The 50968-nt window shown below is 61.6% G+C and carries 51 protein-coding genes; 30 read left to right on the forward strand and 21 right to left on the reverse strand.

Translation table 11 applies throughout. The annotated features are described in order from the left end of the window. Positions 1–380: 380 nt before the first annotated feature. The 9 genes from B597_RS33290 to B597_RS33330 are packed head-to-tail and all read left to right on the forward strand — an operon-like array spanning position 381 to position 8534. Positions 381–1490, forward strand: coding sequence for a BMP family ABC transporter substrate-binding protein (locus B597_RS33290; protein WP_024161919.1), 1110 nt, complete (start codon positions 381–383; stop codon positions 1488–1490). Between the two features lie 3 nt (positions 1491–1493). Beyond that, the gene (locus B597_RS33295) at positions 1494–2606 is read left to right on the forward strand and encodes an ABC transporter permease (protein WP_031323373.1); all 1113 of its coding nucleotides are present in this window, start codon (positions 1494–1496) and stop codon (positions 2604–2606) included. Beyond that, positions 2599–3519 carry an ABC transporter permease gene (locus B597_RS33300; protein WP_003291936.1) on the forward strand — a complete coding sequence of 307 codons (921 nt, stop codon included), beginning with the start codon at positions 2599–2601 and terminating at the stop codon, positions 3517–3519. Before B597_RS33295 ends, B597_RS33300 begins: the two co-directional genes overlap by 8 nt. Positions 3520–3529: 10 nt before the next feature. Then, a complete protein-coding gene (locus B597_RS33305; protein WP_031323374.1) occupies positions 3530–4537 on the forward strand; it encodes a formamidase in 1008 nt (335 codons plus the stop codon). A gap of 4 nt (positions 4538–4541) precedes the next feature. Next, the gene (locus tag B597_RS33310) at positions 4542–5231 is read left to right on the forward strand and encodes a biuret amidohydrolase (protein ID WP_003291939.1); all 690 of its coding nucleotides are present in this window, start codon (positions 4542–4544) and stop codon (positions 5229–5231) included. Between the two features lie 2 nt (positions 5232–5233). Further along, on the forward strand, positions 5234–6769 hold the full coding sequence (locus tag B597_RS33315) for an ABC transporter ATP-binding protein (RefSeq protein ID WP_003291940.1): 1536 nt from the start codon (positions 5234–5236) through the stop codon (positions 6767–6769). Continuing rightward, positions 6766–7434, forward strand: a complete 669-nt coding sequence (locus tag B597_RS33320; protein ID WP_003291941.1) for a cysteine hydrolase family protein — start codon at positions 6766–6768, stop codon at positions 7432–7434. Before B597_RS33315 ends, B597_RS33320 begins: the two co-directional genes overlap by 4 nt. After that, positions 7431–7832, forward strand: coding sequence for an oxalurate catabolism protein HpxZ (gene hpxZ / locus B597_RS33325; RefSeq protein WP_003291942.1), 402 nt, complete (start codon positions 7431–7433; stop codon positions 7830–7832). Before B597_RS33320 ends, hpxZ begins: the two co-directional genes overlap by 4 nt. Positions 7833–7847: 15 nt before the next feature. Further along, positions 7848–8534 carry a GntR family transcriptional regulator gene (locus tag B597_RS33330; protein ID WP_031323376.1) on the forward strand — a complete coding sequence of 229 codons (687 nt, stop codon included), beginning with the start codon at positions 7848–7850 and terminating at the stop codon, positions 8532–8534. 65 nt (positions 8535–8599) lie between these two features. On the opposite strand, the gene B597_RS33335 is transcribed toward B597_RS33330, so the two are convergent. The 21 genes from B597_RS33335 to B597_RS47915 all read right to left on the reverse strand — a co-directional run bounded on the left by B597_RS33335 (position 8600) and on the right by B597_RS47915 (position 29429). Then, entirely contained in the window at positions 8600–10054 is a 1455-nt protein-coding gene (locus B597_RS33335) for an NAD-dependent succinate-semialdehyde dehydrogenase (protein ID WP_003291944.1), read from the reverse strand. Between the two features lie 11 nt (positions 10055–10065). Continuing rightward, complete coding sequence (hpaI, locus tag B597_RS33340; protein ID WP_024161922.1) at positions 10066–10869, reverse strand: 4-hydroxy-2-oxoheptanedioate aldolase; 804 nt, start codon at positions 10867–10869, stop codon at positions 10066–10068. 94 nt (positions 10870–10963) lie between these two features. Next, the gene (gene hpaH, locus B597_RS33345; RefSeq protein WP_003291945.1) at positions 10964–11767 is read right to left on the reverse strand and encodes a 2-oxo-hept-4-ene-1,7-dioate hydratase; all 804 of its coding nucleotides are present in this window, start codon (positions 11765–11767) and stop codon (positions 10964–10966) included. 12 nt (positions 11768–11779) lie between these two features. Next, complete coding sequence (locus B597_RS33350; protein ID WP_003291947.1) at positions 11780–12190, reverse strand: 5-carboxymethyl-2-hydroxymuconate Delta-isomerase; 411 nt, start codon at positions 12188–12190, stop codon at positions 11780–11782. Between the two features lie 13 nt (positions 12191–12203). Then, entirely contained in the window at positions 12204–13061 is an 858-nt protein-coding gene (hpaD, locus tag B597_RS33355; RefSeq protein WP_003291948.1) for a 3,4-dihydroxyphenylacetate 2,3-dioxygenase, read from the reverse strand. A gap of 73 nt (positions 13062–13134) precedes the next feature. Then, positions 13135–14595 (reverse strand): 5-carboxymethyl-2-hydroxymuconate semialdehyde dehydrogenase, encoded by a 1461-nt coding sequence (gene hpaE / locus B597_RS33360; RefSeq protein WP_003291949.1) that lies wholly within the window; start codon positions 14593–14595, stop codon positions 13135–13137. A 4-nt stretch (positions 14596–14599) separates the two neighbouring features. Then, positions 14600–15373, reverse strand: coding sequence for a fumarylacetoacetate hydrolase family protein (locus B597_RS33365; protein ID WP_003291950.1), 774 nt, complete (start codon positions 15371–15373; stop codon positions 14600–14602). Positions 15374–15383: 10 nt separating this feature from the next. Then, a complete protein-coding gene (locus B597_RS33370) occupies positions 15384–16043 on the reverse strand; it encodes a fumarylacetoacetate hydrolase family protein (RefSeq protein ID WP_003291952.1) in 660 nt (219 codons plus the stop codon). Between the two features lie 297 nt (positions 16044–16340). Next, complete coding sequence (locus B597_RS33375; protein ID WP_003291953.1) at positions 16341–17519, reverse strand: OprD family porin; 1179 nt, start codon at positions 17517–17519, stop codon at positions 16341–16343. Positions 17520–17974: 455 nt separating this feature from the next. Then, entirely contained in the window at positions 17975–18277 is a 303-nt protein-coding gene (locus tag B597_RS33380; protein WP_003291954.1) for an EthD family reductase, read from the reverse strand. A 30-nt stretch (positions 18278–18307) separates the two neighbouring features. Beyond that, complete coding sequence (locus B597_RS33385; protein ID WP_003291955.1) at positions 18308–19234, reverse strand: helix-turn-helix domain-containing protein; 927 nt, start codon at positions 19232–19234, stop codon at positions 18308–18310. A 47-nt stretch (positions 19235–19281) separates the two neighbouring features. After that, positions 19282–20205: an NAD(P)-dependent oxidoreductase gene (locus tag B597_RS33390; RefSeq protein ID WP_003291956.1), complete on the reverse strand. Its 924-nt coding sequence runs from the start codon at positions 20203–20205 to the stop codon at positions 19282–19284. 22 nt (positions 20206–20227) lie between these two features. Beyond that, positions 20228–21520: a TRAP transporter large permease gene (locus B597_RS33395; protein ID WP_003291958.1), complete on the reverse strand. Its 1293-nt coding sequence runs from the start codon at positions 21518–21520 to the stop codon at positions 20228–20230. Between the two features lie 58 nt (positions 21521–21578). Next, positions 21579–22034, reverse strand: a complete 456-nt coding sequence (locus B597_RS33400; RefSeq protein ID WP_192939396.1) for a TRAP transporter small permease — start codon at positions 22032–22034, stop codon at positions 21579–21581. 23 nt (positions 22035–22057) lie between these two features. Then, complete coding sequence (locus B597_RS33405; RefSeq protein ID WP_003291960.1) at positions 22058–23065, reverse strand: TRAP transporter substrate-binding protein; 1008 nt, start codon at positions 23063–23065, stop codon at positions 22058–22060. Between the two features lie 54 nt (positions 23066–23119). After that, entirely contained in the window at positions 23120–24007 is an 888-nt protein-coding gene (locus tag B597_RS33410) for an NAD(P)-dependent oxidoreductase (RefSeq protein WP_003291961.1), read from the reverse strand. Next, the gene (locus tag B597_RS33415) at positions 24004–24402 is read right to left on the reverse strand and encodes a carboxymuconolactone decarboxylase family protein (RefSeq protein ID WP_003291962.1); all 399 of its coding nucleotides are present in this window, start codon (positions 24400–24402) and stop codon (positions 24004–24006) included. The genes B597_RS33410 and B597_RS33415 overlap by 4 nt, the downstream gene beginning before the upstream one ends. 20 nt (positions 24403–24422) lie before the next feature. Further along, complete coding sequence (gene styD / locus B597_RS33420; RefSeq protein ID WP_003291963.1) at positions 24423–25901, reverse strand: phenylacetaldehyde dehydrogenase StyD; 1479 nt, start codon at positions 25899–25901, stop codon at positions 24423–24425. A gap of 282 nt (positions 25902–26183) precedes the next feature. Next, a complete protein-coding gene (locus B597_RS33425) occupies positions 26184–27221 on the reverse strand; it encodes a TRAP transporter substrate-binding protein (RefSeq protein WP_003291964.1) in 1038 nt (345 codons plus the stop codon). Between the two features lie 87 nt (positions 27222–27308). Further along, on the reverse strand, positions 27309–28418 hold the full coding sequence (locus B597_RS33430) for an aromatic ring-hydroxylating oxygenase subunit alpha (protein WP_003291965.1): 1110 nt from the start codon (positions 28416–28418) through the stop codon (positions 27309–27311). A 42-nt stretch (positions 28419–28460) separates the two neighbouring features. After that, positions 28461–29429, reverse strand: a complete 969-nt coding sequence (locus B597_RS47915) for a PDR/VanB family oxidoreductase (RefSeq protein WP_003291967.1) — start codon at positions 29427–29429, stop codon at positions 28461–28463. A 169-nt stretch (positions 29430–29598) separates the two neighbouring features. Here B597_RS47915 and B597_RS33440 point away from each other — a divergent pair, with 169 nt between their 5' ends. From B597_RS33440 to B597_RS46365, 21 genes are all read left to right on the forward strand, one after another. Continuing rightward, on the forward strand, positions 29599–30393 hold the full coding sequence (locus B597_RS33440; RefSeq protein ID WP_003291968.1) for a helix-turn-helix transcriptional regulator: 795 nt from the start codon (positions 29599–29601) through the stop codon (positions 30391–30393). A gap of 90 nt (positions 30394–30483) precedes the next feature. Next, positions 30484–30906: a homoprotocatechuate degradation operon regulator HpaR gene (gene hpaR, locus B597_RS33445; protein WP_031323382.1), complete on the forward strand. Its 423-nt coding sequence runs from the start codon at positions 30484–30486 to the stop codon at positions 30904–30906. Between the two features lie 26 nt (positions 30907–30932). Beyond that, complete coding sequence (gene hpaA / locus B597_RS33450) at positions 30933–31844, forward strand: 4-hydroxyphenylacetate catabolism regulatory protein HpaA (RefSeq protein WP_003291970.1); 912 nt, start codon at positions 30933–30935, stop codon at positions 31842–31844. A gap of 292 nt (positions 31845–32136) precedes the next feature. After that, positions 32137–33156, forward strand: coding sequence for a TRAP transporter substrate-binding protein (locus B597_RS33455; protein ID WP_003291971.1), 1020 nt, complete (start codon positions 32137–32139; stop codon positions 33154–33156). Between the two features lie 4 nt (positions 33157–33160). Next, entirely contained in the window at positions 33161–33694 is a 534-nt protein-coding gene (locus B597_RS33460; RefSeq protein WP_003291972.1) for a TRAP transporter small permease, read from the forward strand. Continuing rightward, positions 33691–35013, forward strand: a complete 1323-nt coding sequence (locus B597_RS33465) for a TRAP transporter large permease (RefSeq protein WP_003291973.1) — start codon at positions 33691–33693, stop codon at positions 35011–35013. The genes B597_RS33460 and B597_RS33465 overlap by 4 nt, the downstream gene beginning before the upstream one ends. 51 nt (positions 35014–35064) lie before the next feature. Next, positions 35065–36267, forward strand: a complete 1203-nt coding sequence (locus B597_RS33470) for a Bcr/CflA family multidrug efflux MFS transporter (protein ID WP_003291974.1) — start codon at positions 35065–35067, stop codon at positions 36265–36267. 21 nt (positions 36268–36288) lie between these two features. Further along, on the forward strand, positions 36289–37242 hold the full coding sequence (locus B597_RS33475; RefSeq protein WP_082321500.1) for an MBL fold metallo-hydrolase: 954 nt from the start codon (positions 36289–36291) through the stop codon (positions 37240–37242). A 326-nt stretch (positions 37243–37568) separates the two neighbouring features. Beyond that, a complete protein-coding gene (locus B597_RS33480) occupies positions 37569–38738 on the forward strand; it encodes a p-hydroxyphenylacetate 3-hydroxylase oxygenase component (protein WP_024161924.1) in 1170 nt (389 codons plus the stop codon). A gap of 60 nt (positions 38739–38798) precedes the next feature. Further along, the gene (locus B597_RS33485) at positions 38799–39740 is read left to right on the forward strand and encodes a p-hydroxyphenylacetate 3-hydroxylase reductase component (protein WP_024161925.1); all 942 of its coding nucleotides are present in this window, start codon (positions 38799–38801) and stop codon (positions 39738–39740) included. A 910-nt stretch (positions 39741–40650) separates the two neighbouring features. Beyond that, on the forward strand, positions 40651–41166 hold the full coding sequence (locus tag B597_RS33490; protein WP_003291978.1) for a MaoC family dehydratase: 516 nt from the start codon (positions 40651–40653) through the stop codon (positions 41164–41166). A 115-nt stretch (positions 41167–41281) separates the two neighbouring features. Next, positions 41282–42277, forward strand: coding sequence for a TRAP transporter substrate-binding protein DctP (dctP, locus tag B597_RS33495; RefSeq protein WP_003291979.1), 996 nt, complete (start codon positions 41282–41284; stop codon positions 42275–42277). Positions 42278–42342: 65 nt separating this feature from the next. Further along, positions 42343–42840: a TRAP transporter small permease gene (locus tag B597_RS33500; protein ID WP_024161927.1), complete on the forward strand. Its 498-nt coding sequence runs from the start codon at positions 42343–42345 to the stop codon at positions 42838–42840. Between the two features lie 10 nt (positions 42841–42850). Then, positions 42851–44122 carry a TRAP transporter large permease gene (locus B597_RS33505; protein WP_003291982.1) on the forward strand — a complete coding sequence of 424 codons (1272 nt, stop codon included), beginning with the start codon at positions 42851–42853 and terminating at the stop codon, positions 44120–44122. Between the two features lie 13 nt (positions 44123–44135). Continuing rightward, positions 44136–45527 carry an MmgE/PrpD family protein gene (locus B597_RS33510; protein WP_003291983.1) on the forward strand — a complete coding sequence of 464 codons (1392 nt, stop codon included), beginning with the start codon at positions 44136–44138 and terminating at the stop codon, positions 45525–45527. A gap of 45 nt (positions 45528–45572) precedes the next feature. Further along, complete coding sequence (locus B597_RS33515; protein ID WP_003291984.1) at positions 45573–46724, forward strand: acyl-CoA dehydrogenase family protein; 1152 nt, start codon at positions 45573–45575, stop codon at positions 46722–46724. Beyond that, the gene (locus tag B597_RS33520) at positions 46721–47869 is read left to right on the forward strand and encodes a CaiB/BaiF CoA transferase family protein (protein WP_003291985.1); all 1149 of its coding nucleotides are present in this window, start codon (positions 46721–46723) and stop codon (positions 47867–47869) included. Before B597_RS33515 ends, B597_RS33520 begins: the two co-directional genes overlap by 4 nt. Before the next feature lie 33 nt (positions 47870–47902). Continuing rightward, complete coding sequence (locus B597_RS33525; RefSeq protein WP_003291986.1) at positions 47903–48673, forward strand: GntR family transcriptional regulator; 771 nt, start codon at positions 47903–47905, stop codon at positions 48671–48673. Between the two features lie 13 nt (positions 48674–48686). After that, positions 48687–49865 carry an MFS transporter gene (locus tag B597_RS33530; protein WP_003291988.1) on the forward strand — a complete coding sequence of 393 codons (1179 nt, stop codon included), beginning with the start codon at positions 48687–48689 and terminating at the stop codon, positions 49863–49865. A gap of 58 nt (positions 49866–49923) precedes the next feature. Next, a complete protein-coding gene (locus tag B597_RS33535) occupies positions 49924–50724 on the forward strand; it encodes an HpcH/HpaI aldolase/citrate lyase family protein (RefSeq protein WP_024161928.1) in 801 nt (266 codons plus the stop codon). Between the two features lie 29 nt (positions 50725–50753). Beyond that, a partial coding sequence (locus B597_RS46365; protein WP_152028189.1) for a TetR/AcrR family transcriptional regulator occupies positions 50754–50968 on the forward strand: 215 nt, incomplete at its 3' end.

A 50968-nucleotide genomic window follows, 5' to 3' on the forward strand; every position in this document is an offset into this window, starting at 1 on the left:
GCGCACGAGCACGCGATTTCCTCCTTGAAGTCGTGTGTGGGGCAAGGCGCGCATGGTGCGGCCTGGTCGGCGCATTGAAGTTCAGTTATCCCGCGGGCTCGGTGATCGGGTTCACAGAACACCCGACGGATGCATCTAAAACGAGCGTGAGGTCAGGTTGATGCGGTTCGGTGCGGCGCCGCCGGCCTGCGTCGGCACCGGTTGCATTGCCCTTTTGTGGGGCGGCTAAGTCTCGTAATGCAACAGTGTGGAGCGCGACGGGGGCTGAATTCGTTCGAGAAACGACGATTTTTCTTGCGCCAAAGGCTGGCATATATCCTGCTTGGAGTCATGTATACAAGCTTGAATATAACTATGTATACCTCTAAGGACTTCTGCATATGTCGGACTTTAATCGTCGTAACTTCCTCAAGCTGGCTGGGCTTATCGGCGTTACCGCCGCGATGCCTTTCAGCACATCCCGCGCAGCAGATAAGCCCCTGGTCGTTGGCTTCGTTTATGTAGGGGCTAGGGATGACTTCGGTTACAACCAGGCACACGCTGAAGCTGCGCGCATCATTCGCAGCATGCCCAACGTCAAGGTCATCGAAGAAGAGAACGTACCGGAAACCTCCGCAGTGCAGCAGGCGATGGAAGCGATGATCCGTCAGGATGGCGCGGAGCTGATCTTCGCCACCTCCTTCGGCTACTTCGATCCCCACGTTCTACGCGTGGCCCAGCGCTACCCCGATGTGCGTTTCGCGCACTGTGGTGGCCTGTGGGACGAGAGCAAGCATCCGAAGAATGTCGGCAGCTTCTTTGGCTATATCGATGAGGGCCAGTACCTCAATGGTGTGGTCGCCGGCCACATGAGCAAAACCAAGCGCATCGGCTTTATCGCGGCCAAACCGGTTGCCCAGGTGCTGCGCAATATCAACGCGTTCACCCTGGGTGCGCGCTCGGTTGATCCGGAGATCACCACCACCGTGATCTTCACTGGCGACTGGTCGCTGCCGGTACGCGAAGCTGAAGCAGCCAACGGACTGATCGACCAGGGTTGCGACGTGCTGACCTGCCACGTGGATGGCCCCAAGGTCATCGTTGAAACAGCCGAGCGTCGCGGTGTGATGAGCTGCGGTTACCACGCCAGCCAGGCGGCTCTGGCCCCCATCGGTTACCTGACGGGTGCCGAATGGAACTGGGAAACCCCATACCGGGCACACGTCGAAGCGGCCCAGAAGGGTCAGACCATGAACAACTTCCTGCGCGGTGGCCTGGCCGAAGGGTTCGTCAAGACCTCGGCCTACGGCGCAAATGTCAGTGCTGCGGCCCGTGAGCAGGCGGACCGGATCAAGGCGTCGATGATCGCTGGCGAGTTCACCCTGTTCAAGGGACCGCTGAACGACAACAAGGGCAACGTGGTGCTGGCCGCTGGCGAGTCGCTGGGGCAGACCGACGTGGTGCTGGAGCAGATGAACTACCTCGTCGAAGGCGTGCGCGGCGATATCTGATCCATGAACCCACATTATCTAGCAAGCAGGTTGGCCAGGCTGGCATTGCCTGGCCTGCCTACCGTGCTTTCGATCATCAGCTCCTTTGCGCTGTTCGTGCTGTTCCTGGCCTTTCAGGGCAAACCGGCGTTCGAGGCCGTCAGCCTGGTGTTCGAAGGCGCCTTCGGTTCGTCCTTTGCGTGGGAAAGCACCCTGCAGCGCGCCGCGCCGTTGATGCTGACGGCGTTGTGCGTGGCACTGCCGGCGCGTGCCGGTCTGATCATCATCGGTGGCGAAGGCGCACTGGTACTGGGCGGCTTGGCGGCCGCGACGCTGCCGCTGTGGCTGAGCGGACTGCCGCCGCTGGCGACGCTTATCGCAATGGGACTGGTGGCGATGCTGGTCGGTGGCTTCTGGATCGGGCTCAACGGCTGGTTGCGGCAGAAGCGCGGGCTGAACGAGACCATCGGCAGCCTGCTGCTTTCCTATATCGCCATCGCGCTGTTCAACCATTTGGTCGAGGGGCCGCTGCGTGACCCTTCGAGCCTGAATAAGCCGTCCACCGTGGGGCTGGATTATTCACTGATGATCGGTGTGATCAGTGAGGATTCGTTCCGCGTTCACTGGGGACTGGTCGCCGGCATCATTGCCTGCGTGATGGCCTGGGTGCTGGTTCGCCACAGCGTCAAGGGCTTTGCCCTGGACGTGGTCGGCGGCAATGTGCGCACGGCGCGCATGCTGGGCTTGCCGGTCGACCGACTGGTGATTTTGACCTGTGTGCTCGGCGGAGCGGCGGCCGGGCTGGCCGGCATGTACGAGGTCAGCGCGGTGCAAGGCAGCGCCAACGCTTCGCTGATCGTCGGCTATGGCATCAGCGGCATTCTGGTTTCCTTTGCCGCCCGGCATAACCCGCTGGCGATCATCGTCTGCGCGACGCTGGTCGGCGGCATCGAGGCCAGCGGCAGCCTGCTGCAGCGGCGGCTGGATCTGCCCGACGCCACGACACTGATTCTGCAAGGCCTGCTGTTCACCAATCTGCTCGCCTGGGAGGCGCTGGTGGGCAGGATCACTGGATGGCGCATTGCCCTCGAGGAGCACGCCAACAAGGTAAGGAGCGCCGAGGTGCAACATGGGTGATCTGGATTTCGTGACCTTCCTGCTGGCCCTGTTGGCGGGTGCGGTGCGGGTTGGTACGCCGTTCCTGTTCGTCAGCCTGGGCGAATGTCTGACGGAAAAGAGTGGCCGCATCAACCTGGGCCTGGAAGGCATTCTGGTCGCCGGTGCGATGACCGGCTACGCGGTCGCCTACCTGTCCGGCTCGGCCTGGACCGGGGTGCTGGCAGCGGGTGGAATCGGGCTGTTGCTTGGCCTGCTGCATGGCCTTGTCTGCTCGCTACCGCGTGTCAACGACATTGCCTTCGGCATCGCGCTGATGTTGCTCGGTACCGGCCTCGCCTTCTTCCTGGGTAAAGCCTTCATTCAACCGCAGGCCCCGATGCTGCCATCCATTTCCCTGGGTGCCTGGAGTGATGATCCCGGCATGCGCTCGGCTTTGAACATCAACATGTTGTTCTTCATCGGTGTGGCGTTGGCGATCTTCCTGCACTGGGGGCTGCGCAGCACGCGTTGGGGGCTCGTTCTGCGGCTGGTTGGGGACCATTCCGAGTCGGCTCAGGCGCTGGGCTACCGCCCGCTGCGGGTACGCGTCATGGCCACGGCCGTGGGTGGCTTTCTGGCCGGTGTCGGTGGCTCCTACCTGTCGCTCTATTACCCCGGCAGCTGGAACGAGGGGCTGTCCAGCGGTCAGGGCCTGATGGCTGTGGCACTGGTGATCTTTGCCCGCTGGCAACCGCTGAACTGCCTGTGGGCCTCGATGGTGTTCGGTGCGGCCGGCGCCATCGGCCCGGCGCTGCAATCGGTAGGCATCAGCTCCGGCTATTACCTGTACAGCGCGGCACCTTACATCCTGACGATGCTGGTGATGCTCGCGACCTGTCGTCCGAACCGAACACTGACGGGAGCTCCCGGCGAGCTCAGTCTCAATCGATAGAGGTAATGACATGGCAAGTGGACTTGGTGGGCTGAACAAATCACCTAATGGTGTCGTGATCGGGTTGGCACAGCTGGCACTGCCCGACCCGCACACCCGCGACGAACTCTGGACCCAGACGCAGAAGGTCGTGTCGATGATCGGCAAGGCCCGGCGCAGCATGCCAGGCATGGACCTGATCGTATTTCCGGAGTACTCGCTGCACGGGCTGTCGATGGATACCTCACCCGACATCATGTGTACCCTGGATGGGCCGGAAGTGGCGGCGCTGAAGCAGGCCTGCATCGATCACAGCATCTGGGGCTGCTTCTCGATCATGGAAGCCAACCCGCACGGCAACCCCTACAACAGCGGCATCATCGTCGACGATACCGGTGAAGTGCGCCTGTACTACCGCAAGCTGCACCCCTGGGTGCCGGTCGAACCGTGGGAACCGGGCAATCTCGGCATCCCGGTCTGTGACGGTCCGCGCGGCAGCAAGCTGGCCCTGATCATCTGCCATGACGGCATGTTCCCGGAAATGGCCCGTGAGTGTGCCTACAAGGGGGCGGAAATCATGATCCGTACCGCCGGCTACACCGCACCGATCCGCCATTCATGGAAGATCACCAACCAGGTCAATTCCTTCACCAATCTGATGCAGACCGCCAGCGTGTGCATGTGCGGTTCCGACGGCACCTTCGATTCGATGGGCGAAGCCATGTTCGTCGATTTCGATGGCACACCTATGGCCGAGGGCGGCGGGCGGGCGGACGAGATCGTCTCTTGCGAGCTGCGACCGGACCTGGTCCGCGAGGCGCGCAAGCATTGGGGCGTGGAGAACAATATCTATCAGTTCGGCCACCGCGGTTATGTGGCGGTCAAGGGCGGGGCGCAGGATTGCCCCTACACCTACATGCATGACCTTGCGGCTGGCCAGTACCGCCTGCCCTGGGAGGACGACGTAGTCCATACCGATGGCAGCAGCTGCGGCTTTGCCGCGCCCGAGCGACTCTACAACCCGCACAGCCAGGAGTAACACCGTGAGCGAGCGCTTTCTTGTTTCCGATCCTTATCCCTGGCCGTATGACGGGCGGTTGCATCCGGCCAATACCGCGCTGATCATCATCGACATGCAGACTGATTTCTGTGGTGAAGGCGGCTACGTCGACACCATGGGCTACGATCTGGCGGCCGTGCGTGCGCCCATCGAGCCGATCAACCGTGTGCTGAAGGTCATGCGCGAGCAGGGCTTTCATATCATCCACACCCGCGAAGGGCATCGCCCGGACCTGTCCGATCTGCCGGCCAACAAGCGCTGGCGATCCCAGCGCATCGGTGCCGGCATCGGCGATGCGGGTCCCTGTGGCCGCATTCTGGTGCGTGGCGAACCGGGCTGGGAGTTGATTCCGGAGCTGCAGCCGCTGGCTGGCGAAGTGATCATCGACAAGCCCGGCAAGGGCTCGTTCTGCGCCACCGACCTGGAACTGATCCTGCGTACCCGCGGCATCGAGAACCTGATCCTGTGCGGCATCACCACCGACGTCTGCGTGCACACCACCATGCGTGAGGCCAATGATCGCGGCTTCGAGTGCCTGTTGCTGGAAGACTGCTGTGGTGCCACCGATCCGGGTAACCACCTGGCTGCGCTGCACATGGTCAAGATGCAGGGTGGGGTGTTTGGTGCTGTGTCCGACTCGGCGTCGCTCGTCGAGCTGTTGAGCGAGCGTTGAGCATGCGTGCGATCAGCCTGGAAATCATCGGCGCGAGCAAATCCTTCGGCAGCTTTCAGGCGCTGGCGGGGGTGTCGTTGACCGTGCGCGCCGGTACCGTCCATGCGCTGTTGGGCGAGAATGGCGCGGGCAAGAGCACGCTGGTCAAGGGTATCGTCGGCTACGGTCCGCTGGACGACGGCGAGTTGCTGGTCAACAACCGCCAGCAGCAGATTCGTACCCCGCGAGACTCTCATGCGCTGGGCATTGGCATGGTCTACCAGCACTTCACCGTCGCGCCGGGCCTGAGTGTGGCGGAGAATCTGGTGCTATCGCGTGGCGATCTGGGCTGGCGCATCGACTGGCCTCTGGAGCGCAAGCGCCTCAATGACTTCATGCAGCGCATGCCGTTCCGGCTGGATATCGAACGTCCGGTCAGTTCGCTGGCGGCGGGCGAGAAGCAGAAGCTGGAAATCCTCAAGCAGCTGTATCTGGACCGGCAACTGATCATTCTCGACGAACCGACCTCGGTACTGACGCCGCAGGAGGCCGAAGAGGTCTTGGGCCTGATGCACGATATGGCTCGCCGTGGGGATATTTCGGTATTGATGATCACCCACAAGTTCGGCGAGGTATCGCGCTTCGCTGACGATGTCAGCGTGCTGCGCAAGGGCCGGCTGGTCGGCAGTACCCAGGTCAGCGCCACCTCCCAGGAGGAACTGGCCACCTGGATGATGGGCGCCTCCGAAGCGGCTGCCGAGCCGGCCAGCCAGCAGCCGGTCGACCGCGACGCCGCACCTCGGCTGGAGGTGTGCGAACTGAGCGTGGCCAATGACAAGGGCACATTGGCGGTCAGCAAGCTGTCGCTGGACGTGCGCCCTGGCGAAATCGTCGGCATTGCCGGCATTTCCGGCAATGGCCAGCGTGAACTGACCGAGGCGCTGCTCGGTCAGCGGCAGTCGGTCAGTGGCGAGATTCGCATCAATGGCGCTCCTTACCAGGCCAGCCGCCGGGAGATGCAACGGGAGAAGGTATTCAGCCTGCCGGAAGAGCCCCTGCGCAATGCCTGCATCGCCGGCATGAGCGTGGCGGACAATCTGGCGCTGCGCAATTTCGACCAGCCGCCACTGTGCCGCCAGGGTTGGCTGATCAACCGGAAGGCGATTCAGACCCAGGCCGAGGCCCTGATCGAACAGTTCAACGTGCGCCCGGCGGACCCGCTGCGGCCGATAGGTACGCTGTCAGGCGGTAACGTGCAGCGTGCGGTCCTGGCCCGCGAGCTGACCCACGACGTGCGCACGCTGATCGTCTCCAACCCGGTGTTCGGCCTGGATTTCGCCTCGGTGGCGATCATCCACCAGCGTCTGCGCGATGCCCGCGCCCAGGGTGCCGCCGTGCTGCTGCTGAGCGAGGATCTGGACGAGTTGCTGGAAATGTCCGACCGCATCCTGGTGATCCACGAGGGTGAAATCAATTTCGAGGTGGCAGCCGAACAGGCTGACCGCGCCACGCTCGGCCACTACATGGCCGGCGCTGACCATACGGCAGGTGCGGCATGATCAGCGTGCCGGGCAAGCCGGCAGCCTTCAACTTCGATCCAACGCGTACCGCGCTGGTGGTCATCGACATGCAGCGGGACTTTCTCGAACCAGGTGGTTTTGGTGCGGCGCTGGGTAACGACGTAAGTCTGTTGCAGGCCATCGTCCCGGCGGTGGAGTCGCTGCTGGCGCTGGCCCGGGAGAAGGGCATGCTGGTCATCCACACGCGAGAGTCGCATCTGCCGGACCTTTCGGACTGCCCTGCAGCCAAGCGGGAAGGCGGCGCAGAAGGCTTGCGTATCGGTGATCCGGGGCCGATGGGACGCATTCTGGTGCGTGGCGAGCCGGGCAATCAGATCATCCCGTCACTGGCGCCGATTGCTGGTGAATGGGTGATCGACAAACCGGGGAAGGGGATGTTCTACGCGACCGGTCTGGGGGACAGGCTGGCCGCACAGGGCATCGAGTGTCTGATTTTCGCGGGTGTGACCACCGAGGTCTGCGTGCAGACCAGCATGCGCGAGGCCAACGACCGGGGCTATCGCTGCCTGTTGATCGAAGACGCAACCGACAGTTATTTCCCTGCCTTCAAGCAGGAGACCCTGGAGATGATCGTCGCCCAGGGGGGAATCGTCGGACATACCGCCACGTTGGCAGCGCTGGACGCTGCCATGAACGAGGAATGAGCGTGGGCAAAGAGCCATTGATCAATCTGCCCCATGTGGTCGAGGCCGTGCGCCTGGCCTTCGAGGACTACGAGCGCGCCCTGCTGGCCAATGAGTTGGAGGTGCTGGACGACTACTTCTGGGACACCGACCATACCGTGCGTTATGGCGTTGCCGAAAACCTCTACGGTGCGCGGGATATCGCCACCTACCGGCGCATCTGCACGCCGGTAGGGCCCGGCCGCCAGCTGCGCAACACGGTTATATCCACTTTTGATGAGAACTATGCCACCGTCAGCACGGAATTCAGCGACGGTGAAACCCTGCGTACTGGCCGGCAAATGCAGACCTGGGTACGCTTTCCCGCCGGCTGGAAAGTGGTTTCGGCACATGTAAGTGTCGATCTCAGTACGCTCTGACAGACAGGTGATGCCATTCTCAAGCACCAGACCAATGCCCTGGCGCAGCAGATCTATCAACGGTTGAAGCAGGAAATCTTCGACTATCAGCTGCTGCCCCATGACCGCTTCAGCGAGACTGAATTGGCCGCGCGCTACCAGGTGTCGCGTACACCGGTGCGCGATGCGCTCTATCGTCTGGAGCGCGAGGGTTATCTGGAAGTGGGGTTTCGCCGCGGCTGGACCGTCAAGCCGCTGGATTTCAACCAGATCGACGAGCTGTACGACCTGCGTGTGGTACTGGAGAGCGTCGCCATCGAGCGTCTATGCGGCCTGCCGGATCTGGCCGGCGCGCTTGTGGAACTCAATCGCATCTGGATGGTGCCGCCGGGCGAGCGCGAGCACGGCATGAAGCAGGTCGCCGATCTGGATGAAGCCTTCCACAGCGGTTTGCTCGCAGCCGCCGGAAATCGGGAAATGATGCGTGTGCACGCTGAAGTCTGTGATCGCATCCGTATTGTCCGGCGCCTGGATTTTTACAAGAGCGCTCGGATCGAGGAAACCTACAACGAACACGCACGCATTCTGACGGCACTGGCATCACGCCGGCGCGATGAGGCGCAGATGCTTCTGCGTTCGCATATCGAACAGAGCAAGATCGAAGTACGCAAGATCAGCCTGTCGATGCTGTCCGAGGCACGCAACAGTCTTCAACAGGCGTAATCCCGCGTTCGACTCGAAAAGCCGGGCCTCGGATAAGCCGATAACGCGGGTGTCCGGTCAATGCCTCAACCGATGCCGAGGCACATGTATTTTTGCTCAATGTAGTCGTCGATGCCGTAGTGCGAGCCCTCGCGGCCGAGGCCGGACTGCTTGATACCACCGAAGGGCGCGACCTCCGTGGAAATCAGCCCTTCGTTGACACCGACCATGCCGTACTCCAGCGCCTCGCTGACACGCCAGGCGCGGCCGAGGTTCTGGGTATAGACATAGGAAGCCAGGCCGAACTCAGTGTCGTTGGCCATGGCGATGGCTTCGGCTTCGGTGTCGAAGCGGAAGATCGGTGCCAGTGGGCCGAAGGTTTCGTCGCGGGCCACCAGCATCTGCGGGGTAACGTCTGCCAGGACTGTGGGCTCGAAGAAGCTGCCGCCCAGCGCGTGCGGCTTGCCGCCAGTCAACACGCGGGCACCTTTCGACACGGCGTCCTCGATGTGCTCGACAACCTTGGCAACGGCCTTTTCGTTGATCAGCGGGCCCTGCTGCGCGCCAGCATCGGTCGCCGGGGCCACCTTCATCGCGGCGACTGCGGCGGTGAGGCGCTTGGCAAACTCGTCGTAAACCCCTGCTTGCACCAAGACACGGTTGGTGCAGACGCAGGTCTGCCCGGTGTTGCGGAACTTCGAGCCCAGCGCACCCTGCACGGCTGCATCAAGATCAGCGTCGTCAAAGACGATGAAGGGCGCGTTGCCGCCCAGTTCCAGGCTGACCTTCTTGATGCTCTCGGCGCATTGAGCCATAAGCAGCTTTCCGATGCCGGTGGAGCCCGTGAAGGATAGCTTGCGCACCTTGGGGTTGCCGGTCAGCTCGCCACCAATGGCGCGGGAATTGGTGCCAGGCACTACGTTGAAGACCCCGGCCGGGATGCCTGCGCGCTCGCCGAGTTCGGCCAGCGCGAGCGCTGATAGTGGTGTCTCGGAGGCGGGCTTGAGCACCACGGTGCAGCCGGCGGCCAACGCCGGACCAGCCTTGCGGGTGATCATGGCGTTGGGGAAGTTCCAGGGCGTGATAGCCGCGACGACGCCAATCGGCTGCTTGATCACCACCAGGCGCCGACCTTGCTTGTCGTGCGGTATCACGTCGCCGTAGACGCGCTTGGCCTCTTCGGCGAACCATTCGATGAAGCTAGCTCCATAGGCGATTTCACCACGGCTTTCGGCCAGCGGCTTGCCCTGTTCCCAGCTAAGCAGGCGCGCCAGGTCTTCCTGGTTGGCCATGATCAGCTCGAACCAGCGGCGGAGGATGGCGGCGCGCTCCTTGGCGGTCTTGTCGCGCCAGGCCGGCCAGGCCTTTTCGGCCGCTTCGATGGCGCTGCGGGTTTCGCGCACGCCAACCGAGGCGACTTCGACGATGACGCTGTTGTCGGCCGGGTTGCGTACGGCAAAGCGGGCGCCGTCTTCGGCATTGATCCACTGGCCATCGACGTAGGCTTGCTGTCGCAGCAGGGATGAATCATTCAGCTTCATGAAAAACCTCTTCAGTAAACGCCGCCGCCACTGGTGGCCGGGGCGGGGGCGTCCTTAAATGCAGCGGCGAGGCTCTGCAGCCCGCGCATCAGGATGGTGGTGTCGACGCCAACTGCAACGAAGGCGGCGCCCAGTTCGATGTAGCGGCGCGCCAGCGTCTGGTCGGCCGAGAGGATGCCGGCGCCTTTGCCGGCCTTGCGGATACGGGCAATGGCGTCCTCTATCGCGACCTGCACGTCCGGGTGCCCTGGGTTGCCACGGTGGCCCATGGACGCGGAAAGGTCGGCCGGGCCGATGAACACGCCGTCGACACCCTCGACCGCCGCAATGGCGTCCAGATTGGCCAGCCCGTCAAGGTTCTCGATCTGTACCAGTAGGCACATCTGCTCATCGGCGTGGCCCAGATAACCGGGGATGGTGTTCCAGCGCGACGCCCGTGCCAGCGCACTGCCCACGCCACGGATGCCCTTGGGCGGGTAGTGCATGGCCTTGACCAAGTGCTCGGCCTGCTCGGCGGAGTCCACCATCGGCACCAACAGCGTCTGGGCACCAAGATCCAGTAGTTGCTTGATCAATACCGCATCCCCAATTGGGGGACGGATGATCGGGTGCGACACATAGGGCGCAACCGCCTGCAACTGGCCCAATAGGCTCTGCAGGTCGTTGGGTGCGTGTTCGCCGTCGAGTAGCAGCCAGTCGAAGCCGGCATTGGCCGCTAGCTCTGCGCAGTAGGGGTTGGCCAGGCCGACCCAGAGGCCGATCTGCGCTTCGCCGCTGGTGAGCCGCTGCTTGAAGGTGTTGGTAGGCAGGTCCATGGCGGATTCCTCTCAGGAGCGCCGGGGCTGGGGATACGGCTCATGGAGGTCTGTCTGTCCCATGCCTCCCCCTATCCCCAGCCCAGGTGCGCGTTTAAACAAACCTGCAGGCGATCGAGCCCAGCTGGTCGTAATCGACATGGAAGCTGTCGCCCGGGTTGGCGGCGACCGGGCGGGTAAAGGAACCGCCCAGGATAATCTGGCCCGGCTGCAGCGTGACGTCGTACGGCGCCAGCTTGTTCGCCAGCCAGGCCACGCCTTTGGCCGGGTGGTTGAGCACTGCGGCAGAAACGCCGGACTCCTCGATCACCCCGTTACGGTAGAGGATCGCCGGCACGCGGCGCAGATCCATGTCGTGCGGGCGGATTGGCCGGCCACCCATGACAACGCCACCGTTGGCGGCGTTGTCGGAGATGGTGTCGAACACCTTGCGGGTAACCTTGGTCTCGGGGTCGACCTGATGAATGCGCGCGTCGATGATCTCCAGCGCGGGGATCACGTATTCGGTTGCATCGAGTACATCGAATATGGTGCACTTCGGGCCTTTCAGCGGCTTGCCGAGAATGAACGCCAACTCCACTTCCACGCGCGGGACGATGAAGCGCTCGAAGGGAATGTCGCTGCCCTCGTCGAACAGCATGTCATCGAGCAGTGCGCCGTAGTCGGGTTCGGTGATGTTGGAGGAGACCTGCATCGCGCGCGAAGTCAGGCCGATCTTGTGGCCGACCAGCCTACGGCCGTCTTTGATCTTCATGTCGACCCAGGCGCGCTGGATGGCGTAGGCGTCTTCGATGGTGATTTCAGGGTGGTCCAGCGAGAACTGGCGCACCTGCTGGCGCGAGCGCTCGGCGGCGTCGAGCCGGGCAGCGCATTGCTGGATGAGGGAGACGTCGAGCATGACGGGGACCTTCTAGGTGTTCTTGTTGAATAGCGGATGCAGGCTGCTGTGCTTGGCGTCGAAAACCTGGCTGGTGCTTTCGTCGATCTGCAGGGTCACGCCGATCGCCCGGCGCGCGCGCGCGGCCTCGGTGTGGCGCGCCAGCACGGCGCTCAGTGCCTTGCCGACGGACTGATGCACGACCTTGCTGCGACCAGCGCCCATGCGCAGGTTGGCGTAGAGAAAGCCGTAGTTGCCCTGGCCGTCGGCCACCGCCGAATGCGCGGCCGGGTAGGCCAGCACGCGGGTGCCGCCCGTGGGGAACACGGCCTTGCCGGTTTCATCGCGCTGTTCGAGCATGGCGTCGGCCAACTCGCGGCACAGGGTGTCCATCGGCACGTCGGCTTCCAGATCGGCGGTATAGAGCAGAACCAGATGTGGCATCGGGGCCTCCGGGTCAGAGCGGGAAGACGGCGTTGATCTGGCCGGTGCCGGAGCTGCCGAACAGTTCAGTGATCACTTCCACCTTGCCGCTGTATTCCGGCCCGCCGAGCAGGCCGAGCAGCATGGCGGTATCGTGCATCTTGCCCTCGCCGAAGCAATGCTCAGCGTAGTCAGGCAACATGGCGCAGAACTCCTTGAAGCGGCCCTGCTTCCACATCTCCACGACATGCAGGTCGACCTGCTTGTCGAACTCGCGGCTCCAGTTGTTCAGGTTCTGCTGGGCCAGGCGGTCGTCGGAAAAGCGGTGCGACATGGAGCCGGATGCCAGCACCAGTACCTTGCGGTCGCTCTTCTCGATGGCGCGGCGCACGGCGGCACCGAAGGTGAAGCTGTCCTCGAGCCTGTGCCAGGCGCACCAGGCAGCGATGGAGACGACCTTGAGCTGCTGGTCCTCCGGCACATCCATGTGCATGTAGCGCATCGGCACGAGGGTGCCGTATTCCAGCTCCAGGCTCGCGATGTTGTGAGCCAGGGTACGCACGTCGGCGGCGTTCGCCTCCTCAGCGATCAGCGCGCCCAGTTCGGGGCAGCCCTGATATTCGTACTCCATGTCCTTGATGAAGTGGGGCAGCTCGTTGCTGGTGTAGATGCCCTTGAAGTGCTCGCCACAGTTGATGTGGTAAGCGCTGTTGACCAGCCAGTGCACGTCGAACACCACGGCGGTGTCGGCGCCCAGCTCGCGGGCGCGGCGGCCGATTTCCTTATGGCCGGCGATGGCCTGCTCCCGGCAGCCGTGGTTCGGGCCGGGCAATTCGGAGAGGTACATCGAGGGAACGTGGCAGATTTTTGCTGCGAGGACGATTTCACCCATGGCGGTTCTCCCTGGCGCCGCGAGGGCGCTTGTTGTTGGTTTGAGCGGAGTGGAGCCCACCCCGCTGGCTGCCTTACACGCCCCAGCGTGGGATGTGGTGGCTGCCCATGGAGATGCAGACGTTCTTCACTTCGGTGAACACTTCGAAGCTGTATTCGCCGCCTTCTCGCCCGGTGCCGGAGCCCTTGATACCACCGAACGGCTGACGCAGGTCGCGCACGTTCTGGCTGTTGATGAACACCATGCCCGCCTCGATGCCAGCGGCCAGGCGATGGGCCTTGCCGATGTCCTGGGTCCAGATGTAGGAGGCCAGGCCGTATTCGGTGTCATTGGCCAGGCGCAGGGCCTCGGCTTCGTCCTTGAAGGGGATCAGGCAGACCACCGGCCCGAAGATCTCCTCCTGGGCGATGCGCATCTTGTTGTTCACGTCGGCAAATACGGTGGGCTGGATGAACTGTCCCTTGGACAGATGTGCCGGAAGGCCCGCCGGACGCTCCAGCCCGCCCGCGACCAGGGTGGCGCCTTCTTCCATGCCGATCTTGATGTAGCCGGTGACCTTGTCGTAGTGGGCCTGGGTGATCATCGAGCCAACCTGGGTCTTCGGGTCCTGCGGGTCACCAACGATCAGGCGTTTGGCGCGGGCGGCGAACTCGTCGACGAACTGGGCATAGACGGTTTCCTGGATGAAGATTCGGCTACCGGCGGTGCAGCGCTCGCCGTTCAGCGAGAAGATGGTGAACAACGCGGCGTCCAGCGCACGGCCCAGGTCGGCGTCGTCGAAGATCAGCACCGGGCTCTTGCCGCCCAGTTCCATCGAGTACTTCTTCAGGCCGGCGTTGGCCATGATCTTCTTGCCGGTGGCTGTGCCGCCGGTGAAGGAGATGGCACGCACGTCCGGATGCTTGACCAGCGCATCGCCAGCGGTGGCGCCGTAGCCCTGGATGATGTTCAGCACGCCGTTGGGAATGCCGGCTTCGACGGCCAGACGGCCCAGCTCATTGGCGGTCAGCGGCGACAGCTCACTCATCTTCAGCACCGCGGTGTTACCCAGCGCCAGGCAAGGCGCGGTCTTCCAGGTCGCGGTCATGAACGGCACGTTCCACGGTGACACCAGGCCACACACTCCCACCGGCTGATGCAGGGTGTAGTTGAGCATCTGGTCGTCCACCGGGTAGCTATGGCCGTTCATGCGCGTGCAGACCTCGGCGAAGAAGTCGAAGTTGTGCGAGGCTCGCGGGATCAGCACGTTCTTGGTCTGGTGAATCGGCAGGCCGGTGTCCAGCGTCTCCAGCTCGGCCAGCTTCGGCACGTTCTGGTCGATCAGCTCACCGAGCTTGCGCATCAGGCGGGCGCGCTCCTTGGCGGGCAGGCCGGCCCACTTGGGGAAGGCTTCCTTGGCGGCCGCAACGGCTTGGTTCACTTCGTCTGCACCGCCGCTGGCGACTTCGCCGATAGCTTCCATGGTGGCCGGGTTGTAGTTGGTGAAGGTCTCTTTGCTCTCGACCTCGCGGCCGTTGATCCAGTGCTTGATCATTTACTCAAACCTCTTTGGCACGCGCCGCGAAAAAGTCGGATTCGCTGACGATGGTATTGACGAGACGGCCTACGCCTTCCACTTCGACTACGACCTCATCACCCGGTACGACGTCGGCCAGGCCTTCGGGCGTGCCGGTGGCGATCATGTCGCCCGGCTGAAGGGTCATGAAGCTGGAGAAGTACTCGATCAGGTAAGGGATATCGAAAATCATGTCCGCGGTGGTGCCTTCCTGCTTCAGCTCACCGTTGATCCAGGTGCGCAGTGTCAGGTTGGACGGGTCCGGTACCTCGGCGGCATCGACGATCCACGGGCCTACCGGGGTGGTGCAGTCGCGATTCTTCACCCGCAGGTTCGGGCGGTAGTAGTTTTCGAGGTAGTCGCGGATCGCGTAGTCGTTGCAGACGGTGTAGCCAGCGAGGTACTCAAGTGCATCCTCGCGCTTGACGTTCCGTGCCGGCTTGCCGATTACCGCGACCAGCTCGCACTCGTAGTGCATGTACTTGACGTTGTCCGGGCGCCAGGTGATCTGCTTGTGACCGGTATAGGTGCCTGGCGACTTGATGAAGGCCAGCGGCTCGGTCGGTGCCTTGAAGGACAGCTCGGCGGCGTGGTCGGCGTAGTTCAGCCCCAGGGCGAACATACTGCCGGTGGCCGGGGGCAGCCACTCGACCTGATCTTCCAGCAGCAGCTCGCCGCTGGGCAGGCGGACCGCGTTGGCGGCCTCGACGGTAACGTTGTGGATATCGCCCTGGTAACGGATGCGTGCGTGTTTCATCGAAGGCTCCTTATTCCGCGACCACGGTGTTGGTCAGCTTGCCCATGCCGGTGATTTCCACCACGACGGTGTCGCCCGGCTGAACGTCCACCCGACCTTCCGGCGTGCCGGTGATCAGCACATCGCCTTCGTCCAGGGTCATGAACTCGCTGAGTTCGGCAATCAGTTGGGGAATGGTGCGCACCCAGTTGGCGGTGCTGTTTTCCTGCCGAACCTCGCCGTTGACGTACAGGCGCAGGGTCAGTGCGTTGGGATCGGAAATCGCGCTGACGTCCACCACCTCGGGGCCGATCGGGCAGAAGCCGTCGCGGCACTTGGCCTTGACTGCCGGGCGGTAGTAGCTGTCTTCCGGCAGGCTGAATTCATTGACGATGGTGTAGCCGGCTACATGGCTCATGGCCTCGGCTTGGCTGACGCGGCTGGCACGCTTGCCGATCACCACACCCAGAGCGGGCCCCGGTTGCAGGCGCTCGACGCCCGCCGGAAACACCACAGGCTGGCCGTTGGCGTTGCGGGTGTTGGGCGTCTTGATGAACAGCACCGGTTTGACCGGAGGCTTCTGGTAGGGCGGCTGGTCGAATTCTTCCAGGCGGCGTTCGAGCAGCCCCTTGTAGTTCAGTGCAATGCCGAACAGGGTGCCGTGGGCTGCCTCGTCAAGGGTGCGGGCCATGGTGTTCTCCCTTCTGGTTCTCGGTGGGCGACGGGTGGCGCACCTTGAAAATAATATTGGTTAACATGTTAATTTTATATTTAACATGTTAATTGGTGTCAAGATATTTGGTCGATTGAGTGGCGCTTCTCGCCGAACGGCACTACGCCTGGGAATGCCCAAGCAGTACTCGGGTCTAATCAAGCAGGGTGGACAGCGAGGTTGGATTGGCCGGTGCAGGCAGTTGCCAAGAGCTGCAAATACCTTCAAAAAACCCCCGCCAGGGGAGCGGACTGGCGGGGAAATGCCCGGCTGTTGTTACCAGAGTGGCAAGGTGTAGCCAATGATCAGGCGGTTTTCGTTTACGTCGGTGGTGAGCCCGTCTCCGGAGCGGAAGGCTACGTTGCGCAGACGTACATTCAGGCCTTTCAGGCTGCCGTCTTGGACGGTGTATACCAAGTCGGTATCGCGTTCCCATTCGCTGCCGTCGCTGACGGTCGGCGTCTCGATATCGTAGCCCTTGACGTAGCGGGTCATGAAGCTCAGGCCGGGCACGCCGAGCGCGACGAAGTCGAAGTCGTAGCGCAGCTGCCAAGCGTCGGTTTCGGCCTTGGAGAAGGTGTTGTAGGTAACCAAGTTAACGCTGTATGGGTCGCTACCGGCCATGAACGGGAAATTACCGTCGCCTGAGATGCGCTGATAGGCACCGCTGAATTTGTGGGGGCCGGCATTCAGGGTGACCATGCCCATCAGTGCGTTATTGTCGATTTCGCCACCGATGGCGTCGCCACTGTCGTTGCTCTGGAAGTAGCGCAGGTCGGTGCGCAGGCTCAGCTTGTCGGACAGCGGGAGCACGTTAACCAGGCCGAGGAAGTGCTGTTTGTATGCGTCCTTGAGCTCGCCGTAGTAATAGCTTGCGGTCAGCCCGTCGAAAAGGTCGTAGGAGCCGCCAGCGAAGTCGAAATGGTCGCTCTCCGCACCGTTGTACACGTACTGCATGTCGTCGCGACTGCTGGAGTCGCGCAAGTTGGCTTCGGTGACTCGCCCGGCATTCAACTGTAGGCCATCGATGTCTTGCTGCGAGCTCACCATGCCGCCGGTGAAGGTGCCAGACAGCAGCCGCGTGTCGTTATACATGATTACTGGCAGCACCGGCTGCAACGCACCCAAGCGTAGGGTGGTCTCGCCGATGTTCGCCTTGGCGGTCAATCCGAGCTCGCTCCAGTTGTCTTCCGGTACGCCGGCATCATTGACTGCAAGCACGCCGGTTCGGCTGTTGCCTGCGGTGGAGTCGAGCTTCAGTCCGAGCTGGGCGATGGCGTCTAGGCCGAAACCGACCTGGCCTTCGGTGAATCCGGACTGAAAGCGCAAGGTGAAACCTTGACCCCAGTCCTCCTGGGTCGGGTTGCCGTTTTCATTGCGAAAATCGCGGCTCATGTACATGTTGCGCAGTTCGAGCGAGGCCTTGCTGTCTTCGATCAGCGCCGCGCTGGCCATACCACTCGAAGCGCAGGCGACGGCGGCAGCGAGCGTGCAGAAGAGGGGAGTAGTGTTTTGCCAAGTCATTGTTTTTATCCTTTTGGGCTTTGGGTGCGTCAGCTAACACCTGTGCAAGGCGAGCACTAAATTTTATAGATCATTGTTAACCTATTAACAATATCGGTGATGCAAATTTGCCATTGCGTGCAAGTGACAATTGTCTTCCTGTGCAACGATCGATTTTTTAGTTATTGGATTGGATTTATTGATTTTTCTGTTAACTCGAGACCGAGTTGACATCCACTGCAATGCTGGCGATTCAGCTGCCTATGAGTGCTCAAGCCGAGCAGATGATTAACTATGAAAGAGATTTTGAAGTGGCCGGACGCCACTCCTTATCTGCTCCGTGTATGAACCGTCGGTAACGAGCTGCGTCAGACCCAGGCCAGCCCGGGAGGGCTGGGTGTCTTGCATCATTCCTGGATGAAAGCGTGCAGCAACGTGGCCCCGTTCGGGGAGTAATTGGGCACATCGGCGGCAAGTGCCTTCCCGGTGGGTGATTGCAAGGCCGTCAGCAAGGTAGCCTGGTCGGGAAAGTACGCTTGGAAGATGCAGAACCATGGGCTGGTTGCATCACCCAGTGGCTCTGGAAAGGCGTAATCGAAACGCAGCATGCCGTCCAGCTTGCGTGCCATGGGCAGGTGCTGGTTGACGTAGTACGCCTTGAAGGCTTGCGGGTCGGCCGGATGGGGATAAAGGACCATCAGTTTGTACATGGTGTTTTCCTTGCCAGAGTGGTTTGTATTTCAGTGCCGGTGTCGCCAGGCGCTGGGTGGCATGCCAAAGCGGGCCGTAAAGGCGCGGCTGAAGTGGGCCGGGTCGGTGTAACCGCAGCCCAGGGCGATCTGCGCGACCGTGCGCTCGCGCCATTCGGGATGCGCCAGCAGGGTGCAGGCTCGCTCCAGGCGCGCCTGCTGGATGAAGGCTCTGGGCGTTGTGCGCTGATCGAGAAACAGGTTGTACAGGCTGCGTCGAGAGATGGCGAAGGCCTGGGCGATGGTTTCCGGGGTCAGGTGCGTGTTGGCCAGATTGTGCTGGATGTAGCCCTTGACCTGCTCCAGCCGCGAGTTGTTGTTGACTTTGGCTGACAGTCCGGTCCGGGTGAGTTGATTCTCCAGGGCCCGCTCGATCAGTGCCACGGTGGATCCTTGCAGTGTCGCCTGGCTGGCCGGGTCTAATGTGCTGCCATCACGCAGCATTCCAGCTAGCGAGGCCATCACGATACTCGGCGTTCCTCGACCACCCAGAGGCTGTCCGGCCAAGGCACCGACGCTCGTGGACCAGCCATAGCATTCCGTCTGAGGCATGAGCAGAACCATGAAGCGTGAGCGATCGCTAGATTCGATGCTGTATTCGCGCGTTGTGTCGTAGATCGACCACATGCCCGATTCAAGCTTGGCAGAGTGGTTTCCTTGCTCGATCCGGCTGCTACCGCTCAGTTGCCAGAACAGCTTGAAAAACGCCACTTGGCTGTTTTCCGCATCGCGACGTCGACGCAGCACACGTGATGCGCTGACGTCCATTTCTGCTGCCAGGCTGCTGCCGAACCGGGCGATGAGTGCTCGCGCTCGGAAATTGTCCGGCGCCTGGCAGTCAAGCTTGAGGAAGTGGTCGCTGGCCAGGTCGCGCCAGTTCTGAAGACTTTGCAGGCTAAGCTGAGTTGGCTCTTGCATGTCGACGCTCCGCATTCCGAATACAGCCTGCCCTTGACGGGCGGGGGTCAGTGACTGTTCGCAGTGATCGCCGTGTCGGTCGTCTGTTCGACCCATCGCGCGAATTCGCTAACGCTGGCACCCGGCCCCATTGCCGCCGATGCCTGTTCCCAGAGCTTGTGGCCCAGGCGTGATGCGGGAACTTCGACGCCGCTTTGCTCGGCCAAGCCCATGGCGATGCCCATGTCCTTGAGCATCAATTCCAGCTTGAAGGGATCGTCGAAGCGACGGCTGATCACGCGCTGATGGATGTGCGTGTGGGTGATCCAGGACATGCCCGTGGATTCGTTCAACACATCCGTCATCACCGACGGGTCGAGACCGTGCCGCTTGCCGATCACCAGCCCTTCGGTGGTGGCGGTTAGGGTCATGGCGGTGATGAGGTTGTTGATGCACTTCATCATGTGCCCGCAGGTCAGATCGCCGAGGTGGAACACGGCACGCCCCATGGCGTCGAGCAGTGGCCGCACGCGCTCGACATTCCGCTCACTGCCGCCAACCATGAATACCAGTTCCGCCGACTGAGCGCCCCATTGAGCGCCCGAAACTGGTGCATCGACCATCTCGATACCCTGCTTTTCCAGCAGTACCGCAGTTTCGCGCGTCAGCCAGGGCTCCGACGAGGAGGTATCGAGCAGCAGACTGCCGGGGGCCATACCGGCGAGCAGCCCATCCTCAGCCGTCACCACCTGGTTGACCACTCTGCCGTTCGGCAGCATGGTGACAACGATATCGCTATTGCGACCCACCTCTGCTGGATTCCTGCAGGCCATGGCGTCGGGCAGTACCAGAGAGAGCTCCTCGGCCAGTAGCGGCGAGACGTCGTACAGGGCCAGGGAGAAGCCTGCATTGGCTAGGCAGGTCGCCATCGGCGCGCCCATCACGCCGAGGCCGATGAATCCGATGCGGGGTTTGCTGATTTGAGTCGTCATGGAAAAGTCCGCTTGTTCAGGTTCAATGGATCCACTGGAAAATGAAGGTGACCAGTGACGGGAACAGGATGAGAATCAGCAGCCCTACTACGAGAGCGCCGATGAAAGGAATGACGCCGCGGTAGAGGGTCTTGACCGATACTTCCGGCAGCAGCGAGCTGAGTACGAACAGGTTCATGCCCACCGGCGGGCTGATCATGCCGATCATCACCACCATGACGATGAGAATGCCGAACCAGTGCGGGTCATAACCCAACTGTACGATGACCGGAAAGAACACCGGCACGGTGAGCAGAATCATGGAGAGCTCTTCCATGACACTGCCTAGCGCGATGTAGATGAGGCAGATGGCGACCACCACCAGGGTTGGGCTGATGCTCAGGGCGCTAACCGCCGTGCGCAGTTCGCCGGGCATGCCGGTGAAGTTGATGAAGTTGCCGAATATCAGGGCGCCGATCAGGATAGTGAACAGCATGGCTGTGGCGCGGGTCGACTCGCTCATCACCTCGGAAAAGATCGCCCAGTTGAGCTTTCCGCGCAGCAGTGCGAAGAGGAAGGCACCGAAGGCTCCGAAGCCGGCTCCTTCGGCAGCGGTGAACAGCCCGCCGTAGATACCACCCATCACCACCAGGAACAGCACCACCACGCCCCAGATCTTGCTCAGGGCGCGCAGCCGCTGCCGCCAATTGTCCCGCGCGCAGGCCGGCGCTGCCTGCGGATCGCGATGAGCCACCCAGGCGATGGCACAGCACATCAGTACCATCATCAGCACGCCGGGAATCATGCCCGCAGCGAACAAGCGCCCGATACTGGTCTCGGTGATGATGCCGTAGATCACCAGCACCGTTGATGGCGGAATCAGGATGCCCAGTGTGCCACCGGCGGCGATGGTGCCAGCGGCCAGAGTCTCGGAATAGCCGAGCTGGCGCATCGCCGGGTAGGCCACCTTCGCCATGGTGGCCGTAGTGGCGATCGACGAGCCACAGATGGCGCCGAACCCGGCGCTGGCGCCGATGCTCGCCATGGCGATACCTCCGCGCCGATGGCCGATGAACGAGCGCGCCAGCTCGAAGAGTTCAGCTGCCATGCCCGCCCGGGCGGTTAGATTGCCCATCAGAATGAATAGCGGGATGACTGAAAGGGTGTAGGAAAAGCCAGTACTTTTAATGACAGATAGCGTGCTGATCAGCGAAGCATCCCAGGATCGCAGCAGCGCCAGTCCGAAGAAGCCGACAATGCCCATGGCAAGCGCGATCGGTATGCGCATGAACATCAGGGCGAACACCGCCAGAAAGCCAAGTAGTGAGGCCAACATAAGTAGTAACACCTTTAAGGGAAGGGCCCGCCACCCAGCGTGACGGGCCTTGCCACGTTCAAGCCCGTCGGTCGATGGTCAGGCAACGGAGCAGATGCAACAGGCCGGCGAGCAACACGGTGGTGGCCATCAGGTAGACGAACCAGCCGATGGGGATACGCAGGTAGACGCTGACGTCTCCGTCATCCAAAGTGCGACCGGCGTAGCGCCAGCAGGCCAGCCCCAGCAAGGCGAAGGTGACTGCGCATACCAGATCCATCAGCATTCGCGACCAGACAGCCAGGCGCCCCTTGTAGAAGGCGTCAGCCAGCTCGAAGCCGACGTGCTCGCTGCGCCAGGACACCAGAGGCAGGGCGCAGAACAGCACGATCACCATCAGCATCTCGCTGACTTCGAGCGCGCCGGGTACGGAGCGGAAGAACTTGCGCCCCAGCACGTCGACGAAGGTCAGCAGCATCAGGCCGAACAGGGCGCTGCCGGCGGCGAACACCAGCAGCCCGTTGAGCCGGTCCACTGCCCGTTCCACCGACATGGCCTTCACTGTGCCCGTGCCTCTGCGCGATAGGCCGCGATCTTCTGCTCAGGCTCGCTCACGCCGCGGCTGCGGGCCAGTTCGATCCAGCGCTGTTGCAGTGGCTCGATACGGGCCTCGGCTTCTTTCACCAACGGCTCGGGAGCCGCCAGTATCTGGATACCGGAGCGCTCGGCCAGTGCGCGTCCTTCGGCGTCGCGCTTATCGAACGCCTGACCCAGGGCCCGCGAGTAGGGCTCGCCGGACAGCGCCTGGATCGCCGCCTGATCGGCCTTGCTAAGGGCGTTCCAGCGATCCTTGTTCATCACGACGATGAACGTGGAGCTGTAAAGGCCCCCCGGGAAGACAGTTGCGTGCTTGATCAGGCCGTCGAGCTTGTAGGTCACCAATGATTCGAATGGCAGCCAGACGCCGTCCATGACGCCCGTGGAGAGCAGCTCATAGGATTCGGTGGCGGGCTTGAGCGCCGTGTTGGCGTCAAGCAGTTTGGCTACGTCATTGACCACGCCGCCACCGACCCGGAACTTGAGGCTACGCAGATCGTCCAGTGTTTCCACGGGCTTCTGGCTGTTGAACACCACGCCGGGGCCATGGCTGAACAGGGCCAGCACCTTGACGTCCTTGTACTCGTCCATGATCGGCGGGTTTTGTTCGGCGAGACGGTAGAAGGCCACCGAGTTTGCCTCGGCAGAGTCGGCCATCAGTGGCATCTCGGCGATTTCCGACAATGGGAATCGGCCGGGAGTGTAGCCGATCACGGTCATTGCGATATCGGCCAGGCCGTCGCGTACGGCGTTGTAGTGGCCGGCCGGATTGGTGACCGGCTGTGGCAGCGTCTGCAGACTGACGCGGCCCTCGGTGGATTTCTCCACCTGCTTGGCCCAGTCCTGCATGACCGCGGAGATTGGGTGCCCTTCCGGCAACCACTGGGAGACGTAGAGGTTTTCAGCTTGGACGAAGGTGCTGGCCAGGCATAGGGCGCCGGCCGCGAAGATACGACGGGATAGGTTCATGATTGCTTCCACTCTTGTTGTAATTGGGATGGAGCGCTTTCGTTAAGTTATTAACTATTTCTTGCCCCAGGCTGTCAAGGCCCGTGACTGATCGGTGGTGGCACCGAGGATGGTGCGGGCATGCTCCCAGCGCTCTCGTACTGCGCGGCTGACCGGCGCGTTGACGTCCAGGGCTTCGCCCAGTCCGGTGGCGATGCCGACGTCCTTGGCCAGCAGGCCGAGGGCGAAGCCGGTCTGGAAAGTGCCGGGAACGACCTGGCCGGCAAACACCACCTCGCTGTTGAAGCTGCGGCCGGTGGAGCAATTGATGATCTCGACCATCATTGCCGCGTCCAGGCCGAAGCGCTCGCCGATCAGCACAGCTTCTGCCGTGGCGGTGTAGGCGGCCGCGGCCACATAGTTGTTCAGTGCCTTCATGGCATGTCCGGAGCCGAGGCCGCCTGTGCGGAACACGCGTTTGCCAAGAGCCTCGAATACCGGCATGGCTCGGTCAATGATTGAGGGCTGGCGGGCGCCGGCCATGATCGACAGCGTGCCGGCCAGTGCCCCGGGCACGCCACCGGAAACCGGGGCGTCGATCAGCTCGACGCCCCGTTTGGCCAGCGTTTCACCGAGCTCCCGGCTGCCCAGTGGTTCGGACGAACTCATATCCACCACCAGCGTGCCCGGTGTCAGATGGGCCAGCAAACCGCCTTCGGCCTCGAGAAGCACGTCCCGGACGATTGCCCCGGTCGGCAGCATGGTGATCACCAGCTCGGATCCTGCGGCCAGATCAGTCCAGGTCAGGCAAGCCGTAGCGCCATACTTCTCGGCCAACTGCGCTGCCCGGTTGCTGTCGACATCGTGCAATTTGAGGTTGAAGCCGGCCTTGGCCAGGTTCGCTACCATGGGTTCGCCCATGTTGCCCAGGCCGATGAAGGCCACATTTTTTGACTGGCTCATGCTTGCCCTTCCCCAAACGAGATGCCGAGTTCGCGTAGTGCCGCGTCGGTGGTGTAAGCGGCGCCGACGGCCGCGGGAACGCCGCAGTACACTGCGGCGTGACGCATCAGTTCGCTCAGTTCCTGTGCCGTCACGCCATTGGCTACGGCCCCCTTCACATGGATAGCCAGCTCGTGTGACCGTCCCATGCCGATCAGCATGCAGAGTGTCGCCAGGCTACGGGTCTTGCGGTCCAGGCCCGGGCGGCTCCAGACCTCGCCGAAACACTGTTCGGTGACCAGGTCCTGGATAGGACGTGTGAACGGGCTGGCGTCGGCGATCTGGCGATCGGTGACTTCTTCGCCGAACATGGCGTGGCGGATGGCCAGGCCTGAGTCATAGGTTTTTTCGCTCATTTGCTTTCTCCTTGTTCTTGTCAGTAGGCGATGCAGACGCTCTTGAGCTCGGTGTAGGCGTCGATCGCGCTGCGCCCGTGCTCGCGGCCCAAGCCAGAAGCCTTGAAACCGCCAAAGGGCATGTTCGGGTCGACCAGGTTGTGCGTGTTGACCCACACGGTGCCGGCCTCCAGGGCATCGATGGCCCGCTGGGCCTGGTCCATGCGGTTGGTCCAGACGCTGGCACCGAGGCCGTAGACCGAGTCATTGGCGTCCTTCAGCACCTGGTCCAGATCGTCGAAGGGCATGGCCACCAGCACCGGGCCGAAGACTTCCTCGCGCACCAGGGTCAGTGGCTTGTTGTCCGGGTTGGCGATCACGGTGGGACGAACGAAGTAGCCTGGCCCGTCGCCGCGAACGCCACCAGCCAGCAGTTCGGCACCCTCGGCGGCGCCGCTCGCCGCCAACTGCATGACGCGGTCGCGATGTCCGGCCGATACCATCGGCCCCATCTGCGCCTGGCCATCGAAGCCTGAGCCGAGCACTGTCGCATTCGCCACGCTGGCCAAGTCGGCAACCACCCGGTCATATTTCGAGCGAGCTATGTAGAGCCGCGAGCCAGCCGTACACACTTGGCCGTGGTTGAAGAATATGGCGCCAGCGGCGCCCTGTACCGCGGTCTCGACATCAACATCGTCTAGCACCACGACCGGACTCTTGCCGCCTAGCTCCAGGGCGACACGACGGATGTCACGGCCGCACTGGGCGCCGATCAGTCGGCCGACTTCGGTGGAGCCGGTGAAGGTGATCTTGTCCACGCCGGGATGACGCACCAGCGCGGCGCCCGTGCTGCCGTCGCCAGTCAGCACGTTGAGCACGCCAGGCGGGAAACCGGCTTCGAGTGCCAGTTCGGCCAGGCGCAGGGCTGTCAGAGGGGTTTCCTCGGCTGGCTTGAGTACAACCGTACAACCACAGGCCAGCGCCGGAGCGATCTTCCAGATGGCCATGGCCAGCGGGAAATTCCACGGTACGATCGCGCCCACCACGCCAACCGGTACACGGTGGGTGGAAGTACGGTAGCGAGTACCGGGCGGCATCGGGAGGGATACATCGAAGGTACTGCCCTCGATCTTGGTCGCCCAGCCGGCCATGTAGCGCAGCCATTGCACGCTACCGCCGACTTCGATGGCCTGTGACCATTGCAGCAGCTTGCCCTGGTTCAGGGTTTCCAGCTGGGCGAGTTCGTCGGCATTTGCCTCGATCAGGTCAGCCAGCCTGCAGATGAGACGCTCTCGTGCATAGGGCGTCATACCTGCCCAGCCGGGCTGACGCAGGGCCGCGCGTGCGGCCTGCACGGCAGCGTCGACCTCGGGCTCGCCGGCACAGGGCAGGCGAGCGATCTCCAGGCCGGTGGCGGGGTTGTACACGGCGAAGGATGCGCCGGACTGTGCGTCTCGCCATTGACCATCCACCAGCATGCGCTCGCGGATGGCGCGTTTTGCCAATTCTGGAATATCCATTATTCGGTCCTGTTGTTGTTATGGATGGACCTTAACAAGCCTCTTTGCTACTGCCGTTGACGCCCCGTGCAGAGTTGTTGCCATTTCGTGCAGTAAGCGGATTTGGTTACTTTCCGATGGCTCTCAGTGATGAGAGCCGTTGGGGCGCCCGGGCCAGGTGGGGTTGCTGGATGCGTGGCGTGCATCGACTCGGCCCGGTACAGCGCGCCCACCATGGCGCTGGCCAACGCGACATGACGGATCGGGTTGGTCAAGGGCCAGGGCAGGCGGTGTGTCGAAGGATCAGTACGTCTGGCCGTTGGCCTTGGCGATGTCGCGCAGGGTCTGCGCCAGCTGGGTGCCATCGATACCCTTGTCATCACCTTCGGCGGACCATTCGCGGGTGACTTTCTCGCCGGCGTCGCGCATTTGCTGGTAGTCGGCGTCGTCGATCTTGGTCAGCGTTGCGCCCTGATCGAGTACGACTTGGCGTGCGCGTGCCGCTTCCTTGTCCCAGCTGGCGCCGAAGGTAGTCGATAGCGCCAGCCCACTGTTGCGGTCGATCACCGCGCGCAGGTCGTCGGGCAGCTTTTCGTAGCGCTGCTTGTTCATCAGGAAACTGAGCAGGGTGGTGGAGAAGATCGGCTGGCCGTCCTTCGGCTCCGAATGGAAGCGGGTGATCTCGTCGAGCTTGAGCGCCGGAATCACCTCCCAGCCCACCAATGCGCCGTCGATCACGCCCTTGGACAGCGACTCGGTCATCTGCGCTGGCGGCATGCTTACAGGGGTGGCGCCGAGCGCATCGAGCAGGCGTGAGGTCATGCGTGTCGAGGCGCGCAACTTGACGCCATTGAAGTCGGACAGGGTAGCGACATTCTTGTCGGCGTTATGCAGCTGCATACCGCCGTCGCTGTGCAGGGCAAGTACCTTGTAGTCGCTGTAGTCCTCTTTCAGCGCCTGCTCATAGAACTCCCAGATGATCTTCGAGCCGAGCTCACCATTGGGCGGCAGCATGAACGGTAGTTCCACCGCCTCGCTACGTGGGAAGCGGCCGGTGGAGTAGCCCGGAGCGGTCCAGGCCACGTCGGCGACCCCGCGGCGGACTTGATCGGGCAGCTGAGCCGGGGTACCGCCGAGCTGCATGGATGGGTAAATCTGGCACTGGATGCGGTTGTCCGATTCCTTGGCAATGCGATCGCACCAGGGCTGGATGACGTTGCGGTGGGCGTTGGAGGCTGCTGGCAGAAAGTGGGCGACTTTCAGGGTTACCGTTTCGGCAGCCTGGCTGAGCGGGGCGCCGATGCAGAGAGTGAGCAACGACAAGGCGGTGAGACGTTTCATGATGGTGGTTCCTTTTTTGTTGTAGTAATTGGAGCGAATGCTCTGCACGCATGGGTGAAGCAGGGCGGCCGGATGCCGCCCAGATGATCAGGCCACCTGAGAGGCTGACCGCGCAGCGGCTTCCTGGGTCGCGCGGCGCTTGAGGTAGATGCGCATGGCCACGGCGGGCGCATCACTGGCGACGGATATCTCGTAATGGTTCTCGTCGACGTTGTCGAGCACCTGTTCCAGCGCGCCGAGCCCCTCGACGTCTTCCTCGAAGGCGGCGAACAGCTGTTCATGCATGAACTCGCCCAGCGCATGGTCATCCTGCGCGAAGTCACGCCCGTGGATGATGTGGTAGTGCATCGTGTTTTCCGTCTCCGGTGTGAGGATGTGCGCCGTATGGATATGGAAGGTCGGGCGGCTGTCCTCTGGCAATGCGGTGTCATAGAAGGTCACGCTGACCAGGTGCAGGGCGGGGCTGAGGAACTCGGAGGTGACGATACGCGCCGCGGTTGGACCTTCGATCTTGGTGGTCTTGCCCCATACCGGCGACAGCGTGGTCGGCACCACCCGGCGGATAAGTTTGTAGTGGCCTTCCTTGAGGTCGAGGTCGAAAGGCGCGCTGGCGTAGTCCGGCGTGCCGATGGTATTGGCATGCAGGAATTGCAGATGCGTGAGGTCGAGCAGGTTCTCGTGCATGCTCACGTAGTTGCCGGGATGGTGGAAATACCCTGACGAGCATTCCCAGGACGGATTGCGGCTCCAGGGTTGGTCAGGAATGCGACTTTCGTCGGCCAGCACAGCATCGCCCATCCAGATCCACAGCAGCGGCCCGCGCTCGACCAGCGGATAGGTACGAATGCCGACGCCGCGCGGGCAGGCTTTCTGTGATGGGACTTCGATCAGGTCGCCGTGCTCGTTGTAGCGGAAGCCATGGTAGTTGCAGACAATGGTGTCGCCGTCCAGCGTGCTCTTCGACAACGGGAAGGAGCGGTGCATGCAGCGATCATCCATCGCAACGGGCTTGCCCGCCAGGGTGCGGTAGAGCAGTACCCGCTTGCCCAGCAGGGTGCGCGGCATGAGCTCGCGGCCTACGTCTGTGGAGAAGGCGGCGACATACCATTCGTTGAATACGAACGGGGTTTCTCGGTTGGCCATCTGCGCGGAGGCCTTGCGAGAGCTGGCGATGAGTGTGTCTGAGGGCAGGGTCATGGTCTATTCCTCCATTTCGGCCGCCGGCTATGGCGGCTGGGGTCAAAGATCGAGTTCGAGCGAGGCAGTCCGGGCGCGCGATACGCAGATCATCATGCAGTCGTTGGCGGCCCGCTCCTCGTCGGAGAGTACGTAGTCGCGGTGTTCAGGTAGGCCGCCGCAGACGCTTGTTTCACAGGTCCGGCAGATGCCGGCGCGACAGGAGAACGGTGCCTCGATGCCGTTGGCCTCCAGGGCATCCAGGATGCTCTGGTCTTCGGCGACGCGCAGCGTGCGGCCGCTGCGGCGTAGCACGACCTCGAAGCCTTGGTCGTCGCTGGCTTCCTGGGTCGGCAGCTCGGGCGGGCTGAACCACTCGAAGTGCAGTCGTTCGGCGACCGCTGTGCCGGCCTGTTGCACGGCCTGCATGAGTGGATCGGGCCCGCAGCAATACAGATGCTCGTCGTCTCCCAGCGAGCTCACCAGATCGTCGACGGCCAGGTAGCGGCCGTCTTGTTCATCGTTGAAGTGGAACTGAACACGTTCGGGGTCCAGTGCACGGAGCTCTTCATAGAAGGCGGCGCGGGCGCGGTTGCGGGCTGCATAAACTAGCCGCCAGTCCTTGCCGTTGCGGATGCACCAGCGAAGCATTGACAGAATCGGTGTGATGCCGATGCCGCCTGCTACGAAGCAGAAGCGCTCGGCTCGCTCATCGAGCGCGAAGTTGTTGCGCGGCCCGACGACCGTCAGGGTGTCGCCCTGGCGCAGGGAGCCGTGGATGAAGCGTGAGCCCCCGCGGCTTTCGGCAGCCAGACTGACGGCGACCACATAACGATGCCGCTCGGTGGGGTCGTTAAGCAGGGAGTAGTGACGGATCTGTCCGTTGCGCAGGTGCAACTCAAGATGCGAGCCGGATGTGAACGGCGGCAGGTCGGCGCCGCTGGGGGAGGTAAATTCCAGGGAGATGATGTCCTTGGCCTCGGCGCGGACACCACCGACCCTCAACACCAGAGTATCGGTAGCAAGGTTCATTGTTTTTATACCTTTTCGTCAGCCCTAAAGGACAGGGCTTGCTGACCGACAGCCTACCTGCTCGACGATTCGGTGCTGTCCTCCAAGAGGAGGACAGGACGGTTGCTCTGGCCTACGCCCAAGGATGGCGGCACAATGGCCGTCACGCGTAACGGAGGGCCGACCTGCGATGATCAACGTCTGGAGTCCAACCGGAGCGGCGCCTCGCCTGGATCTGCAGCGATTTGTCGATCTCACCTGCATCATGGGCAGCGACCGGTTCGCCTCATCGTTGCTTGACTGCCTCGATCACTGGGTGCGCTCGCAGCATTTTTGTGTGCTGCGCATGGATCCTCAGCAGCCAAGCATGCTGCTGGCCGGCACGCGTCATCAGGACCCTCGTCTGGTTTGGCGCTGCTGGCATGCCTATGCGTGCCAGTTCCACAACCATGACCAGCTGTTCAGCCGTATGCGCCACGCGCGGCATGCCGATAGCCCGGCGCTGATCGGTCATATCCTTGCCGAGGACATAGAATTCGCCCCCTATCGGCAGAATGTTTACCAGCGCAACGGTATGAGTGAGCGGTTGTCGAGTCTGTCCTGGGACGAGGATGGCAATCCGGTGCTGTTCAACCTCTACCGGCATGAGGAAGCCGGCTATTTCTCCAATCAGGAAATCGAGGCCTTCGAACAGCTCACCCCGGCACTGCTACAGCTGCTGCGCGGGCACATGGCACTGCGCCGCGGTGGTCGGCACGCCGACGACTGGCGCCCGCTGCTATTACGCCGAGCGCCTCAACTGACCGAACAGGAGCTGGGGGTTTGCGAGCGCCTGCTGCAGGGCATGACTCATGCCGGCATCGCCGCGGAGATGGGCATCAAGGAAACTACGGTCAAGACTTACCGCAATCGGGCATTCGACCGGCTCGGGATCAACTTTCGCAGCCAGCTGTTTGCCCTGGTGCAGGCGCAGGGGCAACCCTGATGCTCCGGCCGGAGCATCGTGGCACTTGCCAGGCGTCGGCAACAGAACGTTAAAATGTTCACTACTCCCAACAGCGCGCACTGAATCACGATGTCTACACCCAGACCTTCTCTGACGTTGACCCTGCTGCAGGCCCGCGAGGCCGCCATGAGCTTTTTTCGACCGCTGCTCAATGAGCACGGCTTGACCGAGCAGCAATGGCGGGTGATCCGCATTCTTCGCCAGCACGGTGAGATGGAGAGCTTCCGCCTCGCGGAGCTGGCCTGCATCCTCAAGCCGAGCATGACCGGCGTGCTGACCCGCCTGGAGCGTGACGGCATTGTCAGCCGACGCAAGCCGGCCTACGACCAGCGCCGTGTGCATGTCAACCTCACCGAGCAGGGACATCAGGTCTTCCTGTCCATGAGCGATGGGATGGAGGCAAATTATCGGCGTATCCAGTCGCAGTTTGGAGAAGAAAAGATGCAGCAGTTGCTCGTCCTGCTCAACGAGCTGAAGCAGATCAGACCCTGACCGAGGCCCAGGCGGCTGGAGGGCGCATGCGGGACCAGCGGCTTATTCCCAACATTGATATCGGTCAGGTCTATGACCAGCGCTACGCGGATGCCGACGTGCACTACGAAGCGCTCGGGAACCTGGCCGATTTCTTCGGGCGGAACATGCCAGTCCACCGGCACGACCGTTTCTTCCAGGTGCATTACGTCAAAAGCGGCACTGTGCGAGTCTATTTGGACGAGCAGCGCTTCCAGCAGCCGGCGCCGATGTTCTTCCTTACGCCACCTACTTTCACCCATGCCTTCGTTACCGAGGCCGGTAGCGATGGGCACGTGATTACCGTGCGCCAGCAACTGGTCTGGCCATTGCTGTCGGAGGAAACCAGCCTGGTCTCGGTGCCGAATATCTCGCCGGTCTGCGTCGGCCTGGGCGAACTGGGCCCGGAGTACGCGGACGACATTCGCCGGCTGGACCTGCTGTTTGACGAACTGGGCAGCGAGTTCGCCAGCCAGCGGCCAGGCAGGGACTTATGTCTGGTGGCGCTGACGCGGCTAGTCTTCGTCAGTCTGCTGCGACTTTCGGCCCGCTCGCTTAGTGCACAACCGGCGCGCGGTGAGGATTTGTACATCTATCAGCGCTTCAACGCGCTGATCGAGCAGCACTATCTGCAGCATTGGTCGCTGTCGCGCTACGCTGAACGGCTAGAGGTGACGGAGGCGCGGCTGAATGATGTCTGTCGGCGGATTGCCGACCTGCCGTCCAAGCGCCTGGTGTTCGACCGCATCATGCAGGAGGCCAAGCGCCTGCTGCTGTTCACCGGCGGTTCGGTCAACGAGATCTGCTACCAGCTTGGCTTCAAGGATCCGGCCTACTTCAGCCGGTTCTTTTCACGTAATGCCGGCTTGACGCCGGGCGAGTACCGGGCGAGTCGCGGACAGATTGACGCCTCTCCCTGACCCGGCCACCTCTCCGATAACGCCTACCGATAGCTAATATATTAACGCTTTTATGAGGCAAGACGCCGTTCGTTGGACGACCATAGGTAATGTCTGGCAGCGATATGGTGAATGTAACCAATTGATTATAAAGCCATATACTGACATGGCTGACCGCCTCGACCAAAGCCGCTTCAGCGGACCAGTTTTTCCGGTTGACACGTTCTGTTAAAAGGTTAACTTATTAACAAATGGCTGCGGCGGGTGCATGCCCCGTCAGATGGCCAGTGATAAAAACAAAACGGGGTCCACCATGAAAGCATCTACCATCTCGCTGCTCGGCGCGTGCCTGCTTGCCACCAGCGCACATGCCGAAACCGTCACCCTGAAGATCGGTCACTTCCTGCCGGCCGCCTCGAATGCGCAAGCCAATGTCATCGAGCCCTGGTGTGCCGATCTGAAGACCGAATCCAACGGCCGCCTCGAATGCGAAATCTACCCCTCCATGCAACTGGGCGGTACGCCCGCCGCGTTGGCCGACATGGCCCGCAATGGCGTGGCCGATATCGTCTGGACCGCGCCCGGTTACTCGGCTGGCAAATTCCCGCGTGTCGAGGCGCTGGAACTGCCGTTCATGTTGCCGTATGGCGGCCAGGCCGGTAACGCCATCATCTGGGATTATTACGAGCAATACGCCCAGGAAGATTTCAAGCCCTTCAAGGTGCTGGCCCTGTTTGGCGACGGCGGCATGGACATCCATACCCGCGACAAGGCCGTGTCCAAGCTGGAAGACTTCCAGGGCCTGAAGCTGCGTGCCTCGAGCCGCACCGCCGCCAAGACGCTCGAAGCACTAGGCGCCACGCCGGTGAGCATGCCGCCAGCGCAGATGACCGAGGCCATCTCAAAGGGCGTCGTGGACGGTGCGATGGCGACCTGGGAAGTGGTACCGCCGACCAAGCTGGACGAAGTGACCCACCATCACACCGCAGCGATGGGCACCGACCGCAAGGCGTTCGGCTATACCGTGCTGACCATGCTGATGAACAAGCGGAAGTACGACAGCATGCCGGACGACCTGAAGGGAATCCTTGATCGTCACAGCGGCAAGGCGCTATCCGAGCGGTTCGGTACTGCCTGGGATCAGGCCATGGGTGAAGCGCTGGAAGCGGCGCCGCAAGGCAGCGTTGCCAGCATCGACGATGCCGCCTACCAGGCCATGCAGCAGGCGGCCGCCAAGGTACCGGAAGCCTGGGCCGCAGATATGACCGACAAGGGCCTTGATGGCCACGCGCTGGTCGACGGCGTTCGCCAGCTGGCCGGCACCGAGCGCTAAGCCCATGAACGAATCGCTGTCGTTTGACACGCCGGCACGGGAGGGCCACGGCGTTGCGCGCCGTGGCCTGGAACGCTGTGCGTATGCCTTCGCGCTAATCGGTGGACTGATCCTACTGGCGCTGGTCAATATGTCGCTGATCTCTATCATCGGCCGCAAGCTGTTTTCTTCGCCGATCCGTGGCGACATGGAACTGATGGAAGTCGGCGCCGCCGTTGCCATCGCCGCGTTCCTGCCGCTTTGCGAGCTGCGCGGCAACCACCTCAAAGCCGACGCTTTCACTCTGGCCGCACCCTGGGTCGTCAAGCGGGTGCTCGACACCCTTGCGCATTTGTTCTGCTTCACCGCTGCGGCGATCCTCGCCTGGCGGACCTCCCTGCAGATGCTCGACAGCCGTGAGTATGGCGACGTCACCACCCTTCTTTCCATTCCACTGTGGATTCCCCTGATGCTGATCGTGCCCAGTCTGTTGCTGTTGGCCTTGTGTGCGCTGGTACGCATGAGCGACGTAGCCCTCGGACGGGGAGGCAACCCATGAGCGGCCTGACTCTTGGGCTGATCGCCCTCGGCGTGACCATGACGCTGCTGGTGCTGCGCGCCCATATCGGCGTGACCATGCTGGCCGGCGGCGCCCTGTGCTACTGGGCGGTGAACAATGGCGACTTCAATGCGCTGCTGTTCACGCTCAACAACCTGGCCTATTCGCGGCTGTCGAACTACGACCTGGCGGTCATCCCTCTGTTCGTGCTGATGGGCCAGTTCGCAACCCACGGCGGCCTGTCCAAATCGATCTTCCGCTGCGCCGCGGCCTTCGTCGGGCATCTGCGCGGCGGGCTGGGCATCTCCGCTATCGGCGCCTGTGCCGGTTTCGGCGCCATCTGCGGTTCGTCGCTGGCGACCTCGGCGACCATGAGCCACGTGGCGTTGCCCGAATTGCGCCGACACAATTATTCAGGTCGTCTGGCCACCGCGACAGTGGCTGCCGGCGGCACGCTGGGCATTCTGATCCCGCCGTCGGTGCCGCTGATCATCTATGCAGTGTTGACCCAGGAGTCGATCGCGAAGCTTTTCGTCGCCGCGGTCATCCCGGGTATCCTGGCGGTGATCGGCTACATGATTGTGCTCCGCATCATGGTGGCTCGCGACAAGGAGACCATCGGCTCGATCGAGAAGGCCAGCGTCAGTGAGCGCGTGCGCGCGCTGATCAAGGTGCTGCCGGTAGCGGCCGTGTTCCTGGTGGTTATCGTGGGCATCTACGGCGGCTGGGCCAACCCGACCGAAGCGGCCTCCATCGGCGCCGCGGCGTGTGGCATTCTCGCCGTGCTGCAGGGCGGGATGCGCTGGGTGGGCATGCGCAACAGCTTGCTGGGCACCGCGGAAACCACCGCAATGATCTTTCTGGTGCTGCTCGGGGCCGATCTGCTCAACTCCGGCCTGGCCCTTACGCAGATGCCGGTAGAGCTGGCCGAGTGGGTCAAGAACGCCGGGCTCGAGCCGATGCTGGTGCTGGTGGCGATCCTGCTGCTGTATCTGGTGCTCGGCTGCGTGATGGACTCGCTGGCGATGATTCTGCTGACCATCCCGATCTTCTACCCGCTGATCCTGGGGCTGGATTTCTACGGAATGGACGCCTCGGAGAAATCCATATGGTTCGGCATCCTCGCCCTGATGGTGGTTGAGATCGGCCTGATCACGCCGCCGCTGGGGATGAACCTGTTCATTGTGCAGAAGGCCGCCGGTGATGTGTCCTTCGCCGAAACTGCCAAGGGCGTGCTGCCATTCCTGGCCTCTGACCTGGTGCGGATCGTCCTGCTGACACTATTCCCCGTGATCAGCCTCTGGCTGCTCAGCCTGTAAGCCCTGCCGACCGGCCGGACCGATGCGGTCCGGCCGGCCTGGAGACTGCCCATGCCTGCTCTCGGCCGCCCGCAGCGGCTCATTGTTCTGCTCGCTGCGCTGGTCGCCTTCGGCCCGCTGTCGGTTGACCTGTACCTGCCGAGCCTGCCGATGATCGCCCGTGATCTACAGGCGTCGGCTGCGGCTATCCAACTGACCATTGGGGTGTTTCTCGGCGGCATCAGCCTCGGCATGCTGGTTTACGGCCCGTTGTCCGACCGCTTCGGCCGGCGGCGTCTGCTGCTCGGTGGCATGCTGCTCTACATCGTCGCCAGCCTTGGCTGCAGCCTCGCGGCTGACGCCCGGCAACTGGCCGGGCTGCGTCTGCTGCAGGCCTTCGGCGCGGCGGCGGCGACGGTGTTGGCCCGAGCCATCGTGCGCGACCTGTTTCCCGCGGCGCAGGCCGCCCGTATCCTCTCGCTGATGCACCTGGTGACCATGGTGGCGACCCTTATCGCACCGATTCTGGGTAGCTACCTGATGCTCGCCACCGGCTGGCGCTCGCTGTTCGGCGCCTTGACCCTGTACGCCGCCGTCTGCCTGGTGTTAGTGGCTGCCGGCACTGCGGAAACACACCCACGGGAGCGACGCAGCCCCTCGGTGGTCGGCGCCTTCCGCGCCTACGGACGCCTGCTTGGCAGCGCCCGCGCAGTGGGCCTGATTCTGTGTATGGCGCTGGGTTTTGCCGGCATGTTCGCCTACATCACCGCCTCACCGTTCGTGTACATCGAGTACTTCGGCGTTTCGGCACAGGCCTATGCCGGACTGTTCGCGCTGAACATCTTCGGAATCATCGTGGTGACCCTGATCAACGCGCGCTGGGTGGGCCCGCTTGGGCCGCACCGGATGCTGCTGGGCGGCGTGGCAGTGGCCGCTACCTCGGCCGTCGCGCTGGCGATTGTCGGCGCGCTGTCGCTCGGTGGCCTGCCGGCGGTTGTGTTGGCGCTGCTGTTCTACGTCAGCGTGACGGGCCTGCTGGGTGCCAATTGCCTGGCCAGCCTGCTTGGCGAATACCCCAACCATGCCGGGGCGGCCGCCGGCCTCGCCGTGGCGACCCAGTTCGGCCTGGGCATGCTGGCCAGCGCACTGGTAAGCGCCTGGCATGACGGCACGCCATTACCCATGAGCCTGATAATCGGCATCACCGGTATCGGTAGCGCGCTGGCCTACGGGCTGGCCTGCGCCGCCAAGACTTCTCGTTCCATCGATTCATAAACACAACAGAGAGAAAGCGAGATGAGCGTACGAACTAGAACCTTCAAGGCGTTAGCCCTGTCCGTTGGGCTGACTTTCACAGCGGGCTCGCAATCGGCCTGGGCCCAGGCACAGCCGGATGTCCGGCTGTTGCTGCTCGGTACCAAGGGCGGCCCGTCAATCCTGCAAACCAAGAGCCTGCCGCAATCGACGGTTCTGATGGTGGGCGACCAGGCCTACTTGCTCGACGCCGGTTACGGCGCCAGCCTGCGCCTGGTCGATGCCGGTATCGCCCTTCGCCAGATCAAGGGCATCTTCATCACGCATCTACACAGCGACCACGTGCTCGACTACCCCTCGGTGCTGATGAACAGCTGGGCCAGCGGTCTGAAGACGCCGGTCAAGGTGTTCGGCCCCAACGGCACCCGGCAGATGACCGATTACGCCTGGAAGACCTTCGATGTAGACATCGGCCTGCGCATCGTCGACGAGGGCAAGCCGGACCCGCGGCCGCTGTTCAGCGTGCAGGAAATCGACGAGGGCCCGGTGTTCGATGACGGCGTGCTCAAGGTCACCGCGCTCAGGGTGCCGCACCCGCCGTTCGACTCGGGCCAGGCCATGGCCTACAAGTTCGAGGTGGCCGGCAAGACCATCGTGCTGTCTGGAGACACCAACTACCATCCGCCGCTGGCCGACTTCGCCCGCAACGCCGATGTGCTGATCAACGAAGTCGTTCACGTCGAGGCCGTACAGCGGCTGGCGGACCGGATCGGCAACGGCTCCACGCTCGCCGAAGCGATCATCTCGCATCATGTGACGGCTGAAGATGTTGGCCGCATGGCCGAAGCGGCACAGGTCAAGAAACTGGTGCTCAGCCACTTCGTGCCTGCCGACGATCCCAGCCTGACGGCCAGCATGTGGCGCCAGGCGGTCGGCCAGACCTACACCGGAGAGGTGGTGGTCGGCTACGACGGGATGGAGATCCCGCTGCAATAAGTCGGCTCAGCGCGACGCGTGACCTGGGCGGGGCGTGGCGCTGAAGCTCATCCGGTACAGGCGCTGGGTGGCTCGTGGGCCCGCACGCGCTGGATCTCCCAGACGCTAGCAAGTTGCTCGTTATGCAGCTGGCGTAATTCATGAAAAGTGCAATGAGCTCTACGAAACGTGCATTTCGGATGATCGTTCATATATTCATAATCTGGGCGGCCAGGCCAATAAAGACCGCTGAATGAGCTGAATAGGCCCCGAGTAGGCGTCTCACCTTAGAAAAAGCTCGCGGTCAGCAACGCCCGGAAAAGCACAACCATAAACAGGGTAATCGCATGAAAAAGCCAAATCTGCTTCTAGAGCGTCTGCAGCCTCTGCTTCCCTCAATTGCCGCCAATGCCTCCAGGGCAGAAGAAGCGCGCGTGGTACCGCCGGAAAATATCGAGATGCTCAAGAGCATCGGGTTGCACCGTGCGTTCCAGCCTAAGCCCTATGGCGGATTGGAAGTCTCCCTGCCTGAGTTCGCGGACTGCATCGCCGCGCTGGCCGGGGCTTGCGCCAGCACAGCCTGGGCCATGAGCCTGCTGTGTACGCACAGCCACCAGCTCGCCATGTTTTCCAAGCAGTTACAGGATGAAATCTGGGCGGAAAATCCAGATGCAACGGCAAGCAGCAGCATCGCTCCGTTCGGCAAGATCGAGGAAGTGGAGGGTGGTGTCGTTTTCAATGGCGAGATGGGCTGGAGCAGCGGTTCCGACCATGCCGAATGGGCCATCATGGGCTGCCGCCGAAAGGACGCCGAAGGCAATCTGAACTACTGCTTCGCCGTCCTGCCGCGTTCGGATTACGAAATCCGTGACGACTGGTATGCCGTCGGCATGCGTGGCAGTGGCACCAAGACGCTAATCGTCAAGGATGCCTTCGTACCCAACCATCGCATCCAATCCGCCAAGGACATGATGGAAGGCAAGTCCGCCGGCTTCGGTCTGTATCCAGACAGCAAAATCTTCTATTCGCCGTACCGACCGTACTTCGCCAGTGGTTTTTCGATCGTCAGTCTGGGGATCGCCGAGCGCATGCTGGTCGTCTTCAAGGAAAAAACCCGGAACCGCGTGCGGGCCTATACCGGCGCCAATGTTGGCGCGGCTACGCCGGCGCTGATGCGTCTGGCCGAGTCCACGCATCAGGTCGCCGCGGCGCGCGCTTTCCTCGAGAAAACCTGGCAGGAGCACGCCGAGCACAGCGAAGCGCATCGCTATCCCGAGCGCGCCACGCTCGCCTGCTGGCGTACCAACCAGGCGTATGCCGTGAAGATGTGCGTCCAGGCGGTGGACCGCCTGTTCGAGGCCGCCGGAGGTGGAGCCTGGATGGAAAGCAACGAAATGCAGCGCTTGTTCCGCGATGTGCACATGACCGCTGCTCATGCCTATACCGATTACGACGTGTGCGCGCAGATCCTTGGTCGCGAACTCATGGGGCTGGAGCCCGATCCGACCCTGCTCTGAGCGGGTTCCTTCACCTACAAGAACGACAGGCTGCCGACAGCCGGCGGCCGGGGAGTTTGCATGACAACCGCCTGCACATCGAGTTTCGACCCGCGCGCCTTCCGCCGTGCCCTCGGCAATTTCGCCACCGGCGTGACCATTATCACCGCGGCAACCGCCGACGGACGCAAGGTTGGTGTCACCGCCAACAGTTTCAATTCCGTATCACTAGACCCGGCACTGGTCCTCTGGAGCATCGACAAACGCTCGACCAGCTACGAGGTATTCGCCGAGGCCAGCCACTTCGCCGTCAACATTCTTGCCGCCGACCAGATCGACCTGTCCAACCAGTTTGCCCGACCGAAGGATGACAAATTCGCCGGGAACGACTTCGAGCGAGGTGAAGGGGGGGCACCACTGTTCGCCGACTGCGCGGCGCGCTTCCAGTGCGAGCGCTATCAGATTGTCGAGGGTGGCGATCACTGGATCCTCATTGGGCTGGTGGTAGCCTTCGACGACTTCGGTCGCTCGCCGCTGCTTTATCATCAGGGCGCCTACTCGATGGTGCTGCCGCACACCCGCATGCATCGAAAGGACGAAGTGCAGCGCCCGACCAGTGCTTTTCAGGGCCGTCTGTCCGACAACCTCTATTACCTGATGACCCAGGCAGTGCGCTGCTACCAGGCCGGTTACCAGCCCCGCCAGCTTTCCTGCGGGCTGCGCACCAGCGAGGCGCGCATGCTGATGGTGCTGGAAAATGATTCGGGGCTCGGGATGGCTGATCTGCAGCGGGAAGTGGATATGCCGCTGCGCGAAATCGAGCAGGCGGTAGAAATCCTCAAGCGCAAGGGGATGGTGACGGACATCGGTGATGGGTACGGGCTGACGCCGGCAGGTGTCGAGCAGACCGAGGATTTATGGACCATCGCCCGGGAACAACAGGAAAAGGTATTCGCTCACTTCAGCCCCGAACAGATTGGAACCTTCAAGACCGTGCTGCGGGGCCTGATCGCCGAATGCTGAGGCCTGTTGGCATTCGATGATGCGTGAATGGCTGAGACCGGTTCAACCATGGGGTTGCCGCCCGTGACACGGGCTCTGCAGGCTGTGTTAGCGAAGCTGAAACCGCCTCGGTGCGAAGGGGTTCCCACCCCCATTGCCACGGACGGTAGAGCGGGCTGGAACAGCCTGATCCTGCCGGGCGACTCTAGGCTCCGTACGAAAAGTGCCTGCGCTCGGTGATGCTTCGTTAAAATCGGGTTCGGAATGCTCATTTACAGCACGTAAACTCCGCTTCCTCACCCGTTTTTGCCTCGCCTGACCTTCGCTCGACGACTTTTCGTACAGAACCTAGGGCGCATGCTCTGCTTATGGAGTCGCTCGATGCGTTCAAACAGGTTTGCTCGCGCCTCATCACCTGTCCGATGGATTGGTGAGCCATGCTCTTCCGCTTAAGCACTTCGGAAAAACCTTCGCGGGCCGCGTTATCACAGCGATGGCCGACCTTCAGGCAGCGGCCTATCAAGCGAACTGGATACGGGTTGCGGCAGCGCCGGATCACCGTGTTCCCGCTCGATAATCCCTTTAGCAAAGTACGCTGCCGCATCGCTTAGAAAATCACGCTCCTGGGTCACACGGTCCATTCACGCTTGAGGCGGGCAAGCTCCTTGCAACTGGCTAACCGCCTCCGACGCCTTGGCCGTTTGACCGATAAATCCAGCAGACGAACGGTCATTGGCTGTCTAAGCCAATGTATGAAAACGGTTTTTTTGCACGCAATAGCTCCCGCCTCGGCCGATCTTCTATTGAGCCGAATCTGTGCCCTTGCCAGCAGCCCCATTTTTAACTAGCTTGTTGTCCGGACAACCTGACAACAAGCAGCGGGTTGATTGGTCAATGTTGCGCAAGAACAACAAGAAGAGGAGTTTTCCCCATGAGCGTTACGCAGATTGGTAAACAGCGTTATCGCGGCCAGATCGGCCGGTATTTCGAAGATTTCGAGATTGGCGACATCTACGAGCATCGCCCAGGCCGAACCATCACTGAAACCGACAATATTCAGTTCTCGCTGCTAACGATGAATATGCATCCGATGCACTGCGACGCTGCCTATGCAGCCAAAAGCGAATTTGGCAAGCCGTTGGTTAACAGCGGACTGACCGTGGCAATTGTGCTCGGTATGACGGTCCCGGATGTCAGCGGTAAGGCTATCGCTAACCTCGGTTGGACTGACATCAAGCTGACTGCGCCGGTATTTCCCGGCGACACCATTTACGCCGCCTCTGAAGTCCTCAACAAGCGCGAGTCCAAGTCGCGGCCTAATCAGGGCATCGTCACGGTCAAGACTATCGGCATCAAGGCAGATGGCACGGAGTTCATGAGCTTCGAGCGCAACGTCCTTATCCAGAAGCGTGAAGGCAACACGCTGGATGAAGCTGCCGGTTACTGAGTTGCAGTGTCCCGGCGACAGGCTGGGACTGCAGGGCAGCCACGACCTGCTCCGCACTGCTAGCGATTGATCCAAATAATTCCTCAACAAAAAAATAAGTACGAGGAAACACCCGATGATCAAGTTAAAGCAATTTCTCGTTGCAACCCTTACCTCTTGCTCTCTGGCGGCCATGAGCGCGCCGCTTCTGGCTGCAGAGCTGGTTCTGCCAAATGAGGTAGCTGCCAGTCACTGGAAGACGGCCTACATGAACGAGTTCGCCGCCAAGGTGGACAAGCGCACCAGTGGCAGCCTGGATGTAAAGGTTTTCCCCTCATCGCAGCTCTACAACGACCAGGACGCGCTTGCGGCGCTTGGCACCGGCGCCGTGCACATGGTTTGGCCTGTCTCGGTGCGCATCGAAACGATTGACCCGCGTCTTGGTGCGATCAACTTGCCATTCACCCTGACCGACAAGCTGATGGGCAATCAGTGTTATGCGAAAGGGTTGACCGAACTGATGTCTTCCTATGTCGAGCCGCGGCAGTTGAAGATTCTCGGCCTTCTGCGTGCGGCTGATCTGTTCTTCATCATGAGTAAGCGTGATGTCAGGCAGATGGCCGATTTTAAAGGCACCAAGATCCGAGTGATTGGTGGCCGCGTGTTCCTCGACACTATTCGGGCTCTAGAGGCAAGTCCGGTCTCGATGCCTGCATCTGAAATGAGCACCGCGTTGGGGCAGGGCGCCATCGACGGTGTGTTCACCTCCGCTGGCGGCTGGGCCGAGATGATTGGCCAGACTGGCAAGCACGCTTATTACGTGCCGAACTTCTCGCTGACTACCTATGCAGTGGTTGTCGACAAGGCCTGGTTCGACGAGCTATCCGAAGTCGAGCAGAAAGCTATCACCAGCAGCATGGACGAGATCACTGCCAAGCAATGGAAAGAGGTAGTGGTCGAGGATCAGAAGCTGATCGACAAAATGGTGGCGGGCGGGGCGAGCTTCACTCAGGCCACTGCGCAAGAAACCCAGGCCTACGAGGCCATCGCGGCGAAAAACAAAAAGCTTTTCGCCAATGAGTACCCCGACGTGCTGCCTGCCATGGATGCCATCGAGAAGAGGTGTCTGTGATGTCGGTCGGGACGACACCTGCTCCGCGGCAGGAGACGCAAACGCGGCGGCGCAGTGTTTGGCTGTTGTTCGAACGCAAGGTACTGCTCAACGTAGCCACGGTGCTGTTCCTGGTCTCGACGGCGATCATGTTGTTCGAGGGCATATCCCGAGCTGCGTTCGACAGCAGTTCTTTCTGGGCTGAGGAAAGCGTGCGTTACCTGATGGTCTGGGCGTTTTTCCTGACCCTGGGTATCGCTGGAAGCGCAGGGAATCACATCCGCACCGAGCTGCTGGTGGAGCGTCTGAGTCCGCGCTTGAGATCGTGCTGCCACGTGGCGTCTAGCCTGGTCGGCATCCTGTTCTGCGGGCTGCTGTTTTTCGCCTCGCTGCCGCAGGTTCATCGCTATTACACGATGGGCATGATGACTGAGTCGAACCTCGATTTACCGCTGTGGTTGCTGTTCCTGGTCATGCCGCTCGGTGCCTTGTTGTTTCTAGCCTACTACCTGCGTTGTCTGGTTATTGCGCTCAAGGGCGGCGATCCGTTCGGCAATGGCCAGATAACCGGCTCACAGCTCTAGGAGGCTACCAATGCTGATGTTCATAGCCCTCTTGGTGATGCTCGCATTCCTTGCCATTGGTACCCACGTCGCGGTTGCCCTGGGTCTTGTCACTACGGGTCTGATCTTGTTTGTGGCAGGCGTGCCAACAACCGTCATCGCACAGACAGCCTTCAAATCGGTGAATAGCTATCCGTTGATGGCAATTCCGATGTTCGTTCTTGCCGGTAACCTGATGATGCGCGGCAACATCGCAGAGTTGCTGATCCAACTGGTTGGCAGTGTTGTGCAAGCCGTTCGAGGTGGGTTGGCGTTGACGGCGATGATTGCCAGCGTGTTCTTCGCGGCTGTTTCCGGCTCGAGTGTTGGTTCTGCAGCTGCAATTGGCGCCTCTACCGTTGACGGCTTAACCAAAGAAAACTATCCGCCTCGCTTTTCCGCCGCAATCGTTGCCGTAGGCGGAACCTTGGGTCTGATGATCCCGCCGTCACTGGGTTTCATCCTGATTGGTTCAATCGTCGGCCTGCCAGTGGATCAGCTATTCATCGCAGGTGTGCTGCCGGGACTGATGGAAGCTGGTTTGCTGATGGTGGCAGTCGTGTTTTTCTGCCGCCGCAATGGTTATGGCGCCAAAGCTAAGCGGGCTGACTGGGCTGCTTTTAGCCGTCGTTTGCCGGGTGCTGGCGCAGCGCTGCTCATGCCGGTGCTGATACTTGGCAGCATCTACTCCGGCTACCTGACGCCTACGGAAGTGTCGGCCTTCGCCGCCGCCTACGCAGCGATCCTTTGCCTGCTGGTGTACCGCAGCGTAACCCTTGGCGGCGTCTGGGATGTGGCACGCGACTCGCTGCTACAGACCACAATGATTTTCGCCGTGGTCATGGGTGGCAGCCTGGTTGGTTTTGCCTTGGCCCGGATGGGTGTATCGGCCAGTCTGGTTTCGGCGGTCAGTGCCATGGATCTGAGCATTTGGCAGTTCCTGATCCTGGTCAACATCCTGCTGTTGATACTGGGCATGTTCCTCGATGGCATCGCCTTGATCGTGCTTACGGCGCCGTTGCTCTTTCCCATCGCGACTCACCTGGGAATCAACCCGATTCACTTCGCTGTGATCATGGTTGCCAACGTCGAAATCGCCACGCTGACGCCGCCCATAGGACTCAACTTGTTCGTCATGGCCGGCATTTCCAAGTTGCCGGTGCATGAGGTGGCGCGTGGCGTGCTGCCTTTCTATGGGGTGCGTTTGCTGGGGCTGGCCTTGATCACCTTCATCCCTGCTATTTCCCTGACTCTCGTCAGCTAGGAGGCGAACGACAATGGATAACTCTACCGATAAGCCTATCGCTGTTGCCCTGGGCGCCTTTGCTGAGCAGTTAAGTTTCGAGGCCATCCCTGAACAGGTTCGCCAGCGCGCCAAGTTGCTGATCCTGGATGCTGTAGGTATTGCTCTTGCGTCTACGCGCTACGACTTTGCCCAGCGCACGCTGTCTGCCACACGCGAGCTTGGTGAAGGTGTAAGCGATGTAATCGGCTACAGCGCAAAACTTTCGCTACGTGATGCCATTTTGCTCAATGCGGTGCTGGTCCACGGGCTGGACTTCGACGATACCCACGGCCGTGGCGTGATCCACGCGACGGCCAGTTGCTTCCCGGCGGCCCTGGGAATCGCCGCACAGTACGACGCCAGCGGCCGCGATCTTCTCACCGCCTACATACTCGGCATAGAAGTGGCGACGCGTCTTGGTGCTGTGGCCAAGGGTGGTTTCCATCAGGTCGGGTTTCATCCCACCGGGCTGATCGGCACGTTCGGTTGTGCACTGATCGCTGGCAAGCTGCAGGGCCAGACCGCCGAGCAGTTGGCGATGACTCAGGGCATTGCTTTGAGCACCGCGTCGGGCAGCCTGGAATTTCTCGAAGACGGCGCGTGGACCAAACGCATGCATCCCGGTTGGGCCGGCGTCGCCGGGCTGACGGCTGCGACCTTGGCGCGTCATGGTTTCAGCGGCCCAAAGGCTGCTTATGAAGGGCGCTTTGGCCTGTTCAAGAGCCACCTGGGTGAGCGCGAAGCAGAATGCGATTACGCCCTGGCCACGGAAAACCTCGGCAGCATTTGGGAGGTCGGCGAGGTGGCCGTGAAGCCTGTGCCGGCGTGCCACTTCACCCATGCGGTCGCTGACTCGGCGGTGATCCTCCACCAGCAGGGCATTCGCATCGAGGACATCGAGCGGGTCACTGCTCTAGTGCCGAAAGAAACCGTTGGCATCGTCTGCGAACCCGAGGCAAGAAAGCGCAAGCCTGCCAATAGTTACGAGGCGCAGTTCAGTGTGCCGTACGCCATTGCCAGTGGGCTGATTCGCGGGCACTTCGGTCTGGTTGACCTGGAACCAGACGCTTTCGCTGATCCGGCTGCACTCGCGCTGATGGAGAAGATTGAATACCAAGTCGATCCTCAATCCGGCTTTCCGCGCCATTACTCAGGCGAGGTGGTCGTCACCCTTCGCGACGGACGCCAGCTACGCCACCGTGAGGCAATCAATCGTGGCGCGGCCGATCGACCTCTGTCGGCTGACGACATTGTCGCCAAATACCGCGAGAACGCTCACACGGCTGTCGCCCCACAAGCCGCCCAACTGATTCTCGATGCAGTGCTGAACCTGGATGCTGGCAGCGCCCGCGAGCTTTCGCGTGCGCTCGCAGCGCGGGCCTGATCCTTTCGAAATGAACACGACAAGAATAATCCGGAGAGACCGAGCATGAGCGAATACAACGAGCAGGAAAGCATGATCCTGGATGCCCTGGATCGCTTCCTCGAAACCGAAGCCAAGCCGTTTGTACACGAGCTGGAAAAGAACGATGTCTACCCCGAGGAAATGGTCGAAAAAATGAAGGCCATGGGCCTGTTTGGTTGCATCATCGATCCGGAATACGGTGGCCTGGGCCTATCCACCGCCACCTATGCAAAAATCGTCGAGCGTATTTCCTGCACCTGGATGTCTCTGTCAGGGATCATCAACTCTCACCTGATCATGGCCTCGGCTATCCAGCGTCACGGTACGCCGGAACAGAAGGAGCGCTTCCTGCCGCGCATGGCCAGCGGTGAGTTGCGTGGCGCCGTTGGCTTCACCGAGCCCGACGCCGGCACCGACCTGCAGGCGATCCGCACCACCGCCCGACGCGAGGGCGATCACTATGTGGTCAACGGTGCCAAGACTTGGATTACCAACAGCCTGCACGGCGGCGTGCTGGCCCTGCTGGTGAAGACTGATCCGACCGCTGAGCCGCGACACAAGGGCATGAGCTGGCTGATCGCCGAGAAAGGCCCCGGCTTCAAGGTCGCACGCAAGCTCGAGAAGCTCGGCTATCGCGGCATCGACACGTGCGAGCTGGTATTCGAGGACTACAAGGTGCCGGTGGACTGTCTGATCGGCGGCGTGGAGGGAGTTGGGCTCAAGCAGGTGCTTTCCGGCTTGGAGCTGGGGCGAATCAACGTCGCCGCCCGCGGCGTCGGCGTGGCCCGCGCGGCGTTGGACGAAGCCGTGGCCTACTCGCAGGTTCGTAAGACCTTCGGCAAGCCGATCTGCGAGCATCAGGCGATTCAGCTCAAGCTCGGCGATATGGCCACCCGCGTGGAGGCGGCGCGACTGCTCACCGAGTCCGCGGCCAAGGCCTACGACAAGGGTGAGCGATGCGACATGGAAGCTGGCATGGCCAAGTATTTCGCCACCGAAGCGGCCCTTGAGAACGCTACCGACTGTATGCGCATCCACGGCGGTTACGGCTATTCAAAGGAGTACAACGTCGAGCGTCTGTATCGCGATGCTCCGCTGCTGACCATCGGTGAAGGCACCAATGAAATGCAGCGCATCATCATCGCCAAACAGCTTGTGCTGAGGAATCCGGCATGACCCTACCTCTTGAAGGTGTACGTATCGTAGCCGTTGAGCAGTATGGAGCCGGCCCGTTCGGTACCCAGCACTTGGCTGATCTCGGCGCTGAAGTGATCAAGATCGAAAACCCAAACGAAGGCGGTGAGATTGGCCGTCATGTCGGGCCTTACTTTTTCGAGGAAGGCGATAGTCATTTCTATCAGTCCTTCAACCGCAACAAGAAAAGCGTGGTGCTGAATCTTAAGAGTCCCGAAGAGAAAGCCCAACTGATCGAGCTGCTGAAGAGCGCCGATGCGCTCTATGACAACCTACGCGGCGATCTACCGGAAAAGCTCGGCCTGACCTACGAGGCGCTCAAGGCGCATAACCCGGCGCTGGTGTGTTGCCACCTGTCCGCGTATGGCCGTGAGGGGGCACGCAAGGCTTGGCCAGGATACGACTACTTGATGCAGGCCGAGGCGGGTTACTGCTCGCTGACAGGTGAGCCGGACGGCCCGCCCGCGCGTTTCGGCCTGTCCATCGTCGACATGATGACCGGTACCACCGCCGCTCTTGCATTGGTTTCGGCATTGGTCGGCGCCCGCGCTACAGGCATCGGCCGGGATATTGACGTCAGCCTTTACGACGTGGCGATGCACAACATCAATTATCTCGGCACCTGGTACCTCAACGAGGGAGTGAAGACCGAGCGTACCCCACGTTCCGCTCATCCATCGCTGACCCCAAGCCAGCTGTACAAGACGCAGGATGGCTGGATGTTCATCATGTGCAACAAAGAAAAGTTCTGGGCCGTACTGGCGGAGCTGATCGGCAAGCCGGAGTGGGCGAGCAATGATCTCTATGGGAGCTTCAAAGCGCGGCTGGCTAACCGTGACCAGCTCACTGAAGAGCTTGATGCAGTGTTGATGCAGCAACCTACGGCATACTGGCTGAAACACTTTGGCGGTCTGGTGCCGGCAGCACCGGTCAACGATATTGGCCAGGCCCTGGATAACCCCTTTGCTCTGGAGCAGGGGGTAATCGTCGAAGGTGATCACCCCGTCCGCGGTAAGATCAAGACGCTTGCCTGTCCTATTCGCTGTCCTGGCGAACAGCTACCCAGTCGGCCTGCCCCCCGGCTCGGGGCGGATCAGTCGATACTGGGCGCAGGAGGGCATAGATGAGCGGCTGCGAACAATTTGCTGGAGTTTGCTGAGATGAAGCAGGAATTGCCATCCCTACTGTCCGGTGGTCAGCCCCGTTATCTGGTTCTCGCACAGGCGTTGGTGGACGCGATCAAAGCTGGCCGGTATCCACTGAACAGCCTGCTGCCGACCGAGCATGAGCTGTGTAAGCAGTTTAATGTCAGTCGGCACACTGTTCGGGAGGCGATACGCCGACTCAACGAGTTGGGGCTGGTCAGCAAACAGCATGGTATCGGCACGCGAGTTAAATCGGACCAGCCTGCATCGCGCTACGTGCAGGCCAGTGAAGGTATTTCCGACTTGCATCAATACGTGCGTGACGTGCGCATGGAATTGGGTACTTCGCGGGAGGTCCACGCCGACGAGGAACTGGCCGAGCTGCTCGAGTGCAAGCCCGGCCAGTCTTGGGTGAGCACCGATGGCCTGCGTCATCGTGAAGGCGACAGCGCGCCACTGGCTGTCACTCTGGTGTACGTGCCGAGCGCTTACCGTGCGGCTCTGGACGCTTTTGGTGATGGACGTACGCCGATTTATGAGCTGTTGCAGCGGCGCTTCGGGTTGCAAATGACCGAAGTGCGCCAGACCATCAGCGCAGTGACGCTTAGCGAGGAAGACGCGCGCGCTTTGCAGGTTGAGGCGGGCTCAGCGGGGTTGCACATTGTGCGTAAGTACTATGGCAACAACGACGAGTTGCTGGAGGTGGCGGTTAACGTCCATCCGGCAGAGCGCTTTAGCTATTCGATTACCCAACGACTGGTCTGGCAGGGCGCTAACGGTGAATAGCCGGTACTCGACGTTGGCGGTCACGCTGGCAATTCAGGCGCTGGTGTCCATGGCCACGTTCACTGTACCTGTGCTGGCTCCTGTCGTGCTGCCTGAGCTTGGCGGTGGCGTCGGTCTGGTTGGCCTGTATGTGGCGCTAATCTATCTGGGGGCCATGATTTCCAGTTTGCTTAGTGGCAGCTGGATTCGGCGTTTCGGTGCGATCCGTGTCAGTCAGGTGTGTCTGTTGTTGTGCGGTGCCGGCTTGGCTATCGCAGCAGGTGGCCAGCTTTGGTGTCTGGTGCTTAGTGCTTTGGCGCTGGGTGCGGGTTACGGTCCGGTGACGCCGGCCAGCTCGCACATCCTGGCACGCACCACTGCGCCGCATTTGATGGGATTGATGTTTTCCCTTAAACAGACCGGCGTACCGATTGGCGGTGTACTTGCCGGAATGCTGATTCCAAGGCTGGTTGCTGCTACCGACTGGCGCGGTGCACTGTTGCTGACGGCTCTTGGCTGTGTCGTCATGGCTGGCATCGCGCAACGGGCACGCCGTGATCTTGATGATGATCGGGATCCATCGGCCAATCCCCAACGCAGTGACCTGCTCAAACCATTGGCGATGGTTTTCGCTATGCCACGCATGCGCAACTTGGCTTTGTGTTCGATATTTTTCGGCGCCATGCAGCTGTGTCTGACCACCTATCTGGTGAGCTATCTGACCCATGATTACGGCCTGGCATTGGTCACAGCCGGGGTGATTCTTGCCCTGGCCCAGGGCGCGGGTGTAGTGGGCCGTTTGCTTTGGGGCTGGGTTGCCGACCGTTGGTTGGAGCCGCGCCGACTGTTGCCATTATTGGCATTGCTGATGGCGGCTTCTTCCCTGCTCACCGCGGCCTTCACCCACAGCTGGCCGCTATCACTGGTGGCTGCAGTGAGCATGTTGTTCGGTGCCACCGCAATTGGCTGGAATGGCGTCTATCTCGCGGAAGTGGCGCGCCTTGCGCCGGCGGGCACTGCTGGTCAATACACTGGCGGAACTCTGTTCTTCACCTATTTCGGCGTGGTTGCCGGACCGCCGCTCTTTGCCGGGATGACTCAGTTAGGCGATTCCCTGGCAAGTGGATACATGCTGTTCGGCGCCTTGATGGTGCTGGTTGCCCTGGCACTCGTGCGCTTCGACGCCAGCAATATGCGCACCGACTCTGGCTAACGCCGCATCGCTTCACCCTCCCTCTTTTTTCTTTCCAATCCCAACGTGGAGAACTGCCATGGCAGCCCGCTCGTACCTGTTCGTTCCTGGAGATCGTCCGGAACGCTTTGATAAAGCCTGCGCCGCTGGCGCTGATGTGGTCATTCTCGACCTCGAGGATGCAGTGTCACCTGAGCGCAAGAACCAGGCTCGCGAGGCAATCCGCACTTGGCTAGAGGCCGGTGGCAAGGCCTGGGTGCGCCTCAACGGTAGTGACACCGAATGGTACGCAGACGATTGCAGCTTGCTCGCTACTCCCGGCCTGCTCGGTGTGTCCTTGCCCAAAGCAGAAACCACCGCACAAATAAGCGCCCTGGCTCGGCGTCTGGCCGAGCCACTGCGCATCCTGCCTATCGTCGAAACTGCTCGCGGCATCAGTAATGCCGAGGAGATTGCTGGCGCACCCAAGGTCCAGTGCCTGGCCTTCGGCTCGGTGGATTTCCAAGTGGATACCGGGATTCTCGGCGATGGTGACGAATTGTTGTTTGCCCGTTCACGGTTGGTGCTTGCCTCGGCTCTTGCCCGTATCGGCGCGCCGGTAGATGGCGTGACAACCAATCTGGACAACCTGGAGTTATTGGCCAGCGATGTGCGTCGGGCTCGCCAACAAGGCTTCGCCGGTAAGCTCTGCGTGCATCCGAAGCAGGTCGCACCGATCAATGACGGCTTTCTCCCAGCAGAGCACGAAGTGCAGTGGGCGCAAGCGGTGATCGACATCGTGGCAAAGCATCAGGGCGTAGGAGCGATCAGCTTCAACGGCAAGCTAATCGATTTGCCAGTGATTCTGCGCGCACAACGTATTCTGGAAAACCTCACCTGAACCCACGCGATCAGGGCTTGGAGCGAACCATGACAGCGGCTCTTATACGCGCACCAGGGAATCCAAGTGGGCGTCAGCACTTGCTTGATAGCGCCCGCCAGCTTTTTGCAGAGCGCGGATATCACGCAGTGAGCCTGCGCGAATTGGCTCAGGTTGTCGGTATGCACGCAGGCTCGTTGTATGCGCATATCGAAAGCAAGGACGCACTGTTGCAGGAGCTGATCGAAGATGGTTTCGAGTCTCT

It is taken from the genome of Stutzerimonas stutzeri KOS6, assembly GCF_000307775.2.
Lineage (GTDB): Bacteria > Pseudomonadota > Gammaproteobacteria > Pseudomonadales > Pseudomonadaceae > Stutzerimonas > Stutzerimonas stutzeri_B.

Excerpts from the sequence above, each read along its gene's own strand:
- B597_RS33455 (WP_003291971.1), top strand. The coding sequence starts at position 32,137 with ATGAAAGCATCTACCATCTCGCTGCTCGGCGCGTGCCTGCTTGCCACC.
- B597_RS33395 (WP_003291958.1), bottom strand. The coding sequence starts at position 21,520 with ATGTTGGCCTCACTACTTGGCTTTCTGGCGGTGTTCGCCCTGATGTTC.
- B597_RS33380 (WP_003291954.1), bottom strand. The coding sequence starts at position 18,277 with ATGTACAAACTGATGGTCCTTTATCCCCATCCGGCCGACCCGCAAGCC.
- B597_RS33520 (WP_003291985.1), top strand. The coding sequence starts at position 46,721 with ATGACCCTACCTCTTGAAGGTGTACGTATCGTAGCCGTTGAGCAGTAT.
- B597_RS33410 (WP_003291961.1), bottom strand. The coding sequence starts at position 24,007 with ATGAGCCAGTCAAAAAATGTGGCCTTCATCGGCCTGGGCAACATGGGC.
- B597_RS33365 (WP_003291950.1), bottom strand. The coding sequence starts at position 15,373 with ATGAAACACGCACGCATCCGTTACCAGGGCGATATCCACAACGTTACC.
- B597_RS33510 (WP_003291983.1), top strand. The coding sequence starts at position 44,136 with ATGGATAACTCTACCGATAAGCCTATCGCTGTTGCCCTGGGCGCCTTT.
- B597_RS33350 (WP_003291947.1), bottom strand. The coding sequence starts at position 12,190 with ATGCCACATCTGGTTCTGCTCTATACCGCCGATCTGGAAGCCGACGTG.
- styD (WP_003291963.1), bottom strand. The coding sequence starts at position 25,901 with ATGGATATTCCAGAATTGGCAAAACGCGCCATCCGCGAGCGCATGCTG.
- hpaR (WP_031323382.1), top strand. The coding sequence starts at position 30,484 with ATGTCTACACCCAGACCTTCTCTGACGTTGACCCTGCTGCAGGCCCGC.
- B597_RS33515 (WP_003291984.1), top strand. The coding sequence starts at position 45,573 with ATGAGCGAATACAACGAGCAGGAAAGCATGATCCTGGATGCCCTGGAT.
- B597_RS33315 (WP_003291940.1), top strand. The coding sequence starts at position 5,234 with ATGCGTGCGATCAGCCTGGAAATCATCGGCGCGAGCAAATCCTTCGGC.
- B597_RS33300 (WP_003291936.1), top strand. The coding sequence starts at position 2,599 with ATGGGTGATCTGGATTTCGTGACCTTCCTGCTGGCCCTGTTGGCGGGT.
- B597_RS33440 (WP_003291968.1), top strand. The coding sequence starts at position 29,599 with ATGATCAACGTCTGGAGTCCAACCGGAGCGGCGCCTCGCCTGGATCTG.
- B597_RS33475 (WP_082321500.1), top strand. The coding sequence starts at position 36,289 with ATGAGCGTACGAACTAGAACCTTCAAGGCGTTAGCCCTGTCCGTTGGG.
- B597_RS33485 (WP_024161925.1), top strand. The coding sequence starts at position 38,799 with ATGACAACCGCCTGCACATCGAGTTTCGACCCGCGCGCCTTCCGCCGT.
- B597_RS33480 (WP_024161924.1), top strand. The coding sequence starts at position 37,569 with ATGAAAAAGCCAAATCTGCTTCTAGAGCGTCTGCAGCCTCTGCTTCCC.
- B597_RS33505 (WP_003291982.1), top strand. The coding sequence starts at position 42,851 with ATGCTGATGTTCATAGCCCTCTTGGTGATGCTCGCATTCCTTGCCATT.
- B597_RS33385 (WP_003291955.1), bottom strand. The coding sequence starts at position 19,234 with ATGCAAGAGCCAACTCAGCTTAGCCTGCAAAGTCTTCAGAACTGGCGC.
- B597_RS33425 (WP_003291964.1), bottom strand. The coding sequence starts at position 27,221 with ATGAAACGTCTCACCGCCTTGTCGTTGCTCACTCTCTGCATCGGCGCC.
- B597_RS33295 (WP_031323373.1), top strand. The coding sequence starts at position 1,494 with ATGAACCCACATTATCTAGCAAGCAGGTTGGCCAGGCTGGCATTGCCT.
- hpaH (WP_003291945.1), bottom strand. The coding sequence starts at position 11,767 with ATGCTCGACGTCTCCCTCATCCAGCAATGCGCTGCCCGGCTCGACGCC.
- B597_RS33465 (WP_003291973.1), top strand. The coding sequence starts at position 33,691 with ATGAGCGGCCTGACTCTTGGGCTGATCGCCCTCGGCGTGACCATGACG.
- B597_RS33370 (WP_003291952.1), bottom strand. The coding sequence starts at position 16,043 with ATGGCCCGCACCCTTGACGAGGCAGCCCACGGCACCCTGTTCGGCATT.
- B597_RS33525 (WP_003291986.1), top strand. The coding sequence starts at position 47,903 with ATGAAGCAGGAATTGCCATCCCTACTGTCCGGTGGTCAGCCCCGTTAT.
- hpaI (WP_024161922.1), bottom strand. The coding sequence starts at position 10,869 with ATGGACCTGCCTACCAACACCTTCAAGCAGCGGCTCACCAGCGGCGAA.
- hpaD (WP_003291948.1), bottom strand. The coding sequence starts at position 13,061 with ATGGGTGAAATCGTCCTCGCAGCAAAAATCTGCCACGTTCCCTCGATG.
- B597_RS33490 (WP_003291978.1), top strand. The coding sequence starts at position 40,651 with ATGAGCGTTACGCAGATTGGTAAACAGCGTTATCGCGGCCAGATCGGC.
- B597_RS47915 (WP_003291967.1), bottom strand. The coding sequence starts at position 29,429 with ATGAACCTTGCTACCGATACTCTGGTGTTGAGGGTCGGTGGTGTCCGC.
- B597_RS33470 (WP_003291974.1), top strand. The coding sequence starts at position 35,065 with ATGCCTGCTCTCGGCCGCCCGCAGCGGCTCATTGTTCTGCTCGCTGCG.
- B597_RS33390 (WP_003291956.1), bottom strand. The coding sequence starts at position 20,205 with ATGACGACTCAAATCAGCAAACCCCGCATCGGATTCATCGGCCTCGGC.
- B597_RS33415 (WP_003291962.1), bottom strand. The coding sequence starts at position 24,402 with ATGAGCGAAAAAACCTATGACTCAGGCCTGGCCATCCGCCACGCCATG.
- B597_RS33460 (WP_003291972.1), top strand. The coding sequence starts at position 33,161 with ATGAACGAATCGCTGTCGTTTGACACGCCGGCACGGGAGGGCCACGGC.
- B597_RS33305 (WP_031323374.1), top strand. The coding sequence starts at position 3,530 with ATGGCAAGTGGACTTGGTGGGCTGAACAAATCACCTAATGGTGTCGTG.
- B597_RS33290 (WP_024161919.1), top strand. The coding sequence starts at position 381 with ATGTCGGACTTTAATCGTCGTAACTTCCTCAAGCTGGCTGGGCTTATC.
- hpaA (WP_003291970.1), top strand. The coding sequence starts at position 30,933 with ATGCGGGACCAGCGGCTTATTCCCAACATTGATATCGGTCAGGTCTAT.
- B597_RS33375 (WP_003291953.1), bottom strand. The coding sequence starts at position 17,519 with ATGGCCAGCGCGGCGCTGATCGAAGACAGCAAGGCCTCGCTCGAACTG.
- dctP (WP_003291979.1), top strand. The coding sequence starts at position 41,282 with ATGATCAAGTTAAAGCAATTTCTCGTTGCAACCCTTACCTCTTGCTCT.
- B597_RS33320 (WP_003291941.1), top strand. The coding sequence starts at position 6,766 with ATGATCAGCGTGCCGGGCAAGCCGGCAGCCTTCAACTTCGATCCAACG.
- hpxZ (WP_003291942.1), top strand. The coding sequence starts at position 7,431 with ATGAGCGTGGGCAAAGAGCCATTGATCAATCTGCCCCATGTGGTCGAG.
- hpaE (WP_003291949.1), bottom strand. The coding sequence starts at position 14,595 with ATGATCAAGCACTGGATCAACGGCCGCGAGGTCGAGAGCAAAGAGACC.
- B597_RS33335 (WP_003291944.1), bottom strand. The coding sequence starts at position 10,054 with ATGAAGCTGAATGATTCATCCCTGCTGCGACAGCAAGCCTACGTCGAT.
- B597_RS33405 (WP_003291960.1), bottom strand. The coding sequence starts at position 23,065 with ATGAACCTATCCCGTCGTATCTTCGCGGCCGGCGCCCTATGCCTGGCC.
- B597_RS33430 (WP_003291965.1), bottom strand. The coding sequence starts at position 28,418 with ATGACCCTGCCCTCAGACACACTCATCGCCAGCTCTCGCAAGGCCTCC.
- B597_RS33535 (WP_024161928.1), top strand. The coding sequence starts at position 49,924 with ATGGCAGCCCGCTCGTACCTGTTCGTTCCTGGAGATCGTCCGGAACGC.